This is a genomic window from Candidatus Flexicrinis affinis (assembly GCA_016716525.1).
GTDB classification, from domain to species: domain Bacteria; phylum Chloroflexota; class Anaerolineae; order Aggregatilineales; family Phototrophicaceae; genus Flexicrinis; species Flexicrinis affinis.
In genome coordinates, this window is record JADJWE010000010.1 from 346,030 (window position 1) to 403,700 (window position 57,671).

The 57,671-nt window shown below is 63.6% G+C and carries 55 protein-coding genes, 1 pseudogene and 3 riboswitches (1 of these 59 running past the window's edge); of the genes and pseudogenes, 23 read left to right on the plus strand and 33 right to left on the minus strand.

What is annotated here, in order from left to right; genetic code table 11:
* The 4 genes from IPM16_23720 to IPM16_23735 all read right to left on the minus strand — a co-directional run.
* Positions 1-179, minus strand: partial view of a trypsin-like peptidase domain-containing protein gene (locus IPM16_23720; protein ID MBK9126117.1) — the 5' end (the start) only. 946 nt of this gene lie to the left of the window's left edge; 179 of the gene's 1,125 nt are visible here — the first part of the coding sequence; the start codon lies at positions 177-179; its stop codon lies off the left edge, out of view.
* Between the two features lie 157 nt (positions 180-336).
* Positions 337-1,461, minus strand: coding sequence for a 1-acyl-sn-glycerol-3-phosphate acyltransferase (locus IPM16_23725; protein MBK9126118.1), 1,125 nt, complete (start codon positions 1,459-1,461; stop codon positions 337-339).
* Positions 1,462-1,475: 14 nt separating this feature from the next.
* A complete protein-coding gene (locus tag IPM16_23730; protein ID MBK9126119.1) occupies positions 1,476-2,180 on the minus strand; it encodes a hypothetical protein in 705 nt (234 codons plus the stop codon).
* 109 nt (positions 2,181-2,289) lie between these two features.
* A complete protein-coding gene (locus tag IPM16_23735; protein MBK9126120.1) occupies positions 2,290-2,907 on the minus strand; it encodes a hypothetical protein in 618 nt (205 codons plus the stop codon).
* Positions 2,908-3,161: 254 nt separating this feature from the next.
* On the opposite strand from IPM16_23735, the gene IPM16_23740 reads away from it, so the two are divergent.
* From IPM16_23740 to IPM16_23760, 5 genes are all read left to right on the plus strand, one after another.
* A complete protein-coding gene (locus IPM16_23740) occupies positions 3,162-3,884 on the plus strand; it encodes a hypothetical protein (protein ID MBK9126121.1) in 723 nt (240 codons plus the stop codon).
* A gap of 16 nt (positions 3,885-3,900) precedes the next feature.
* On the plus strand, positions 3,901-4,476 hold the full coding sequence (locus tag IPM16_23745) for a hypothetical protein (protein MBK9126122.1): 576 nt from the start codon (positions 3,901-3,903) through the stop codon (positions 4,474-4,476).
* 77 nt (positions 4,477-4,553) lie between these two features.
* Positions 4,554-4,658, plus strand: a riboswitch (SAM riboswitch).
* Between the two features lie 88 nt (positions 4,659-4,746).
* Complete coding sequence (locus IPM16_23750) at positions 4,747-5,397, plus strand: hypothetical protein (GenBank protein MBK9126123.1); 651 nt, start codon at positions 4,747-4,749, stop codon at positions 5,395-5,397.
* A gap of 11 nt (positions 5,398-5,408) precedes the next feature.
* Positions 5,409-5,666 (plus strand): hypothetical protein, encoded by a 258-nt coding sequence (locus IPM16_23755; GenBank protein ID MBK9126124.1) that lies wholly within the window; start codon positions 5,409-5,411, stop codon positions 5,664-5,666.
* 882 nt (positions 5,667-6,548) lie between these two features.
* A complete protein-coding gene (locus IPM16_23760; protein ID MBK9126125.1) occupies positions 6,549-9,503 on the plus strand; it encodes a dihydropteroate synthase in 2,955 nt (984 codons plus the stop codon).
* Between the two features lie 55 nt (positions 9,504-9,558).
* Here IPM16_23760 and IPM16_23765 read toward each other — a convergent pair whose 3' ends face one another.
* Positions 9,559-9,912: a hypothetical protein gene (locus IPM16_23765; GenBank protein MBK9126126.1), complete on the minus strand. Its 354-nt coding sequence runs from the start codon at positions 9,910-9,912 to the stop codon at positions 9,559-9,561.
* A 70-nt stretch (positions 9,913-9,982) separates the two neighbouring features.
* Here IPM16_23765 and IPM16_23770 point away from each other — a divergent pair, with 70 nt between their 5' ends.
* From IPM16_23770 to IPM16_23785, 4 genes are all read left to right on the plus strand, one after another.
* A complete protein-coding gene (locus tag IPM16_23770) occupies positions 9,983-10,285 on the plus strand; it encodes a transposase (protein ID MBK9126127.1) in 303 nt (100 codons plus the stop codon).
* Positions 10,286-10,445: 160 nt separating this feature from the next.
* Positions 10,446-10,793, plus strand: coding sequence for a transposase (locus tag IPM16_23775; GenBank protein MBK9126128.1), 348 nt, complete (start codon positions 10,446-10,448; stop codon positions 10,791-10,793).
* 152 nt (positions 10,794-10,945) lie between these two features.
* Entirely contained in the window at positions 10,946-11,869 is a 924-nt protein-coding gene (locus IPM16_23780) for a hypothetical protein (GenBank protein MBK9126129.1), read from the plus strand.
* 241 nt (positions 11,870-12,110) lie between these two features.
* Positions 12,111-12,851, plus strand: a complete 741-nt coding sequence (locus IPM16_23785; protein MBK9126130.1) for a hypothetical protein — start codon at positions 12,111-12,113, stop codon at positions 12,849-12,851.
* 112 nt (positions 12,852-12,963) lie between these two features.
* Here IPM16_23785 and IPM16_23790 read toward each other — a convergent pair whose 3' ends face one another.
* The 8 genes from IPM16_23790 to IPM16_23825 all read right to left on the minus strand — a co-directional run bounded on the left by IPM16_23790 (position 12,964) and on the right by IPM16_23825 (position 19,809).
* Positions 12,964-13,194 carry a hypothetical protein gene (locus IPM16_23790; protein ID MBK9126131.1) on the minus strand — a complete coding sequence of 77 codons (231 nt, stop codon included), beginning with the start codon at positions 13,192-13,194 and terminating at the stop codon, positions 12,964-12,966.
* A gap of 4 nt (positions 13,195-13,198) precedes the next feature.
* Positions 13,199-13,774 carry a transposase gene (locus tag IPM16_23795; protein ID MBK9126132.1) on the minus strand — a complete coding sequence of 192 codons (576 nt, stop codon included), beginning with the start codon at positions 13,772-13,774 and terminating at the stop codon, positions 13,199-13,201.
* Positions 13,775-13,862: 88 nt separating this feature from the next.
* On the minus strand, positions 13,863-14,588 hold the full coding sequence (locus IPM16_23800) for a hypothetical protein (protein ID MBK9126133.1): 726 nt from the start codon (positions 14,586-14,588) through the stop codon (positions 13,863-13,865).
* Positions 14,589-14,756: 168 nt separating this feature from the next.
* On the minus strand, positions 14,757-14,966 hold the full coding sequence (locus IPM16_23805) for a YdeI/OmpD-associated family protein (protein MBK9126134.1): 210 nt from the start codon (positions 14,964-14,966) through the stop codon (positions 14,757-14,759).
* A gap of 61 nt (positions 14,967-15,027) precedes the next feature.
* Positions 15,028-16,083, minus strand: a complete 1,056-nt coding sequence (locus tag IPM16_23810) for a LysM peptidoglycan-binding domain-containing protein (GenBank protein MBK9126135.1) — start codon at positions 16,081-16,083, stop codon at positions 15,028-15,030.
* 1 nt (position 16,084) lies between these two features.
* Complete coding sequence (locus tag IPM16_23815) at positions 16,085-16,663, minus strand: sigma-70 family RNA polymerase sigma factor (GenBank protein ID MBK9126136.1); 579 nt, start codon at positions 16,661-16,663, stop codon at positions 16,085-16,087.
* Between the two features lie 89 nt (positions 16,664-16,752).
* Positions 16,753-18,198: a LysM peptidoglycan-binding domain-containing protein gene (locus tag IPM16_23820; GenBank protein MBK9126137.1), complete on the minus strand. Its 1,446-nt coding sequence runs from the start codon at positions 18,196-18,198 to the stop codon at positions 16,753-16,755.
* Between the two features lie 141 nt (positions 18,199-18,339).
* Positions 18,340-19,809 carry a LysM peptidoglycan-binding domain-containing protein gene (locus IPM16_23825; protein ID MBK9126138.1) on the minus strand — a complete coding sequence of 490 codons (1,470 nt, stop codon included), beginning with the start codon at positions 19,807-19,809 and terminating at the stop codon, positions 18,340-18,342.
* Between the two features lie 242 nt (positions 19,810-20,051).
* On the opposite strand from IPM16_23825, the gene IPM16_23830 reads away from it, so the two are divergent.
* Genes IPM16_23830 through recN form a run of 3 tightly spaced genes read left to right on the plus strand, consistent with a single transcriptional unit; the run spans position 20,052 to position 23,281 of the window.
* Positions 20,052-20,933 carry an NAD(+)/NADH kinase gene (locus IPM16_23830; protein MBK9126139.1) on the plus strand — a complete coding sequence of 294 codons (882 nt, stop codon included), beginning with the start codon at positions 20,052-20,054 and terminating at the stop codon, positions 20,931-20,933.
* 55 nt (positions 20,934-20,988) lie between these two features.
* Entirely contained in the window at positions 20,989-21,510 is a 522-nt protein-coding gene (locus IPM16_23835) for a B-box zinc finger protein (GenBank protein ID MBK9126140.1), read from the plus strand.
* Between the two features lie 13 nt (positions 21,511-21,523).
* Positions 21,524-23,281 (plus strand): DNA repair protein RecN, encoded by a 1,758-nt coding sequence (gene recN, locus IPM16_23840; GenBank protein MBK9126141.1) that lies wholly within the window; start codon positions 21,524-21,526, stop codon positions 23,279-23,281.
* 160 nt (positions 23,282-23,441) lie between these two features.
* Here the strand turns inward: recN and IPM16_23845 are convergent, their stop codons facing one another.
* The 15 genes from IPM16_23845 to IPM16_23915 all read right to left on the minus strand — a co-directional run bounded on the left by IPM16_23845 (position 23,442) and on the right by IPM16_23915 (position 39,128).
* Complete coding sequence (locus IPM16_23845; protein ID MBK9126142.1) at positions 23,442-24,362, minus strand: phosphotriesterase; 921 nt, start codon at positions 24,360-24,362, stop codon at positions 23,442-23,444.
* A 3-nt stretch (positions 24,363-24,365) separates the two neighbouring features.
* A complete protein-coding gene (locus IPM16_23850; protein ID MBK9126143.1) occupies positions 24,366-25,319 on the minus strand; it encodes a carbohydrate kinase family protein in 954 nt (317 codons plus the stop codon).
* Position 25,320: 1 nt separating this feature from the next.
* Entirely contained in the window at positions 25,321-26,610 is a 1,290-nt protein-coding gene (locus IPM16_23855; GenBank protein MBK9126144.1) for an FAD-dependent oxidoreductase, read from the minus strand.
* 588 nt (positions 26,611-27,198) lie between these two features.
* Positions 27,199-28,134: a shikimate dehydrogenase gene (locus tag IPM16_23860; protein MBK9126145.1), complete on the minus strand. Its 936-nt coding sequence runs from the start codon at positions 28,132-28,134 to the stop codon at positions 27,199-27,201.
* A complete protein-coding gene (locus tag IPM16_23865; GenBank protein MBK9126146.1) occupies positions 28,134-28,961 on the minus strand; it encodes an SIS domain-containing protein in 828 nt (275 codons plus the stop codon). The genes IPM16_23860 and IPM16_23865 overlap by 1 nt, the downstream gene beginning before the upstream one ends.
* Positions 28,962-29,448: 487 nt before the next feature.
* On the minus strand, positions 29,449-30,465 hold the full coding sequence (locus IPM16_23870) for an ABC transporter ATP-binding protein (protein ID MBK9126147.1): 1,017 nt from the start codon (positions 30,463-30,465) through the stop codon (positions 29,449-29,451).
* The gene (locus IPM16_23875) at positions 30,462-31,568 is read right to left on the minus strand and encodes an iron ABC transporter permease (protein ID MBK9126148.1); all 1,107 of its coding nucleotides are present in this window, start codon (positions 31,566-31,568) and stop codon (positions 30,462-30,464) included. The genes IPM16_23870 and IPM16_23875 overlap by 4 nt, the downstream gene beginning before the upstream one ends.
* A gap of 102 nt (positions 31,569-31,670) precedes the next feature.
* Positions 31,671-32,873, minus strand: a complete 1,203-nt coding sequence (locus tag IPM16_23880; GenBank protein MBK9126149.1) for an ABC transporter substrate-binding protein — start codon at positions 32,871-32,873, stop codon at positions 31,671-31,673.
* A 109-nt stretch (positions 32,874-32,982) separates the two neighbouring features.
* Positions 32,983-33,110, minus strand: a riboswitch (cobalamin riboswitch).
* A gap of 23 nt (positions 33,111-33,133) precedes the next feature.
* Positions 33,134-34,144 (minus strand): FAD:protein FMN transferase, encoded by a 1,011-nt coding sequence (locus IPM16_23885; GenBank protein MBK9126150.1) that lies wholly within the window; start codon positions 34,142-34,144, stop codon positions 33,134-33,136.
* A gap of 20 nt (positions 34,145-34,164) precedes the next feature.
* Complete coding sequence (locus IPM16_23890; protein ID MBK9126151.1) at positions 34,165-34,443, minus strand: hypothetical protein; 279 nt, start codon at positions 34,441-34,443, stop codon at positions 34,165-34,167.
* The gene (locus IPM16_23895; GenBank protein MBK9126152.1) at positions 34,395-35,633 is read right to left on the minus strand and encodes an FMN-binding protein; all 1,239 of its coding nucleotides are present in this window, start codon (positions 35,631-35,633) and stop codon (positions 34,395-34,397) included. Before IPM16_23895 ends, IPM16_23890 begins: the two co-directional genes overlap by 49 nt.
* Positions 35,634-35,718: 85 nt before the next feature.
* The gene (locus IPM16_23900) at positions 35,719-36,003 is read right to left on the minus strand and encodes a hypothetical protein (protein ID MBK9126153.1); all 285 of its coding nucleotides are present in this window, start codon (positions 36,001-36,003) and stop codon (positions 35,719-35,721) included.
* Positions 36,004-36,024: 21 nt separating this feature from the next.
* Positions 36,025-37,419: a reductive dehalogenase gene (locus IPM16_23905; protein ID MBK9126154.1), complete on the minus strand. Its 1,395-nt coding sequence runs from the start codon at positions 37,417-37,419 to the stop codon at positions 36,025-36,027.
* A gap of 66 nt (positions 37,420-37,485) precedes the next feature.
* The gene (locus tag IPM16_23910; GenBank protein ID MBK9126155.1) at positions 37,486-37,731 is read right to left on the minus strand and encodes a zinc ribbon domain-containing protein; all 246 of its coding nucleotides are present in this window, start codon (positions 37,729-37,731) and stop codon (positions 37,486-37,488) included.
* A 90-nt stretch (positions 37,732-37,821) separates the two neighbouring features.
* Positions 37,822-37,893: riboswitch (cobalamin riboswitch) on the minus strand.
* A 194-nt stretch (positions 37,894-38,087) separates the two neighbouring features.
* A complete protein-coding gene (locus IPM16_23915) occupies positions 38,088-39,128 on the minus strand; it encodes an RNA polymerase subunit sigma-70 (protein MBK9126156.1) in 1,041 nt (346 codons plus the stop codon).
* 84 nt (positions 39,129-39,212) lie between these two features.
* Between IPM16_23915 and IPM16_23920 the strand changes: the two genes are divergently transcribed.
* Positions 39,213-39,635 (plus strand): hypothetical protein, encoded by a 423-nt coding sequence (locus IPM16_23920; GenBank protein ID MBK9126157.1) that lies wholly within the window; start codon positions 39,213-39,215, stop codon positions 39,633-39,635.
* Positions 39,636-39,770: 135 nt separating this feature from the next.
* On the opposite strand, the gene typA is transcribed toward IPM16_23920, so the two are convergent.
* Both typA and IPM16_23930 read right to left on the minus strand, forming a co-directional pair.
* A complete protein-coding gene (gene typA, locus IPM16_23925) occupies positions 39,771-41,630 on the minus strand; it encodes a translational GTPase TypA (protein ID MBK9126158.1) in 1,860 nt (619 codons plus the stop codon).
* Between the two features lie 221 nt (positions 41,631-41,851).
* Positions 41,852-42,826, minus strand: a complete 975-nt coding sequence (locus IPM16_23930; protein MBK9126159.1) for an acetylxylan esterase — start codon at positions 42,824-42,826, stop codon at positions 41,852-41,854.
* 525 nt (positions 42,827-43,351) lie between these two features.
* On the opposite strand from IPM16_23930, the gene IPM16_23935 reads away from it, so the two are divergent.
* The 10 genes from IPM16_23935 (at position 43,352) to IPM16_23980 (ending at position 54,891) form a co-directional block, all read left to right on the plus strand.
* On the plus strand, positions 43,352-45,793 hold the full coding sequence (locus tag IPM16_23935; GenBank protein ID MBK9126160.1) for a S8 family serine peptidase: 2,442 nt from the start codon (positions 43,352-43,354) through the stop codon (positions 45,791-45,793).
* Entirely contained in the window at positions 45,766-47,670 is a 1,905-nt protein-coding gene (locus IPM16_23940; GenBank protein MBK9126161.1) for a hypothetical protein, read from the plus strand. The genes IPM16_23935 and IPM16_23940 overlap by 28 nt, the downstream gene beginning before the upstream one ends.
* 266 nt (positions 47,671-47,936) lie before the next feature.
* Entirely contained in the window at positions 47,937-49,394 is a 1,458-nt protein-coding gene (locus tag IPM16_23945) for a PAS domain-containing protein (GenBank protein ID MBK9126162.1), read from the plus strand.
* Positions 49,395-49,402: 8 nt separating this feature from the next.
* Entirely contained in the window at positions 49,403-50,002 is a 600-nt protein-coding gene (locus tag IPM16_23950) for an ATP-binding protein (protein MBK9126163.1), read from the plus strand.
* A gap of 65 nt (positions 50,003-50,067) precedes the next feature.
* Positions 50,068-50,403 carry a hypothetical protein gene (locus IPM16_23955; protein MBK9126164.1) on the plus strand — a complete coding sequence of 112 codons (336 nt, stop codon included), beginning with the start codon at positions 50,068-50,070 and terminating at the stop codon, positions 50,401-50,403.
* Positions 50,379-50,846, plus strand: a complete 468-nt coding sequence (locus IPM16_23960) for a PD40 domain-containing protein (GenBank protein MBK9126165.1) — start codon at positions 50,379-50,381, stop codon at positions 50,844-50,846. The genes IPM16_23955 and IPM16_23960 overlap by 25 nt, the downstream gene beginning before the upstream one ends.
* Before the next feature lie 797 nt (positions 50,847-51,643).
* Complete coding sequence (locus IPM16_23965; protein ID MBK9126166.1) at positions 51,644-51,958, plus strand: hypothetical protein; 315 nt, start codon at positions 51,644-51,646, stop codon at positions 51,956-51,958.
* A complete protein-coding gene (locus IPM16_23970) occupies positions 51,948-52,409 on the plus strand; it encodes a hypothetical protein (protein ID MBK9126167.1) in 462 nt (153 codons plus the stop codon). The genes IPM16_23965 and IPM16_23970 overlap by 11 nt, the downstream gene beginning before the upstream one ends.
* Before the next feature lie 534 nt (positions 52,410-52,943).
* Positions 52,944-54,011 carry a hypothetical protein gene (locus IPM16_23975; GenBank protein MBK9126168.1) on the plus strand — a complete coding sequence of 356 codons (1,068 nt, stop codon included), beginning with the start codon at positions 52,944-52,946 and terminating at the stop codon, positions 54,009-54,011.
* A gap of 712 nt (positions 54,012-54,723) precedes the next feature.
* On the plus strand, positions 54,724-54,891 hold the full coding sequence (locus IPM16_23980; protein MBK9126169.1) for a hypothetical protein: 168 nt from the start codon (positions 54,724-54,726) through the stop codon (positions 54,889-54,891).
* A gap of 921 nt (positions 54,892-55,812) precedes the next feature.
* Here IPM16_23980 and IPM16_23985 read toward each other — a convergent pair.
* From IPM16_23985 to IPM16_23995, 3 genes and pseudogenes are all read right to left on the minus strand, one after another.
* A complete protein-coding gene (locus IPM16_23985) occupies positions 55,813-56,046 on the minus strand; it encodes a hypothetical protein (GenBank protein ID MBK9126170.1) in 234 nt (77 codons plus the stop codon).
* A 276-nt stretch (positions 56,047-56,322) separates the two neighbouring features.
* Complete coding sequence (locus IPM16_23990; GenBank protein ID MBK9126171.1) at positions 56,323-56,796, minus strand: hypothetical protein; 474 nt, start codon at positions 56,794-56,796, stop codon at positions 56,323-56,325.
* Positions 56,780-57,007, minus strand: a pseudogene (locus tag IPM16_23995) (hypothetical protein). Before IPM16_23995 ends, IPM16_23990 begins: the two are co-directional and overlap by 17 nt.
* Positions 57,008-57,671 lie beyond the last annotated feature (664 nt).

Sequence of the window (57,671 nt, forward strand, 5' to 3'; positions counted from 1 at the left end):
GCGTAAATGCGTTCGACGTCGGAGAGCGGGACGCCCTGAGTGTTGACGTTCAACGGTGCGACTTGGGCGACGTCGGTGGCGGTGAGCGAGACAACCGAGGTGCCGAGCGCAAACCCGGCAACCAGCAGAATGAGGGCCATGAAGACCCCCGCGACCCGATTCAAGCGTGGTACGGACATGGATTAGATACTCCTACGGTTCAATGGTTCAGGACCCACCATCACCTTAGCAGCAATCTGTTAGATGGCGCTGAAAAGCTGTAAACACCGTGTAAACTCTGGCAAATAAGTGGGTGAAAAAAGCGGCTGCCCCGGCCACAATCGACCGGGACAGCCGCTACATCTCATGCATTTCGGCCGGCGCGTCCTCTTCAACCTCCTGGTTGGTGTCGACGCGGATGTAGCGCCGGATGGGTTTGAGCCTCAGCCGGGCTTCGGGGTAGTGTTCGGCCATCCACGCGGCTGCGGCGTGAAGCTGCTTGAGGCCGCGCATCATCGCTTCGCCGTCGCTGTGGCCGAAGCGATAGTGGAAGAAGTACTTGTTGCCGTCGAGGTAGGTGAGGATTGACTGCGTTGCTGCAACGACATCGGCGGGGGCAGACGCGCGCCGAGTGTTCAACAGCGGGCGCACAGGCAGGTTCAGGTTGCGCTTGAACACGTCCATCATCACGGGCCGATGGAAAAGCTTGCTCAGGCCGTGCTTGTCCACGATCTCCAACTCGTCGGGGATCGGCAGCGCGACGCCGTCGAGGCTGCTCAGCTCCATCTTGAAGTTGAACGTCTCGCTGACGTACGGCTGTTTGCGCACGCGCCGTTCGTCCTCGGGGATCAGTTCGGAGATGCGCTGCATGACGTAGTCGGCGCCTTCCTGCAGCACGTCCTTCCGGGCGCGGCCGGGGACGTCGGTACGGATCGGCGGAATAGGCTGGCCGATGTTCATCGTCATGCGCGGGCGCTCGAAGCGCAGCATCTTGGTCAGCGCGCCTTCGATGCCGCCGAACCCGATCGGGACGATCGGGGCGTTGGCCTTGCTCGACAGCCACGCGACGCCCTGCCGCGCCTGCCGGATGGTCGTCTCCCAAATGCCGCCCTCGGGGAACAGGCCGACGACGCCGCCCTGATCGAGCACGTCGAGCGCCATGTTCATGCCGTCGCGGTCCATGCTGCCCCGCTTGATCGGGATGAAGCCCCACAGGTCGGCCATCCACTTGTAACGCGGATCAAGCGGGATGTCGCCGGCGGCCATAACCTCCAGCGGATACGGGGTATAGGTCATCATCATGCCGACTTCGATGATGGCGATGTGGTTGCCGACCAGAATCAGCGGGCCTTTCGCCGGCAAATTCTCGCGGCCGATGACCTCCGGGCGGGCGGCAAGTGCGCCGACGGCCCGCCCGAACAGCCGAATCAGGCTGCGGACGAACACGCGGCGGGGGTAACGAAGACGACGATTCTGGGCCATAGGACGCAAAACCTCTAGGCGTTGGCTTTCAGCGCAATCGCGGAACCGTAAGCGACGCGGCGCTCCATGTCGGCGCCGGCTTTGACCGGCAGATCGACATAGAACCCGCCACACGGCATGACGTCCTCACCGTCGGACATCAGTTGATACACGTTGACGCGGACGCGCACTTTGCTCTTGCGCGAGGGCTTCACGGTGAACGTGTGATGAACCGGCACGACGGCCAGCGTCAGGACGGCATCTTGGGTGGTGTCGACCTGCGCGTTCACCGTCGAAATGCGGATGATCAGGTCGACCGGACTGGAAAGCGAAGAATCGCTGTCCAGCGCCGTTCCGACCACCACTTTGACCGGGGCTTCCGGCTCGACCGCCTCGGGCACGGACATCACGACCCGGCCGGTGATGCCAAACTCGTCGATGCTGTGGGTGCCGGTCGCGCGCACGCCGGTCGACTGCTCGTACTCGATCAGTTCGTCGGCGGCGCGGCGGCCCGTGTCGGTCAGCCGGTAGACGGCCTCGGCATCCATCTGTACATATTGAACGTAGCCCTGCGTCACCAGCCGGCGAATGGCCTTGCCGAATGCACGTTCGCTCAGCTCCAAGTCGTCCAAGAGGACACCGACCGGGGCGAGCATGTCGGGCTGACCGCGAAGATGGCGCAGGATATCCAGCGCCCCGGTCAGTGGTTCTAGCGTCTTGAGGTGATACGGCAGTTCCATGCGTTGTATTTGTTTGGGTTGCGCGATAACTACTCCGGTAAGTGTAACACCGAAACGGGGCAATTGGATGCGCGAGGTTTCAACCGACGACCCCGCGCATCCGGGCAGCCTACCGGATCGGCCGGTCGGCGCTGATGACGTCGTTGGAAACGAACGCGGCCTGCGGTTCTGGCTTGAATTTCTTGCCGTAATTGGTGGTATAGCGTCGGAATACCGCCGCCCATGCGACGATCAGCATGAGGACGATCTCGCCGATCCAATAGGCGTAGGCGACGCCGCCTTGCAGCGTGAGTCCCGTAGACGAGGACGACGAGCCCGTACGCGTGATCGAGAAGCCGGTCTCGGCCAACAGCGACATCATCGCGGGGAAGCCGCTGGTACCGTAGATTTCCTGCTCAAGCTGCGGCACGGCTTCGGCCGCCTCTTCCCGAGAGACGTTCCACTCGGTCTGCACCATCTGCGTCAGATCCTCGCGGTACTTCAGGAACGTTGCACCCCAGTACACGCCAACAGCGACGGCGCACCCGATCAGCGCGACGATCAACAGCGGGAAGGTGGGGATGCGCGCCGGAAGAGCCGGCCGTGTGACGGCGAGACCGACCAGCGCGCCCGTCGCCAGCGGCAAAACCAGAATCAGGTAGTAGCCGATCACGTCTGCGCCGAACGACAGGCCGCCCATGGCTGCCCCGACGATCACCGATAGGAGGAGGGAGAGAATGAGACGCATGAGTCACGGTCCTTTGGCATGAGTGTGAAAGTGATCCGCCGCCGGATGATCTGTGCGGCTGTTCTCAGGATATGAGAATTTCATGAGCTGTCAAATTGAGGCATGACAATGCACCCAACCGGGTCGTGACCACGCGCCTCTTGCCGCACTGGAACTCTCGAATTCAGTTGGCCCCACATGTACTAGTTGACAGTACCCCCCCCGGGAATATGATTCTTAGCAGGGAAGGTACATGATGTGCGGGGCAGGTGTTGATGATGCTGCGGACTCGTGTTATTTCATACAACTGCGTATTGCTGGTGGTGTTGCTGCTCGCATCTACTGCTTTTGGACAGGATTACAACAGCCCCTCAAGCGCGTCGGACGGATTCGTAAAGTCAGGTAAGGTTGTTGGTGTCGTTGGATACATCAAATACCCAGAAACCGGATCTGGCTTTCGCCACTACTTCACAGGTGTGCGCAAGGACTATGGATCGACGCAGTATAGGTACTTGACTGCTGGTATTGTAATGACGCTCGGGACGCAGGGCGGAAGCATCCCTGTATGGATTTTATCAGGAGATGACACAGGCAGTTTTCGCGAGCACCTTGTTCCAGCTATCCACACACCGCCTGTGCCGAACACCAAGATCAAGTTTGAGGTTGAATACCTTCCGAATTACGGCCTCTGGCAGATTACCTACGGGATACCGAACGTTCCGACCTTAACCAACACGGTAACGATCGAAGCTACCCAGTACGGTTTCCATGTGGCTGACCGAGTCTTTGGCGGCGCATGGGGACAAACTTCTGGCAAGAGCCATATCGGGCATGCACGTTTTCGCGACATGGAATGGTTCAAACTGAAGAGTGACTACACCATCGTGCTGAAGTCGTGGACGAAGCGCGACCCCGACACGCGCAACGCGCCTATAACCTGCATGGGTCTTACGGACGTCAACGATTTCGACTGCATGAAGGATATCCTTGCTCCATAACGAAGGGATGTAGACGATGCGTGGCAAACTCGCAAGTTACGTACTAGGATCAATGCTATTCCTCGGACTTGGAGTAACCACGCTGCTCACGCCGCCCCCGGCGGCCTCCAGCACGGTGACCCCCGAAACGACAACAGATCCGCGGGATCTGGATGACGCGGCACTCGCGCAGTTCATCGTGGATATCGCCGTTCAGCAGCGCGGGTTCGGCGGTACGATCGAGTCTCAGGCCGTCTATCGCATCACTTACGGGCAGTGGCAGACCATCCTCAACTCATTCGTCTACGGGGTCAATGTCTTGCCAAACACGACGCCTGTGGTCGTGCTCCAAGCCGAGGGCGAGTTCACCATCATGGGTATGGAAGGCATGCCGGGCGTCGTGCCGTGGCGATATGCAACGATCGGCGTTGTCTTGAGTCCAGCCGGTCCTATTGTGTCCGGAATGCAATTTGAGCCGGCAGGGATAACGACTCGCTTCATCATTGACCCTACGACGCCCGATCTCACCATATCGCGCTCGTTTACCCCAGTGCCGCCTGTTGCCACGCGCGTAGCCAGCGGTACGCTCGTCTACGACCCTTCCGCTGACTGAGCGGCCGGCCCCAACCGGGTCGTGACCACGCGCCTCTTGCCGCGTCGTGCGATTAGCCCTACAATGCAGTCAGACAGACCTCATCACGACGCAGGGGAGGCACACGGGCCCGCGATCCTGCCGCAACCGCCGGAGCGCCGGCACGGTGCGCCTTCCGTCCGCCGAACGCGGAAAGATGAGCCGACAGCCGAGTGAATGCACCGAATTGTCACGCTCCTTGCCGCACGCTCGGCGGGGCGTTTTTGATTTTTACCGAGGTGACGCGCCATCATGGACTCGCACGCCGACGAATCATCCGCCGCCTTGGACGCCGCAGCACAGGACGGACTTTCCGCCCTGCGGGCCGCCGCGTCCGCGCGCGAGTGGGCCGTGCTGCAAGCCGAGCTGGGCGGACTGCTGGCCGGGCTGCCGCTGTTCGCGGCGCTCTCGGCGGTGATCGACGGCCTGACCGCACTGCTGCCGGTGGTCGAGGCGCGCGAGGCGTACGACATGCAGCTTCGCGGGCTGCCGCGTCAACTGCTGGCCGGGGTGATGAGCTACGGCTTCGCGCCCGATCAACTGCCAGACCAGATCATCGCGGACTATCACACGCCGGGGGCCGCGCAGTTCATGCACGCCGTGCTGGAGCTGTGCCGGGCGGCTCAGCGCGAGCGTGACGACGCCGAACGGCCTGCCCTGCTGGTCAGCGCGGCAGGGAACGCCATCATCGCCGCCATGGGCGAGTCGTTCTACGCGCGCCATCCCGAGTTGTTCGCCCGCGTGCGGGACAATCGGCTCGACCCGGAGACGGGCGAGTACACCGACCCCGACGCGGCCAAGATCCCGATTCTGCTGTGGATGGACGCCGAGGTCGCGGCGCTGGACACGGCACAGTGGCTCGCGCTGGCCGACCGTGTCGAGCGCGCGTACGCGAACCTGTAGGAGGTACTGAGATGACGGACATTCAAGCCCAACTGGCAATTCAGATCACCCCGGACGAGTACGAGCTGCTGATCGCCCTTCGCACGCTGGCAGCTGACGATCGAACGCGAATCCTTGAAGCGGTCAATCTTGCCCGAGAAGCTGCGGCGGGGACATCCGGCAAAGACTTCGTGCGAGATCTCGATGCACTGCGCTCAACCATGAACGATGAGCAGTTGCAGCGGTTCAAGGAATCGCTCGCGGACTCAGACCCACGTGTCGTGGACTAGACACGGGAGGACTAGGACTTGCCCATGACCGAACGCACATTCACCAACCGCCGCTATCTGGACGCCGTGAACGACCACGTCGTGATCTTCGACGGCGCGATGGGCACGAGCATCCAGAAGTACGACCTCTCTGCCGAGGATTTCGGCGGGGCGCAGTACGACGGCTGCAACGATTTCCTCGTCATCACGCGGCCCGACATCATCGAGGCGATCCATGAATCGTTCCTCAACGTCGGCAGCGAGGCGGTCGAGACCGACACGTTCCGCAGCAACCGGCTCACGCTGGCCGAATACGGCTTGCAGGACCGCACGCTGGAGATCAACCGCGCCGCCGCACAGCTCGCCCGCCGCGTATGCGATCGTGTCGCCGCCCAGACGGGCATCCCGCGTTTTGTCGCCGGCAGCATCGGCCCGACCGGCAAGCTGCCCAGCGGCAGCGACCCCGACCTGAGCAACATCACCTTCGAGGAACTGGCCGCGATCTTCTACGAGCAGGCGCAGGGGCTGACCGAAGGTGGTGCCGACGTGCTGCTGGTCGAGACGTCGCAGGACATTCTGGAGGTCAAGGCGGCGATCGTCGGCATCAACCGCTACTTCGAAGACGCCGGTGTGCGGATTCCGCTGCAGGTGCAAGTCACGCTCGACACGACCGGACGCATGCTGTTCGGCACCGACATCGGCGGCGCGCTGGCGACCCTCGAAGCCCTGCCGATCGACATTATCGGCATGAACTGCTCGACCGGCCCGGAATACATGACCGCGCCGATCAAGTATCTGGTCGAGAACAGCCGCCTACCGATCAGCGTGCTGCCCAACGCCGGCCTGCCGATCAACGTGGACGGCGAGGCGGTGTATCCGATGGAGCCCGAGCCGTTCAGTCACATGGTGGGCGAGTTCGCGCGCTGGGGCGTGAGCATTGTTGGCGGGTGCTGCGGCACGACGCCGGAGCATTTGAAGCGGTTGTACAAGGAAGTGCATGGGCGGGAGTATGCGCCCCTCACCCCCGACCCCTCTCCCTCGCAAGCGGGGCGAGGGGAGAAAGAAACCCTCACCCCCAACACCTCTCCCTCAGGGAGAGGGGAGGATGATGTGGGCGAGGTGGATCGCCCCTCTCCCCCCGGAGAGGGGCAGCGGAGCGCAGCGACGCGGGGTGAGGTTGGCGTTGGAGAAGCCCTCACCCCCAGCCCCTCTCCCTCAGGGAGAGGGGAGAAAGACGGTGCGGGGAGCGGTGATCACTCAGTACTCAGCACTCAGGACTCGGCACTTGGTTCTCTCCGGCGGCCGACGCCGCGGACGGTGCCGGATGTGGCGCGGGTGTCGAGCGGCATGACGGCCACGCCGATGATCCAGAACCCCGGCCCGACACTGATCGGCGAGCGCGTCAACTCGCAGGGGTCGCGCAAGGTCAAGCGCCTGCTGCTGGCCGACGACTACGACAGCATCGTGCAGATCGCCGTCGATCAGGTCGCCAGCGGGGCGCACATGCTGGACGTGTGCGTGGCGCTTACCGAACGCGCCGACGAACTGGCGCAGATGCAGGCGGTCGTCAAGAAGCTGGCGCAGGCGGTCGAAGTCCCGCTAATTATCGACACGACCGAGCCGGAAGTGGCCGAAGCGGCGCTGGCGCTGTATCCGGGCCGCGGCGTGATCAACGGCAACAACCTCGAGAACGGCCGCGAGCGCATCGACCAAATTCTGCCGATCGCCAAGAAGCACGGCGCGGCGGTGATCTCGATGACGATTGACGAAGACGGGATGGCGCACACGCGCGAGAAGAAGTTCGAGATCGCCCGGCGCATCTACGACATCGCGCTGAACGACTACGGCCTGAGCGCGCACGACATGATCTTCGATACGCTGACGTTCCCGCTGACGACCGGCCAAGCCGAGCTGCGTAACGACGCCGTCGAGACGATCGAGGCGATCCGGCTCATCAAGCAGAGCCTGCCGGGGGCGATGACCGCGCTTGGCGTGAGCAACGTGAGCTTCGGCGTGGGCGAGGCGGCGCGCGGCGTGCTGAACAGCGTGTTCCTGTACCACGCGGTGCAGGCCGGCCTCGACATGGCGATCGTCAATCCAGCGCACATCACGCCGTACGCCGAGATTCCGGCCGATCAGCGCAAGGTCGCCGACGACCTGATCTTCAACACCGACGAGGACGCCCTGCCGCGCTTCATTCAGTATTTCGAGAAGAATCAGGTCGCCGTGGCGGGTGGCGAGCAGGCTGACCCGACCGAAGGCATGACGTCCGAGCAGGCGCTGCATTGGCAGATCGTCCACCGCAAGAAGGACGGCGTCGAACGGCTGATCGACGACTGCCTGACGCGGCAGGACGCTGTCGGCGTGCTGAACAACGTGCTGCTGCCGGCGATGAAAGAGGTCGGCGACAAGTTCGGCGCGGGCGAGCTGATCCTGCCGTTCGTGCTGCAAAGCGCCGAGGCGATGAAGAAGTCGGTCGCCTACCTCGAGCAGTTCATGGACAGGGTCGAGGGATCGAGCAAGGGCGTCGTCGTGCTGGCGACCGTCTACGGCGACGTGCATGACATCGGCAAGAATCTCGTCAAGACGATCCTGAGCAACAACGGCTACACCGTGCACGACCTCGGCAAGCAGGTGCCGGCCAACACGATTATCGACAAGGCCGTCGAGTACAACGCCGACGCGATCGGGCTGTCCGCCCTGCTGGTCAGCACCAGCAAGCAGATGCCGCTGATCGTCAACGAGCTGGCGCGGCGCGACCTGAAATACCCGGTGCTGATCGGCGGCGCGGCGATCAACCGCAAGTTTGGCCGGCGCATCCTGTTTCTGGACGACACCAGCGCGCCGTATGAACCGGGTGTGTTCTACTGCAACGACGCGTTTGAAGGGCTGTCGGTGATGGACAACCTGACCGGTCCCGCGCGCGAGACGTTCGTGCGGCAAATCGTGGACGAGGCGTATGCGGAACAGGGCAAGCCCTCGCCTCGCCGCCGGACTGCCGGGCCGGCCATCGTCAAGACGGTCAAGCCCGCGCCGGACGTCCCGACGCCGCCGTTCTGGGGATCGCGCAAGGTGGCGTATATGCCGCTCGAGATCGTGCTCAAGCACCTGCACAAGCCGGAGCTGTACCGCCTGAGTTGGGGCGCGAAGAACACCCACGGCGAGGAGTGGGCCAAGCTGGAGGCCGAGTTCGAGGCGCGCCTCGACCGGATGAGCCGCGAAGCACTGCGCGACAAGTCGCTGCTGCCACAGGCCGCCTACGGGTATTTCCCCGCACAGAGCGATGGCGACGACCTGATCGTGTACGACCCCGCGCCGTTCAACTATCGCAACGGCGGCGAGCTGGACAAGGTCGAGATTGCGCGCTTCGCGTTTCCGCGCCAGACGACTGGCGAATATCTGTGCATCAGCGACTACTACGCGCCGGTCGACAGCGGGCAGATCGATGTGGTCACGCTGCAAGTCGTCACCGTGGGCGAGCCGGCGACTGCGAAATTCGACGCGCTGCAAACGGCGGACAACTACAGCGAGGCGTACTTCTTCCACGGGCTGGCCGTGCAAGCCGCCGAGGCGACCGCCAACTACATGACCGCGCACGTCCGGCGCGAGCTGGGCCTGGCGGAGAATCGCGGCAAGCGCTACTCGTGGGGGTATCCGGCCTGCCCGGATTTGGCCGACCATCAGATCGTGCTGCGCCTGCTGCCGCAAGCCGCCGAGATCGGCCTCAGCCTGACGCCCGAGTCGTACCAGTGGGTGCCGGAGCAGTCGACGGCGGCGATCTTTGCGCACCATCCCGACGCGAAGTACTACAGCGTGGGATCGCTCGACCGCACCGCGCAGATTCTCGGCACGCCGTAGGGGCAGTGCTGCGTGACGAGTGATGAGTGCTGAGGAGAGGCCGGTATGACTCGGCCTAGTTTGACTTAGTCCGTTCAAGAACGAAGTAGATGGTGTTCTGGTCGGGAATCGTCTCAACCAAGCGCCAACCTTGTTCACCCAGATGCGAAAGATATATGGGGAGAGGCAGTGAGGATTCATCCTCTGAAAGTGTGGCACGAATGGAATCAATGCCTTGTCTCAAAGGTGCAGCCACGGCATCTTCGCCGTGGATTAGTGCCATACCGATAAGCCCGTAATAACTCATCGCGATGTACTCATATTGCTCACTCTGCAGAGGTTGCGCGGCTTGGATCGACGACTGGTTAACAAGCAACAATGCTAGGATGAGGGCTAGGCAAGTGATGATAACTGCGGAAAAACGCTGCATCGTGATGTCTCCAGAAGCGGTTTCAAAAATTGAGCGGTAACGGTACACTGGTGGGATGAGCCGACATGACGTGACTGACCAACAGTGGGAAATCCTGGAGCCGTTGATCCCTAAGCAGAAGCCGGGGCGCGGGCGACCGCGTGCGGATGATCGCCGTACGCTGAACGGCATTCTGTTCGTCCTGAAGACGGGCTGCCAATGGAAAGATATGCCCGAAGAGTTCGGCGACCATGTGACGTGCTGGCGGCGGCTGGATCGCTGGCAGCGGGACGGGACGTGGAGCGGATCTGGCGGGCGCTGCTGGGGCAACTGGATGCGCAAGGCAAGTTGGAATGGACCGAAGCGTTTCTGGATGGGAGTTTCACCCCGCTAAAAAGGGGGCTCCGGCGTCGGAACGACGAAGGTCGGCAAAGGCAGTCAGTGATGCTGGTGGTAGAAGGACATGGGTTGCCAATTGGGGTGGTGGTGGAAAGCGCCACGCCTCACGAAGTCACGTTGGCGCAAGCCGTGATTGATGACGTTATGGTGCCCCCGTGCGAAGCGCAAACCCCGGCGTCGCCCGCGCGCGCTGGGCGCTGACAAAGGGTTCGACAGCCGACGTCCGCGGGCCGCCTTGCGCCGGCGAGGATCCGGCCCGGATCCCGCAGCGCAAACGTGCCGAGGGCCACCGACCGCGGCGCGGTCGGCCGCAGGCGCCGTTGGGACGCACCCGGCGTTGGGTTGTCGAACGCACCTTCGCGTGGATGGACAACTGCCGTCGGCTGGTCGTGCGCTACGAGCGCAAGCTGGAAAACTTCAAAGCGTTCTGTCTGGTTGCCTTTATCCAATGGTCCCTCAACCGGCTACTGCGGCCTGTTGCCACCATCGCCCCGTATTATTGAAATAGGCTCCAGTACGTAACGCGAGTTATCTAGGAAACATACCATATAGAATTATGCTCGTTCGTTGAGGAGTTGAGTAATCGTGGTAAGAGTTTAAAATTAGTCTCGATATTCTAGTTGCACGTGAACTTTGCGGGCGAGGCGAAAAAGAAATGATTAGCCGCAAGACCTGTATCGCACTTGCTGAAGCCTATCAGGCGGTATTTTCCCATCAGAAAAGGACTCACACACGTTATACGACGAAGTACTCAACGGAAGTAGCGTATGAATCTCTGTATGACTTTGCATTTGCGGCGGGTTTCGAGCCATGGTTCTGCAACATGCTTCGCCACGCGAGCAAGCATGTAGATACTTATAGCTCTTCCAGGGTTGTCAAGGAATTTGTCATGCGCGTTCACACAGGAGAATTCGTTTCTGGAATCACTCCGAACTGGACCGAGGATCAGCGACAGAGGTTAGGACAGGAGTATCTATACAATCTGGCCGGAGAATTGATCCGAGGAATCGATGAACGCGAGATTCGCACCGTAGCAGACTTGACCCCGATACGAACCTCGGTTCTTCGGGCGCTTGAACTCGACGGATATCTATACCGTGCGCCAAATCTTCTGATGCCTGATAGCGATGTAGTTGACAGCGAAGAAGAGAGGAACGTACTTGAGGATCTGTACCGGCGGCTCGAGCTTAACGATATAGATGTTGCCTTGCGTCACCTAGGACTGTCAGAAGAGAATTACAGTCGTGGTGGTTGGGAAGACGCTATTGGAAATGCGCGCAAGTATCTTGAGAAGGTTCTCAGCGAAGTCGCGAATCGACACTCGATACACACATCGGGCGAGTTCTTGTCTTCAGACGTCTATGATTGGCCCAGCAAGGTGCGCGGCTACCTTGCGAAGGCCAAACTACTGGAAGAAAAGGAAGTTTCAGCTCTTAAGGAAGTGTACGGCCTACTCAGTGAAACCGGTGGGCATCCTTACATGGCACGAAGTGATCAGGCGCGGTTGCTGCGACATCTCGCGCTGACATTCTCGCAGTTCGCGATGCTCAGGCTCGAAGGATTCTTGGGCAAAGACTGACGATGTCGAGAGCACTTCTGTACCCGTTCCCCACTCCCTCCTCATCCCCGTCTTCCCCGTATGCCGCATGTTCATGTAGGCGTCGCCGTGGCGGAGCTCGTCGAGCATCTGTGTGAGGCGCTTCGCGCGGGATGCTGGCGCGCCTAATTCTGTCCCGGGTCCAGCGCGAAACACCATCCCGCGCAAACCTGAAAACGGGTGTATGCTGTTCGTTATCAGGTTCTGAACAGGGCCGCACACCGTGAAACCGTCTCGACTCACTCGACTGTTCCTCTTCGCGGTGCTGTTGGCCGCGCTGCTATCCACGACCCTCGCCCAAGGTCATTCCCCGCGAGCGCTGCCCAATATCCCGCTGCACGAGCCGGAAAATGGCGAGGCGGTCTTTGACCCGGCGGTATCGCTGGTCTGGGACTTCATCCCAGAGGCCGCGCTTTACGCTGTAACGGTGAAGAATGTCAACGGGTCGCAGTCGATCAAGTTGATCGCGACCGGGGTCGACTGCTTCATGCTGCGCTGCGCGACGGTTCTCGACTCGACCGTTAACGCGTGGGTGTGGAATGAGGGCGACACGTATTCGTGGTCAGTGAAGGCCAAGGATGGTGCAGGGCAGGCGATCGCCAAAAGCAACAAGCGCACCTTTGTCGTGGACATGCTGCAGCCACTAACGTTGGACTCCCCGGCGAATGGCGCGACCGTCGCCGCCTTTAACGTTGCAGGGATCTATCTCGTAACCATCCAATTCCATTCAGACGATGTCGTCATGTCGTACATAGGCACGATGTATCGCCAGGACGGATCCACAGTGGGGACGACGAATCTCCCCAACTCGAACTGTTCGATCTCATGCCCGATGTATATGATCGTCGATACAACGGCCACCGGAGTCCTGCGCAAATACACATGGAAGGTGATCGGCACGCGCGCCGGCGTTAAAGGCAAGGCGAAGAGCCCGACCTTTAGCATGAAGGTGTACATCCCGTAAACACCGTGGTCAGTCGCGAGTGCTGAGGGGAGGCCGGGTGACGCCGGCCTCTTTTTGTCCGTTGACGTGGTAACTCGTGTACTAGCTAGACTAGATTCAGTCACCTTGATTGCTAGACAAACGGATTAAAGAGCAAGGCGAGCAGCGAAGCGTACAGCTTGAGAAACAGGCCGAGATTGGTGCGCGCATGGAGTCGCTGAACGCCCATCTTCTCGAGCTGGCTGTGAACCGTCTCGATGACCGGACGGAAACGGCGCAGCAGCGCCCGATGTTCGGGGACATCCTGGACCATGTTCTTGCGTCGTTTGGGCAGCAGCAGAATAGCGCCGTAGTAGTCGCACAACGTTTCATCCAGGTCGCTGTTGTAGCCCCTTGTCGCCCACGACGGTCGAGCCGGCCGCGAGCTCGGCGGTGAGCCATTGGACCCCAGTCAGGTCGTGCCAAGCGGCTGGCATGACGTCGAAAGCCACTGGCAGGCCGTCACTGCTGCACACCAGATGCAAGCGCCAGCCGAAGAAGGTCTCGTCCTTGGCCGCACAGCGGCCGAAGTAGCGCTTGCCCTGCAGCTTGCGACAGCGTCCCGCCCGCACCCGCTTGCAGACCGGCACCGGCATGCTGTCGATGATGAACACCTCCCCCGCCTGCAGCACCTCCATCAAGACGCTCAGCAGGTGACCGATGTGCTGGCTCAGACGGTGCAGTTTGCGGTTGAACCGCGAGACGCTCAGCCCCGGCAGCGCGCCGATCCGCTGCAATACGCACAAGGCCCGTTCATGGTGGTTTTGGAAGTACCGCGCCGCCACCACCGCCACCGTCAGCACCTCCGCCGCGCTCACCGTCGCTCGCACATCGTCCCGGTAGTTCATCACTTTCAGCACGTCATCCAACACGACATATGCGGTTACAATGTAGGTCTCGTCCATGCGGTTGGCTCGCCTCGTGGCTTTGTTTGGCGACAACCATTCTAGCGACCGCCGCATGGACGACCTCAACTAGCAATCAAGGTTAGATTCAGTCGACCGCCTCCGCCACGATGGTTATGTCCTGCCGTATCGGGCTATGCAGGTTGCTGCCCCACAACTCGCAGTGCATTACACACGTGTGGTTTGGAAGTTCAGATCGCCACTTATAGTTAAAGCCATATAAGACTGGGTGTTTGAAAGCAACATAACCTGTTGGACTAAACATCCGATAGCTGGCAGAACTGAGATCACGGTTGTCCTCATGCCGAATTGCCCTAAACTCGAGCTGAAAGCCCTGTCCGAGGGATTCTGTCACTTGATGCGGGGTGATTTCACCCAAAGAATCTTCCCACCATACGGTAAGCATCGGAGCCTTGAGCATGACCTCGTCATACACCACTAGAACGAGGTGGAAAGTGTGATCAATGAAGTTTGCCTGTGATTTCCGGCGACTAACGGTGACAGTTGGATAGGTCTTTTCAGGATCGCGGAATTCGTCATGGAACTTCGACCGACTGGTACGACCGTCGAGAACGGAAATTCTAGCACTGAAGACATTTCCAGCTTTGCGGATCTCTTTGCGAAGCTCCAAGAACGCGTAAATGATTACAGGTATCTCAGCAAGAGCAACGCTTGTTTGAAGTCTACTTACGGTCTCAGGTGAGGTGTTCGGTATCCACGTGATTATTAAACACAGCGCAGAAACTGCAATCGCAATCCATAACCATTTGAAATGTCGTGTGGCTGAGTTGTCAATGCGCTCCTGCACGGACATAATTACCCTTCGCTTGCATGCTGTGCGCGATACTGTCTCACATATCCGAGTGAGTTTTCCATCTTACCCGCAGCATGAGACTATATTACGACGTACACAGAATTATATCCCGAGAGGGATGAAATTGCCTCTCACCGCCACTTGCTAGAACTTCCGGCCCTAGCGCCCTTACCCCCGCTTCGCCGTATACCGCATGTTCATGTAGGCGTCGCCGCGGCGCAGTTCGTCGAGCATCTGCGCGAGGCGCTTCTCGCGGGTCGCCGGCCGCTTGGCCCGCCCGATCCACGCCAGATAGTCGTTCTGCTGATAGGCCGGACGCGCGCGATACGCGTCCATCAGGCCGAACCGTTCCAGCTCCGCACGGATGTCGTCGGGCATCGGCTGAAGGTCGCGCTGCAGTCGTGAGAAGTCGGGTTCAGTCACCGGTTAGCCCTATCCGCTAATCGTCATCGTCGCTACCGCCGCCATCGTCGTCATCGTCGTCGCCCGGCGGCGCGGTCGGTGGCGGATTGCCTCCCCCCGGCGCACTGGTCGCACCCGGCGCGGGCGTGCTGCCAGACGATGAGGTCGACGGCAGGCGCGGCAGGAACAGCTCGGTGTTGACCGTCAAGACGTTCGGGTTGGTCAGGCAGTTGACGTCGACCAGACGCTGCACGGTCGTGCCGGTCCCCACGGCGAGGCCAGAGAGCGTGTCCCCGCGGCGCACCCGGTACGTGATCCAACCAGTCGGGCGCTCGGCGACGCACGCGCCGGTTGCCGTCGTCGCCGTCGGAGAGGCGTTCGGGTCCGGGGTCGGAGTGCGGGTGGGCGTCCGCGTGCTGGTCGGTGTGCGGGTGGCCGACGGCGTGCGCGTGATCGTCGCCGTGGGGCTGCCGGTCGGGCTCGGGGTTGCCGTGGCCGACGGTGTCGGAGACTCGGTCTCGGTCGCGCTGGCCGTGGCGGTGGCGGTCGCCGTGTGAGTCGATGTCGGCTCGTCCGACGGGGTCGGAGAAGCGGTATCGGTCGGCGCCGCTGTATGGGTCGCCGTGGCCGTTTCGGTGGATGTCGGCGTCGGCGAAGTCGTCGCCGTGGCCGTATTCGTCTCGCTCGGCTCTGGCGTGGGCGTCGGTGTCTCGGTAGGCGGAGGCAGCGTAGCGACCACGGCCATCGGCTCCTGCGGCGGGCGCAGCAGCAGCACGCCGATAAACCCGACGATCAGGACGACCGCCGCGGCAGCCAACACACGGCGAACCGGCGGCAGGATACGTAGGGGCGGGGCCGGCGGTGCGGCGAGCGCGGCGAGCACATTGGCCCGCACGCGGTTGCGTGCGTCGCGCACCTCGTCCGGGGCAACCCCGAGCAGGCCGCGGGCCGCGTTGGCCGTCATCAGCATCGGGCGAAGCTCGGCGGACAGGTCCGGGTACTGGCTGAGTACGGCGTCGACCGGCTGTCCAAAGGCGAGCTGATCGATGCACTCGTTGAACGCGTCGAGTAGGGTGCGGTCGGGTGTCGCCATGTTATGCCGCCTCCCCATTGCCATCGCCGGATAAGATTTGGCGCAGGGTCTCGGTGGCGCGCCACTGCAGCGATTTGATCGCGCTGACGCTCTTGCCCATGATCTCCGCCGTTTCACTCAAACTCAACTGCTGCCCGAAACGCAGGATCAATACCTCCTGCTGATCGGGTGCCAGCATCCGAACCGCGTTCTGCGCCCGCTGCTGGTTGACCGCCTGCAGAAACCGGAATTCCGGCTGTTCGTCGGTCGCCTCGCGGATCCAGTCATCCAGTTCGGTGTGGGTCACGCGTGCTTTCTCTCCGTAGACGTCGGCGACTTCGCTGCGGGCGACGCGGAACAGCCATCCGCGCAGGCTGCTGCGGGGCGCGTTCGCCCCACGCAGCGCGTTGATCAGCTTCACGAACACGTCGCTGGCGAGGTCTTCGGCGGTCATCGCGTCGTCGACGCGCAGCCGGATGTACTGGTAGATCGGCGTGAAGTACGCCTCATAGATCTGCATGATCGCCGCCTGATCGCCGCGCCGTGCTTGCGCAAGCAATCGATCTTCGGTCGCTAAGTCGGGGAGGATGAGGACGGTCACCGGGGCACCTTGTTGCGGTCGGCCGTAGGGCGGAGGTTCGCCGGGGCGCGGCGTGTTTCGCGTGCCGCGCCCCACACAGAGTCTACCGCTTAATCGTCGTCGTCGTCACCGCCGTCGTCGTCATCGTCTCCACCACCATCGTCATCGTCGTCGTCGCCGCCGCCGGTGCTGCCACCGCCACCGGCGGAACCGCCGCCGTCATCGTCGTCATCGTCATCGCCACCACCACCTCCGCTGCCGGAGTTCGACGGCGCCGCGACGGCGCTCGGGACAAATAGGCTCTGGCCGACGCGGATGAGATTCGCGCTCGACAAGCAGTTGGCGCTCACAAGCTCCTGCACGGACGTGCCAGCGGCACCGGCGATGCGGCTCAACGTGTCGCCGCTGCGTACGCGGTAGGTTGTCCAGCCCGCAGGGATACGGCACCCGTCGTCATCGTCGTCGTCGCGGTCGTCGTCATCATCGTCGCCGTCATCATCGCGGTCATCGTCGCCGCTATCGTCGTCGTTGTCGTCGCGATCATCATCGTCGTCGCCGTTATCGTCGTCGTTGTCGTCGCGATCGTCATCATCGCCGTCGTCGTCATCGTCGTCGTCAAAGTCGTCGAGGACGTCGTCTACGTCGTCAATGTCATCGAGGCCGCGCACCCGGGTTGGACGAATTTCGTTGGTGGTCACGTCCGGACGGAACGTTACGCGTGCGGCTTCGCCGACCTGTACGTCATCGTCGACGCGGACGGACGTATCGAGCGGGACTTCCACGCCGGCAACCGTGATGCTGTCGTCGTCGCGCGCCGTCACCGTCCCGGCAAGGACGACGCGGCTGAAGTCGTCCGACTGGCCGGCTGTCAGGGCCGGGGCGCGCACGTCGACGCTGGAGGCCTGCGCGATGCCTGTCGGGGGCTGACGGAACTCGACTTTGACGAGTGCGCTCGTTTCAAGCGCGTAAGGGTTGTCGTTGACGACTGCGCGCGCGATGTCGAACGGAACGGTGCCAACTTCCATGCGCGGGACGTCGAGCGTGTCGACTCTGCCGATCATGACGCCGATTTGGCTGTCGGCCAGATCGATGTCGGTGATCGCGAAGGCGCCGCTGGTCACGCTGAAGTCGATCTGGACTTGCGCGCCGGTCTTGAACACGTCGTCGTCGTCAATGTCTAGGCCGGCGGCGCTGAAGCTCAGGCCGTTGATAACGAAGGTCGTCTCCGAGGCGAGTTCTACCACGCCTGTCAACTGGCCGGCGCCGGGCGTACCGCCGGAAGGGCTTGCCAAGCGCGTGGCCGACAGAATACCGCGCGAGATCGTGAACTCGATCTCGACCGGGATGCCGGTCCGCAGCGTGAACGAGCCATCGGTCAAGGCGTTCGAAACGTCGAAGACCACGCCGGACGCGACCACGACGTTGGCGTTAAACGCGTCGACAACGCCGGTATAAGTGCCGGTCGCGGCACTGTCTTGCGCGCCCACGGCACCCGTCAGCACAACGAGTGCTGCGAGCACGATGGCGACGAGCCGGACGAAAGAGGTATGTTTCATTCTGAATTACTCCTGATAACGCTGGACTGTGTGAGATTGATTATGCGCAGAGTTCACTGATAATTCCGTGAGTGTCCCAACCGTTCGTCGCCATGATGCGGGACAAACGGTTGGGATTGGCGTCTGGGGTGCGCTTACCGACTAATCGTCGTCGTCATCGCCACTGTCATCGTCGTCGTCATCATCGTCGTCATCGTCGTCGTCATCCGACGAACCGCTGCTGTCGTCGTCGTCATCGTCATCACGACCGCGGTCGTCGTCATCATCGTCGTCGTCGCGACCGCGGTCGTCATCATCGTCGTCGTCGTCGTCGCTCGACCCGCTGCCGGAGTTCGAGGGCGGCGCGATCTCAACCGGGACGTACAGGCGCTCGCCCACACGGATCAGGCTGGCGTTGGCGAGGCAGTTGGCAGCGACCAGCGCATCCACCGTCGTGCCAGCGGCGCCAGCGATACGGCTGAGCGTGTCGCCACGGCGGACGCGGTAGGTCTCCCAGCCTGACGGGCGCGGGCAGTTGGCACGGCCATCGTCGTCATCGTCGTCGTCACGGTCGTCGTCGTCATCATCGCGGTCGTCGTCATCGTCACGGTCATCGTCATCGTCCTCGATGTCGATCTCAAGCGCGAGCAGCGTCCCGTCGTTCAGGGTTGCATACTCGACCTCGACCCACACACCGACTGCGAGCGTTTCGTCGTCATCGTCGATCTCGGCGCGCGAGATATCGAAGGTCAGACCGGCGACCACCATCGTTGTGCCGCTGAGCGATTGAACGACACCGGTAACCTCACCGTCGTCATCAAACGCGTCGTCATCATCGTCGTCGCCGAAGTCGTCGTCATCGTCATCGTTTACGTCGTCATCGTCGTCGATTTCGATTTCGACCGCACGCAGCGAGCCATCGGCTTCGATAACGTACTCGACCTCGACAAACACACCAACCGCCAGCACGTCGTCGTCGTCATCATCGATGTCGGCGCCAACAATGTTGAAGGTCAGCCCGGCAACGGTCATTGACGCGGCATCAAGTGCCTGCACGACACCGGCAATCCGGCCGTCCGAATCGTCGCGGTCGTCGTCATCATCGTCATCGTCGTCGTCCGCGTCATCGAACGGATCGTTGAGATCGTCCGGGTCGCCTTCGCGAATGCGGAAGCCGAACAGCACGCCGTCATAAACGAAATCGATCTCGACCAGCACGCCGCTGACCAACACGATACCGTCGATGCGTGCTTGGCTGATGTCAAACGTCAGGCCGCCAACGAGGGCGGTGGTTGCATCGAACGACTCGAGATTGCCGGTAATCTCGCCAACAGTCGCGATGCCGTCGTCATCGTCCTCGACATCCTGTACCTTGTAGGCCGTAAGCGTACCGCCGTTGGCCGTGAACTTGACCTCCACGAGTTCGCCGACCTGCGGCGACACGTTGGCGTCGATCACCGCGGTCGAGGCCTGGAAACCGAGACCGCTTACCCACAGCATCGAACCATCGAAACTCTCGATAGCCCCCACGTACTTGCCAACTGCCGGCGCGCTCTGCGCACTGGCGGCGCCGAATACGCCAACCAGCGTGCTGAGAACCAGCACCGCCACGAGGATCAACCGCTTTGCCATACGTTTCACTCCTTGATCGAAAACCTGTTTGTGTCGGGGGATGAACTGCTTGCCCGTACACCCATACCGACCGCTAATTCGGCAAAAGGTTGCGGCGAGTTTTATGAGTGTTCGATGAGTGCCCCTCGATCTTGCTCAATTAGAACGTTCGTGCTATTGTTCTGCAGGTCGGCTATTGGCAGTTGTTTCGCCTGACGGTAGACTCGGCCGCCGACGGATGGATACCAGAACGCGAGGCGCCGGTGAGCGAAGTAACACGGGTGGGTGTGTTGGCGCATCCGCTGCGACCGCAAACCTTCCCGGTGGCAGAGCTGATCGCGGCGTCGCTGCGCGCGCGCGGCGTTGGCACGGTCGTGTTCACGGAATGGCAAGACATCGAAGTTGCCTCGCTTATCGATACATTCGGCCTCGTCATCGCGATCGGCGGGGACGGCGCCATGCTGCGCGCGGCGCGCGTGTGCGCCCCGTTCGGCGTGCCGGTGCTGGGGATCAACATGGGCCAGCTCGGCTTCCTGACCGAGGTGCGCGAACCCGATCAATGGCCGGAGTACATCGACCGCGTGCTAGCGCGCGACTATTGGATCGAGCAGCGCATGATGCTGGCCGCGGTCGTGCTTCGTAACGGCGCGGTCATCGCCGTGGCCGAGGCGCTCAACGACGTGGTCGTGTCCGGCGACGTCGTCGGCCGCATGATCCAGCTCGAGACGCATATCGACGGCCACTGGACGACGACCTACAATGCCGACGGGTTGGTGATCGCCACCGCGACCGGCTCGACGGCTTATGCGCTGGCGTGCGGCGGGCCGATCCTGCCGCCGGAGCTCAAGAACATACTGGTCGTGCCGGCCGCCCCGCACATGAGCATGGATCGGCCGATTGTGCTCAGCGAGGGCGCGAAGGTCGAGGTCCGGCCATCGTCCAGCAACCGCAGCGGAATCGCCGTCACGGCCGACGGCGTGTACGTCGCCGATTTACAGCCCGGCGATCGCGTTACGGTGCAGGCCAGTCAACACGTCAGCCAGTTCGTGCGCACGCGCGCGCGCAATTACTTCTATCGTTCGCTGCTGGATCGGTTCGAGCCGCGCGTGCGGCACAGGCAAGCCGACGATGAGGCCGATTCATGACGGTTTTCATGTATATGTCAGGAACCTGTGGCACACTCGGTTGTCGGAGGATTGGATGACCGATCAGACTTTCGAAGACACCCAGCACGACCACGATGAAGTAACATATTGCGAAGTGCATCCCGATCGCGAGACGGGGCTGCGCTGCAACCGGTGCGGGCGCTATATGTGCGCGCAGTGCGCCGTTCAGACGCCCGTCGGCTACCGCTGCCGCGAGTGCGTGCGCGAAGTAGAGGACAAGTTCTTCTCCGGCACGCAGTCCGACTACGTGATCGCGTTTGCGGTGGCCGCCGCTGCGGCTGCGGTCGGGGGATTCCTGCTCATCCAACTGCGGATTACAGGCATCCTGCTGCTGATGATTTTCGCGGCGCTTCCGGCCGGCGGCGCGCTGGCGCAGCTCATCTTCCGCGTGGTGGGCAAGCGGCGCGGGCGCTACACGGCACAGATCGCCGCCGCCGGCGTATTGATCGGCGCGGCGGGCGCGGCCTTCCTGACCGGCGGGTTTCGCAGCATCGGGCTGTGGATCTTCGCCAGCATCGTGGCCGCATTGGTTTACGGGCGGTTCCGCCTGAACTAAGGGATAAGACGTCATGCTCGAGGAGCTGCGCATCCAGAATTTCGCCATCATCGACCGGCTCGAACTCTCGTTCGCGCCGGGCTTGAACGTCATTACCGGCGAAACGGGCGCAGGCAAGTCGATCATCGTGGACGCGGTGGAACTGCTGCTTGGCGCCAAAGCCGACGCGACCATGATCCGCAGCGGCGCCGAGCGCGCGACGGTCGAAGGCATCTTTGCCCTGCGCGGCATTGCGCGCGGCATGCTGCTGCCGGTGCTCGAGCGCGAAGACCTGCTCGCCGACGGCGACGACATCGTGACGCTCTACCGCGAGGTCCGCGCCAACGGCCGTTCGCTGGCGCGCGTCAACGGCGTGAGCGTCAATCAAGAGGTGCTGCGCGAGGTCGGCGACACGTTGGTCGACATTCACGGCCAAAGCGAACACCTCTCGCTGCTCAACCCGCGCAATCATCTCGACCTGCTCGACCGTTACGCCGACCTGATGGGTATGCGCGACGCGCTCCAGACGCTGGTCGACGTGCTGCACAAAATCCGCGCCGAAATCCGCACCCTCGAGGACGACAAGGACGCGCTCGAACGGCGGGCCGAAATGCTGCGCCACGAGATCGAAGACATTGAATCGGCCAACCTTGACCCGGCCGAAGAAGGCGATCTGCGCGCCGAACGCACCAAGCTCAGCAACAGCGAGCAGTTGGCAACGCTCGCCGCATCGATCATCACGCTGCTCAGCGGCGACGCCGCCGAGGATCTGCCCGGCGTCGACCGCATGCAGCAGGTCGCGGCGGCGCTCGGCAAGCTGGCGGCTATCGATGCGGATTTGCAGGACTGGGCGGAGGTCGCGGAAGGCATCGCGGCGCAGGTGCAGGACCTCGCCGTCGAGATGGCCGACTATGCCGACGCCGTCGAATACAATCCGCAGCGCCTCAACGACATCGAGGAACGCCTCGAGGTCATCAACAAGCTCAAGCGGCGCTACAACGCCGACTCGGTCGCGGCGCTGTTGGCCCGCGCCACCGCCGCCCGTGAAGCCCTCGCCGGCATCGAAAACAGCGACGAGCGCCTCGAAGACCTGCGAAAGCAGGAACGCGACAAGCTGACGCACATCGGCGACCTCTCCAACAAGATTAGCGGCGTGCGCAAGACGGTCGGCAAGCAGCTTTCCAAGCGCGTCATGCGCGAGCTGGCCGACCTGCGCATGGAGCGCGCCCAATTCGAAATCGGGATCGAGCAGCACGAGGACTCCGACGGGTGCATCGTCGGGGAACGTCGGCTCGCGTTCGACGCCACCGGCATCGACAAGGTCGAAATGCTGCTCAGCGCGAACCCGGGCGAGGCGCTGCGTCCGCTGGCCAAAGTCGCCAGCGGCGGCGAAGCGGCGCGCATCATGCTGGCCCTCAAGCGCGTGCTCACCGCCGCCGACCACACCCCGACGCTGATCTTCGACGAGGTCGATCAAGGCATCGGCGGGCGCATCGGCACGGTCGTCGGCGAAAAACTCTGGACGCTCACGCACGGGCATCAGGTGATGGTCGTCACGCATCTGCCGCAGCTTGCCGGCTTTGCCGACCGGCACTATCACGTCAAGAAGATCGCCCAAGCCGACCGCACCAGCACGCACGTCACCGCGCTCGACAACGACGCCGACCGCATCGGCGAACTGGCCGCCATGCTCGGCACTATCGGCGAAAGCGGCATGGCCTCCGCCCGCGATATCCTCGCCGAAGCCCACGCCCGCAAGGTCGCCGCGCAAGGCGCCGCCGCCGAAGGGTAACGACTGGCGTCGGGGCGCTGCCCCGAACCCCGCCAGAAGGCTTTCGCCCTCTGGACTCCCATACCCGCGAACACGGCACGCCAGCGTGCCGTGTTCGCCGTAATGGGGTCAAGGGGTGCAAACCCCTTGTGGAGGTGCGGAGACGAAGCCTCTGTTCCCACTATCCCTTCGGTTCGAAGGCGAGCGCGCGGGCCGGATTGGCGATGAGCAGCGCGTCGATCTGGGCGTCTTCGAGGCCGCGCGCGCGGAGCAGCGGCACGAACGACATCAGCACGTGGGCGAAGCCTTGACCGCCGTGGGCGGCCCAGTTGGATTTGCGGGCGCGGTCGCCGGCAAGGAGGATCTGACCGCCGAATCCGGCGTCGACCATGCGGGCGACGAGGTCGGCGCGCAGGCTGTCGGGGTGATACTTCGCTTTGCCGATCTGGTCGTAGCCGAGGAACACGCCGCGTTGGGCGAGCGCGGTGTGCAGCGCGAAGTCCGGATTGCGGTCGGTGTGGCCGATGATGATGCGGTCGGGCGGCACACCGGCGCGGGTGAGCAGATCGACCTGTTCGAGCGCCATCGTGCCGGCCTCGGTGTGTGTCGAGATCGGCGCGCCGGTGCGGTGATGCGCGAGGGCCGCGGCAGCGAACAGTTTTTCGGCCAGCGGCGAGATCGCGTTGAGCGTGGACGATGCTTTGATGACGCCAGCGGGGGCATCGGTGCCGTCCATGCCGTGCTGCACCTCGGCCGCGAAGCGCGCGGCAAGGATTTCGACATCGGCGGATTCGAGGAACGGCGCGGAGAACCTCTCTTTGTTATAGCCGGTCGCCGCGATGATGTGGACGTGGCTCGCGCGGGCGATGCGCTGCATGGCGGCGGCGTTGCGGCCGTAGTCCGGCGTGGTCATCTCGACCAGCGCGCGCCCGTTGGCGGCGTAATACCCGCGCAGTTCGGCGATCACGCCGGCCTCGTCGTCAAGAATCAGGTCGGGCTCGGCGTACTGTGGCGGTGGCTGACCGTAGACGTGCTCGTGCGGCAGGCAGATCCCGAGGTCTGCCGGCGCGATGTCCCCCAAGACGGTGCGGATGATCGACACGGGTTATCCTCCGCGCAAGCGCGCCTCGACCTCAGCGGGCGACGGAGCGCCGAGGACGCTTTTGCCGCGCTCGACCACGATTGACGCGGCGGCGCAGCCGAACGCGAGCGCCGCTTCGAGCGGACGATCATGCCCCAGTGCATAGAGCAGCCCCGCGTTGAACGTGTCCCCTGCGCCGACCGTGTTGGTCGCCGCGACCGGGAATCCGGCGACGTGCAGCGGTGACTGGCCCGGACGATACGCGCTGGCGCCCTCTTTGCCGCGCTTGAGCACCAGCAGCCGTGCTCCGGCGTCGACGGCGCGCTGGGCGGCGGCGTCAAGATCGTCCGTGCCGGCGAAGATACCGAGCTCGTAATCGTTGGCGAGCAGCACGTCAATGACCGGCAGCAGCGGAGTCAGCTCGTCCAACGTGACCGGTACGCCGAGCGCCGGGCCGATGTCGAGCGCAGTGCGTCCGCCGCGCCCGTGGACGCTGTGCAGCGCGGCGTTATAGCCGGCCCAACGCATGCCCGGCAGCAGCGACGGACCGGTGATCAGCAGCGTGGTCGTCTCGCCCAGCAGCACCGGCGACAGATCGCCGGGCTTCATGTCGTGCAGCGGGCCGGGGTGATAAAACGAGATACGGCGGCCCTTGCCGTCCATCACAGCGGTGGTTGTGGCGCTGCCGTGGGCTTGGCTGTGGATCAGCCCGCGCAGGTCGACCCCGCGTTCGCTCAACCAGCCGTGGACGGTCGTGCCGAACAGGTCGGCACCAACCGCGCTGACCAGCGCGGAATGCGCCCCTAACGCCGCCAGCACGTAGGCGCTGTTGGCCCCGTTGCCGCCGACCGCGGCGGTCAGTGGCCGATCGCACCACGCCAGCCCGATATTCGAGAATTCGTCGTGCTCGAAGCGCGGCAGTTCGCCGAAGCCGGTGATAAACAAGTCGACTGTCGTCGTGCCAATCGTGAGGTACATGTCAGATCACGGCTCCGAGTTCGCGCAGGCTGGATTGTAGCTGGCGGACGTCGACTTCGCGCGGGGTGCAGCCCGCCTCGACGGCTTGCGCCGCTGCCAGCGCCGCGGCCTGACCCATCGCCATGCACTGCCCCATGCTGCGCACCGAGGCGTGCGCGTCGTGGTCGGCGGACAGGCAGCGGCCGACCACCAGCAGTCCGTCGACACCCTTCGGCAGCAGGCACCGATAGGGGATGCCGTACGTCTCGCCGTCGGGCAGATACTGCCAGTGCGTGTCGCTGCCGGCGTGATGGTCCTCGATCGGCGCACCGCAGCGGGCGATGGCGTCGTCGAATTGGCGCGCGGTCAGCACGTCGGCTTTGGTCAGCCGGTAGTCACCGTAGATGCGGCGGCTTTCGCGCACGCCGATCTGCGTGCTGAACCCGCCCAACGCAGCGTTCTCGTAGCCGGGGACTTTGTCGATCAGGAAGCGGGCGTACTCCATCGCCTGCGCGCGGCCTTCGACCTCGGCGCGGGTGAGCTGGTCGGGGTCGGTCGCGTCGATCTCGCCGACGCGCGTCATGTTGGTCGCCATCACGCCGTCCAGCGGGGTGATGTGCACGCTGCCTTCCTTGCGCGGCAGGGCGTAACCGGACTCGATGGCGTCGGCCATCAGCGCGTGAAGTTGTTCCTTCTTGACGGCCGTGGCGCGCGCGACATCGACGTTGATCAGCTTGAAGGTCGTCGTCAGCGATTGTACGGGGCCATCGGCCGCGCTTTCGAACGGGACGCCGGACGCAGCGGCCACGTCGGCGTCGCCGCTGGCGTCGATCACGACGTCGGCGGTCAGCTGCACCAGTCCGCCTTTGTTGGCCGCGACGACACCGCGTACGCGCCCGCCGACGGTGATGGCGTCAAGCACGACGCTGTGATACAGCAGGCGCACACCGGCCTCGCGGGCCAGCGTCTCCCACACGACCTTGAGCGTCTCGGGATCGTAGGTGATGCCTTGGCCGGCGCCGTAGGTGTTCGGGCGCAGCAGCGCCATGCCGCGCGCCATCAACGCATCGACGATGGCATCCGGCACGCCGCCAACGACCTTCTTCGCCTCGCTGCCCGGCGTGTAGAAGCCGTAGAACGTATCGAGCACCTGCGTGCTGATGCCGCCGAGGAAGCCGTAGCGCTCGACCAGCGTGACGCTGCGCCCCGCGCGGGCTGCGGCGATCGCTGCCGTCGCCCCGGCCGATCCGCCGCCGATCACGAGGATGTCGCTGTGGCCGGCGTCACGCATGGGTTTGGTGAACGTGAGCATAGGTTTCTCCTGTTTACCCTGATCCCCGAACCCCTCTCGACCGAACCTCACCCCGCGTCGCTGCGCTCCGCTGCCCCTCTCCCGGCGGAGAGGGGCGTTAGACTCGGCGGGTGGCTCTCCCCCTCTCCATCGGGAGAGGGGGCCGGGGGTGAGGTTTGCCGGGTCGCCGGACATGCCAAATCGTCAAGTTTATTCCCTGCATTCCAAGATGAGGCACGCCAAAGTCCCCTCACCCTAACCCCTCTCGACCGAACCTCACCCCGCGTCGCTGCGCTCCGCTGCCCCTCTCCCGGCGGAGAGGGGCGCTAGACTCGGCGTTGTGGTTCTCCCCCTCGCCAATTTGGAGAGGGGGCCGGGGGTGAGGTTTGCCGGGTCGCCGGACATGCCAAATCGTCAAGTTTATTCCCTGCATTCCAAGACGAGGCACGCCAAAGTCCCCTCACCCTAACCCCTCTCGACCGAACCTCACCCCGCGTCGCTGCGCTCCGCTGCCCCTCTCCCGGCGGAGAGGGGCGTTAGACTCGGCGGGTGGCTCTCCTCTCCATCGGCAGTGGGGGCCGTGGGGTGAGGTTTCTCCTCATCACTTCCCTACCGCACCGCGGCGGCGGACTCGGCCAGCTTGACCCGCGTATCCGGTGTGATCGGCACATCGAAGACGCGGCTGACGACCTCGGCCCAACCGAGCACGAAGTAGTCCCACCCGTCGGTGACGGTCAACGCACGGTCGGCTTGCTGTGCGCGCGCCTGCTGCAAAAAATCGAGATCGCCGCGATAGTTCAAATCCCACGCGATGCCGCGCTCGGGGAACTCGGCCGCATCGGTGATCGGCGAGCCGGGGAGGTCTTTGCCCATACCGGTCGCGTTGATCACCAGCGATCCGTGCGCCAGATCGGATACCAGCAGGTCGGCGCGGCGCGGATCGCCATTCTCGATGAACGTGAACTCGACGCCGATTGGCGACAGATCGGAGACGATGGTGTACAGCGACTCGAGCCGCTCGCTGCGCGGGTCGACGATCGTGACGCGATTCGGGCGATCGTCCGGCGGGACGACGGTGACGATGTTGAGGGCCAGCGCGACGGCCGCGCCGCCTGCGCCAAAGCACAGCAGTTCCGGCTCGCCGCGGCGCCAGTGACCCACAGGCACAAACTGCGCCATCGCCTGGCCGGACGCGGCGATGTCGGTGGCGTGACCGATCAGGCGACCGTCGCGCTTGTAGAGACAGCTCGCTTCGCCGCTCAACGTGGCCTCGGTCGTGAGTTCGTCGATCAGGCCGCGACCGGCGCGCAGCATGCCGAGCTTGTGCGATGTGATCAGCGCACCGCGGACATGCGGCTCGGATTTGACGCGCTCGACCACCGCGCGGTAGTCGGCGGGCAGGGTAAACAACGGCAGATCGACGCCCTCAAGCTGCGCGTCGCCCAGTCCGAGTAATTGCGCCCAGCGCGGAAACATCCGCATGCTGGCCGACTGGCCGGTCGTCACGCCGACGAACAACATCGTCGGGGCGGCGGACTGCTTCACTAGGCCTTGCCTCCGTACGCGCGCACCATCCGGCGGCGGTATTCGTCGTAGGCGGCGTCGAAGCGCTTGGTGCTTTCCTCGCTGCCGATGAACACGCTGCTGGTGATGACCGGCATGGTGATCCCCTGCGCGGTCAGCCGCTCGGCGGTGGCGATCTTGATGGCGTTGGTGATGGCGGCCATCGCGATGGTGGACGCCGGGCCGACCGGATCGTCCATGCCCGGTACGCGCACGACGGCATCGCCGGGGGGCACGCAGTTGTCGATGACGACGTCGGCCAGCTCGCTCAGGCGTTTGCCGCTGCTGTGGCGCGGCTTGGCGGTGCTGCTGTGCTCGATCGACGTGACGGCGATCAGCGGCAGGCCGAGCTTCTTGACCTCGACCGCCATGTCCACGACCGCCTCGTTGACGCCGCTGTTGGAGAAAATCATGAAGCTGTCCGGCTCGGTGAACACGAAATTGCGCAGGATCGCCGGCGCCAGCCCCTCGGTGCGCTCGATGAACAGCGCCTGCCGCTGGCCGTTGGCGCCGACGACCTGATTGTGGAAAGTCAGCGAGAGCTCGACGATGCCATGAAAGCCGGGGAAACTGCCGTAGCGCGGGAACATCTCTTCCACGAACACGCGCGAGTGGCCGGTGGCGAACAGGTGGACGAGCGCGTCGCCGGCGATGCTGCGCGCGCAAATGTCTGCCGCGCGGTTGATCGCGTCCATCTGCGTATCGCGGATGCGCGCAAGGATGCCGCTGGCGGCGTCGAAATAGGCGAGGGTGGGCTGCATGGCGGACTCCGCAAATAAATGTACGGATAAATGTATGTTTGTCCGCATAAATATACCCGACGGCGTGAGGTCGATGCAAGAAGATGGGGGCGGTCGTTGAGACACGCATCCCTCAGCCCGCGCAAAACGCTCACCCCCGGCCCCTCTCCCGACCATCGGTGCTCCCTGCGGTTGTCAGGGAGATGGGAGAATGACGCTGGTAGGCAATTCCTTGACTGGGGATACGGCACCGCCGTGTCCGAGGGAAAAACCGGCCAAAGAGACCAAACCGGTTTCGTAGGGGCGCAGCATGCTGCGCCCGCTGTCGCCCGCCACGCCATATCACGCCGCATCCCGTAAACGCACCCAGATCCTGTCGCATTGCATCCTTACAGAAACCCTCTGTCTCCGTTCTTCGGTCGGACACGGCAAGGCCGTGTCCCTACGCACAATGACCGGCGTCTATGTAAGCCCCTCTCCTCGGGAGAGGGGTTTGGGGTGAGGTTTCAGCGGGTAAGGGGTTTGGCGCGAGGGGGCACGCAGCGGCGCCGCACGATCACGCGGGCGACGCGCCGAGCGCCGCCATGAGCGCGTTGATCGAGTCCGCGCTGTGCGTTTCACCGCCCACAGCCAGCGTCCACGGATGCCCGCCGTTTTGGGTTATCGTGACGCGCGGCACTCCCGCCGCGGCCTCGGAAACCACGGTGTACCCCTCGCGTTCAAGCGCGCGCCGCGTCCACACGTAGGCGACGCCGTCGCCTTGCAGCACGATCGGACGCTTGCCCATCCCGTTCGTCTTGAAGGCGCCGGTCTCGAGGTCGAATTCGACATTGGCGCTGGCGAATGCAGCCTCGAACGCGCCTTGCAGCACGAGGTCTTCCGGCAGGCCGGTGGTCACCTGCCCGCGATCGTCGATCAGCCAGAGCTGATCGGCGGTGCGCAGCGCGAGGTCGAGGTCGTGCGTGGACATGAGGATCGTGCGCCCGGTCCGCCGCGCCAGTCCGCGCAGCAGGGCTATCACCTCGACGCGGCGCGGCAGGTCAAGGTACGCCGTCGGCTCATCGAGGATCATCAAGTCGGGTTCCTGCGCCAGCGCGCGCGCGATCATAATCTTCTGGCGTTCGCCGTCGCTCATGGCGTTGACCGGCCGGCCCGCTAGATGCAGCGCGCCGACCAACTGGAGCGACTCGCGGATCACGGCGTGGTCGTGCGCGCTGAGCTGGCCGTTCCATGACGTGTACGGATGCCGGCCCATCGCCACCAACGCGTAGCCCGTGAACATGCCGACCTCCGTGCGCTGCGTCAACACGACGCTGAGCTGTCGGGCGCGCTCCGCCGCTGTCATGCGGTGGATGTCGCTGCCGCGCAGATCGACCCGCCCACCGACCGGATTCTGCATGCCGGCGATGGTCCGCAGCAGCGTCGACTTGCCGGCCCCGTTCGGCCCGATCAGGCAGACGAGCTTGCCGGCAGGCAGCGCGGCCGAGAACGGCTGTACGACGACCGTCGGCGGCTTTCGGCCTTGAAAGTAGCCGGCGCTGACCGCGTGGAGGTGCACAAAGGTGTCACTCATGATGAGAAGGACTCCTTGATATTCTGACGGCGCAGGACCACCCAGATTACGACCGGCGCGCCGATCAGCGATGTGACCGCGTTCAGCGGTAGGACGATCGTGCTGCCCGGTACGCTGGCGACAAAGGCCGCCACCAGCGCCACGAGCGCGCCGACCAGTATGGTCAGCGGCACGAGTTGGTGATGGTCCGCCGTGTTGAACAGGCTGCGGCACAGGTGCGGCACGGCGATCCCGATGAACCCGATCGGCCCGCAGAACGCGGTGATCGTGCCGGCCAGCAGCGCCGTCGTGATGAGGATCGCGAAGCGCGTGCGCATCAGGTGTAGGCCCATGCTGAACGCATACGACTCACCCAGCAGCAGGGCGTTCAACGGCTTGCCGAGCAGGAACGCAGCGAACAGCCCGCCGACGACGATCGGCCCCATGACGATCAACTGTCCCCACGTCACGCCGGTGAAGCTGCCGAACGTCCACGTGATGTACGCTTGAATCCGCTCCGGAATGCTGAAGTACAGCAGCAGGCTGACGGCCGCGCTGGTCAGGTATCCGAACAGCAGGCCCAGCACCAGCAGCGACATCCCGCTGGCGATGCGGCGCGCGGCGAACAGCACGATCACCAGCACCGCGGTGGCCCCGGCCGAGGCCGCCACCGCCAGTGCCAGATCGCCCATCAGGCCCAGCCCGGCCAAGAAGCTGGTCGTGACGCTGCCGATGGTCAGGACCACCAGCGCCACGCCGAGGCTCGCGCCGGAGCTGACACCCAACACGAACGGGTCGGCCAGCGGGTTGCGGAAGAACGTCTGCATCAGCAGGCCGGCGATCCCCAAGCCCGCGCCCGCCAAGATGGCCGTGATCGCCTGTGGCAGGCGGAAGTCGAGGACAATCCGCGTCCACGACGCGCGGGCGGGTTCCTGACCCAGCAGAATGCGCACCACGTCCTCAAGTGGGATCGTCACCGACCCGACCGCCAGCGTGATCAGGAGCATCGCCACCAGCACGGCGAGCAGGGCGACGATCAGCACTGGCTTGAGGGCAGGCATCGACGCGCCCGCTGCGCTCAACGGCGCGGACCGGCTTTCCGGTGATTCGGGTTGCTGCGCCATGGGCTGCCCCTGTCTGCGAACGTCTCTCGATTGATCCATGTGCGATGTCCTTGTCGAACGGCGATCCGGGCGGGGCGGCCCGCCCGGACCGTACGATTGCCGCTACTCTGCCGCACCGAGCCGCTGGTAGTACACCAGCTCGTGATCGGGCAGCAGATCGGGGTGGAAGATGGCGATCAGGTCGGCGAGGATGACGTCCGGGTTGGCCGCGCCGCTCTCGAAGTAGTCGCTGCCGCCGTTGACGTTCATCCGCTTGTTGTTGTTCCACACGTTGCCGTTGGCGACGGCGGCAAACGCCTCATACCGCGAGTCATCCGCGAGCATTTGCTCGGTGGTCGCCCAGAACTGATTGGCGTTGACCCAGAATTCGGCCTCCGCGCCGCGCTCGAACACCACTTCGAAATCGAGCGGCACGCTGGTGCCGGGCTGATCGGCGAACAGAAAGTCGGCGCCGGCGTCGGCGATTAACTGCGCGATGGTGCTGGCGCCGCCCGGCATGTACCACGTCCCGCTGAACGGGCTGGCGGCGATGGCGGTCGGGCGCTCCACGATGTCGGCCGTCATGGCCTTTAGCGCCGCATAGCGTTCAGCCACGCCGGAGAACGCGTCGGACGCTTCGGCCTCGGTGTTGAAGAACAGCGCGACGTACTTGCCCCACTCGGCCTGCCCGAGCGGCGAGGTGTCGGCGTAGTCGGCGTTCAAGACCGCCGTGATGCCGGCGTTCTGAAGCTGTTCGAGAGTCGTGCCGCCGGCGAAGAATTCCTGCGCCATCACAAGGCCCGGCTCAAGGCCCAGCAGCAGCTCCATGTTGATGTCGCCGCCGCTTCCGCCGCCGCCGATCTCCACGACGTCGCCGGAAGCGGTCATCTCCAGCACGGTCTCGTTGCTGGTGAACAGCGTGGTGTCGACGCCGATCAGCCGGTCGAGCATGCCTTGAGCCTCGAGATGTGGCAGGATGGTGGTCGTCATGGCGACGAAGCTCTGCACCGGGATCTCGACGGTCACGGCGTCCTCGAAGTCCTCCGGGGCGGGCGTGCCGCACTGCACGAGTACGTAGGTCTGCGGCGTCTCCGCGCCCGGCCACGGCAGCATGGTGACAACTTTGTAGTTGTTGAAGTATTCGACTGAGAAGTTCTCGGCGTATTCGACCTCGACCTTGGCCGGGAAATAGTCGACCGCCGGGTCGTATTCCTCGACGCAGGCGTCAACGAGGTTTGCTTCAGCGGCTGCCCCTTGCGCGGACGCGCCGACGGCCAGCACGGCAATCAAGCCGATCACGAGCAAAACGCGACGTACGGTATTCATCTGGACTCCTTGTCCGATAGGTAGGATGCTGCCCAACAAAAACCCCGCTAGGGAGCGGGGTAAGCGATTAAAAACCACTTATGCTTGTACCCTTTCTCCACGAAGGACACGATCAAGCAAGCCTTCTGGTGAGTCATCGGGCTTCGGCGGATGATGCCGTTACCGTTGCGGGACAGCGCCGGACTTGCACCGGACTTCCCTCACGACAGAAGACGAACTCAACTATGGATGCGCGCTAGCTCAAGGCGAACACTCCTGCATCAGCCCAGCGGAAAACCGGGCGAATAGGCTACAGTCCCAAGTTTCGAAATAACCAAGGCATCTACATCGGGAAGCGTGCCGGCCAACACCAGCCCTTCCCGAGCCCCCATGACCATAAGCGCTGTGGACAGCGCGTCGGCCTCGCACGCGGTCGGCGCAATGACGCTCGCGCCTGCGAGTTCATCCGGCGACACGCCGCTGTGCGGATCGACGATGTGATGCGCGCGGAGGTCGCTGCTAAAAGTATACTGGTAATCCCCCGACGTTGCGATTGCGCGGCCGTCCAGACGGGCGTACATCTGCGGGCTGGCGGGCCGGGGCCGTTGAATCTCGATACGCCACGGGTCGCGCCCCGCCGAACTTACGGTCTGCAAGTCGCCGCCGACCTCGACCATCACATGATCGAACCCGAGGCGCTTGAGCACTGCCGTCCCGGCGTCGATGATGTAGCCCTTGGCGATGCCGTCCAGCGTGACCGCCATGCCCGGCGCGGTGAGGCGTATCTCACCGGCCGCGACGCGGATCCGCCGATAGTCGACCCGTTCCCGTGCGGCAGCAACCGCGACGAGGTCGGGCAATGTGCCGGCCAACGCCGCCTCGCGGTAGACCCGCAGCACCGGCTCGATGGTGACGTCGAACGCCCCGCCCGTCAGATCGCCGAAGCGGACGGCGGTTGAGAGGACGTCGACAAAGGCGGGATGCGGCCTGCGCAGCACACCGTCTGCGTTCAACCGGCTGAGCTGGCTGGCCGGGCGGAAGCGGCTGAAGACGTCTTCCAGCGCCGACATCGTATCCAACGCGGCGACGATCGCTTCGCGCGCATAGACGGGGTCGTCGCTGACGACGTCGAGGTGCGCGATGCTGCCCATCAGCATCCGGGTTTCCGAGACGCGCTGACCGGTGCCAAGCCCCTTGAGCAGGCCGACACCCGCGCCGCCGGCGATCAGCAGGCCCGCCGACGCCGTGATGCGGATGAACTGTCGTCTCGAAATGCCGCTGGACTGACTCATGACGATTGAATTCCGTTTACCTAATGCTCGGCCGGTGTCGGTGACGGCTCGGCATGCTGCCCGCCCCGCCCCTGACCGGCGCCCTGCCCGTGAAACGACTCGGCATCTTCAGCCATCGCCGTCAGCACGAGCGGAGACGGCGTGCGGGTCAAGGTCGCTGTCGGCTCGGGCTGCGCGGCCATGCTGCTCTCCGCCAGCGAGATACCAAGCGTGGCGACGACCAGCAGCACGCACACCCCGACGTAGACGATCAGGAGGCCGTGCTTGACGTCGAAACCGCTTGGCTTCTTCGGTTCCATGCGTTCCTCATCCAGCGGCGAACTTCGCCAATGTAGTCGACCACCGGGTCGAGCGGGCACAGGTAGTTACAGAACGGCCGATAGATGACGAGCGATCCGAACAGGATCAGGATCAACAGCACCCACTGCGGCCACGAGCCTTGCAGATCGAACAGCGTGCCGAATGGCTCGTAGCTGACCGCCCCGGGCTGCCGCATCGCGAGGCCGAGGGCAATCGCAGTGAATGACAGCGCGCGCTGCACCCAACGCAGCTTGTTATAGATCTGGCGCGGCTGATAGGCTTTCGCCCCGCTAATAGTGCCGAGTACTTCCTGCGCGGCCCCGAATGGACAAAACCACGAACAGTACGGGTTCTTGCCTTGAATCAGCGTGACCGTGATGATCCCGCCGACGAGGATGAACCAGTACAAGTTGGTCTGCCAGTCCGGCCACCAGCCCGAGATCAACGTCACTACGTTCGAGAGCGTCCACGGCTTGTTGAAGATGAAGCCAATGACGATCAGCCCGGTCAGCAGCACGGCCCAACGGCCGATGCGTTTCAGGCTGGGGCGATGCTTCAAGCGGTGCAGAAAGAAGCTGACGACGAACAGCGCGATCAGCGTGATTTCCGGCGCGCCGAAGTGGATCGGCCGGACGTCGGGCGGGATTTCCGCGCCGGGTATCGCGTTGGCGGCGATCCCGCGGACGGCAAGCCGGATCGCTTGCGCGACCGCTTCGGACGACAGGGTCGCCCCGCTCACGCCGTCGATGTCCTCGCCAAGCAGGAGCGTATCGCTGTAGCTGGCGCCGGTGAACTGGTCGTAGTAGCCAGCACGGTCAAGCTGGGCGAGGAAGTTGGGCGTTTCGCCGTGGTTGATCATCGTCACGGCGGTGATGGCGCCGTCCGGGTCGGTTCCGACCAGCATGACCATCGGCCCGCCGTAGCCGCTGGCGGTGCCGGCCATGGCGTAACCGACGATTTCGTCGCCGGCATAGCCGGTGAACAGCCCGCCCTCCCCAAGCTCGATGCGGTCGGCGCCCGGCAGCACGTCGCCGACGTACACGTCAAGCGGCACGGCGGCGGTCGCGCTCAACTGGCCGATCAGCCACGCGATCACGAGGATCGCAAACGCGGACAGCGTCGCGATTCCCTGCCGACGCTTCTGACGATTGCGCTGATCTTGGATAGAACGGGCGGCTGACTTAGCCATCTGCGATGGATCCCCGGCGAAGTGGACTGGCGGCCCGGTCAAGGGCGTGGTTGACGTCCCTGACCGGGCCTTGACTGTATGTGCGTTAGGCTGGCTTAGGCTGTTGGCCGCCGCGGCTGCGGAAGATTCGCACGCCGGCGATGGCCGCAAGGATCAAGCCGGGCAGGCCGAAGGCGAGCAGCAGGACGCCCGCTGCGCGCGGTTCGAGCTCTGCCATCGAGCCGCTGTAGTTCACGAGCGCGAACCAGAAGAACACGAGTGCCAGCGCGAGCAGGATCCAATCCAGCAGTGCGATCTTGATGCCGGGCCGGTGCGCCAGATAGATGGCCGCGCCGCCGATCAACAAACCGAGAACGAAGTACAGCAACATGGTTTCAATTCCTTCCTCGCGTTACCCGCGGTAGTTGTCGCGGTGGCCCTGAGTCGAGTCGACACCGAATTCCGGTAGATCAAGCGTCCACCATTCTTCCGGATCCTTCTGCGGTTCGTCGATCGGGCCGGGGCTGTAGACCGTACGGCTCAAGCTGGCGAGCGCACTGTTGAAGATGGTGGTCGTTCCAACGACGCCCTTGACCATCTGGTGGATGAGGGCACGATCCTTGACCGAGAACGGGCAGACCGAGAAGCAGATACCGCAGTTGGTCCCGACTTCGGCCCAGTAGTTGCGGCAGGTCAGCGAGTTTTCGTACCACGTCTTGACGCCGCCGCGGTTCCAGCCGCCCTGAGTCTCGTAGGAGGGTTCGGGCGCGGTGCTGAGCGAGCCGGACGGGCAGTAGGTCGCGCACGTCATGCACGACTTGCAGAAGTTCATGATGCCTGCGTTGATGGGCTTGGTGGGGGCAAGCGGCAGGTTCGTGATCATCTTGAAGACACGGGCCATTGGACCGTATTCCGGGGTCACGAGGCGGTTCAAGCGCGACATTTCGCCTAGCCCGGCCAGCGCGCCGAACGCCGGCGCAATACCGAGCGCATTGGTTTCGGCTTCGCCCAGCCCGTAGTAGCCGATGCCGCGCAGGAAGCCCTGCAGGCGGCTTTGCACGGCGCGATTGATCGCGTAAGTCATGGCGGTCGTCGCCGCGCCGACCGGGGTTGGGCTGCGCGTCATGCCTTCCTGCGACATCTGGATCGTCCACGTGATGACCCAGCGCGCCGATTTCGGGATGATGCGCTGTGTCTCGGTCTCTTCCGGCAGTTCGTGCTCTTCGCTGATGACGACTTCCTTGCCGTCCGGGTCGAACGAGTAGATCAACTTTTCGGTGTTCTCGTCCAGTTCGACGAAGCCGACCGTCGCGGCACCAAAGGCCCGCAGCGCGGCGCGGATCATCTCCGAGTTCTCTTCCGGGGTGCCTTCCCATGGGGTGAGGCCGGTCTCGCTCGGCGGCAGCACGTTGGTCGGGCCGAGGAAGGACTGCGTCGCACCGATGCCGCTGGCGCGGTACAGCGCGATGTCGCGGATCGAGTAACCGCGCTGGCCGGCCTTCGACCGTTCGTAAATGCTGCGCGAGCTCAGGTCCTGAACCGCTGCGAACTCCTGCTCGTCCAGATACTTGCTCCAACCGCGGCGGACGGTGTTCCGTTCGTCAAAGCGGTAAATGGCCGACCAGTCGACTTCGACCGTCGGCAGTTCGATTTCGCGAACCCACGCCGGGCGTTCGAGCAGCCCGGGTTTGTCGCCCCAACTTTCGCCAAGTTCGGCGATCGGGCCGAGCATGGTCGCGCCGGCGGTGGCCGCTCCCAGCAAGCCCATATCCCTCAAAAACTCACGTCTGTTCAAACTTGATGGCATGACTGGCGCTCCTTAGAACTATCCTTGCCGTGAATGTGGATCGGCCGCAATTACTCACTATGTCGGTCAGCGCGGTCTGCAGGTGCTACAGCCTGTCGCAGCAAGACCGCATCCAGCACACGACGGGCCGGCCGCGACGGCCCGCTTTTGCCCATCTGAGCTGTTCGAAAAGATCGCCACAAGGCTGATCAGCCGCTGGGTGTCTTGCGACTGGCATTCCGGGCAGCTTTCCGCGGCGTTGGCTTCCGCCATCGGTTTGCGCACTTGGAACGTCGCCTTGCAGCTTTTGCAGAGGTAGTCGTAAACTGCCATCCGGGCACACCTCCTGCCTATAAAAACGAACGCCGGCCACGTCTTCACGTGTACCGGCTCCCTAAGGCTCGTAGGGCATTTCGGCCGATTGGGTTCCCTGGCTTCGCAGGATGTTCCTGCATCACAGCTGCGGCTCAGCACCGGATTCGCACCGGTTTCCCCCAAATCTGTTGCCCAGATTATCCCGTGTTCACGGCGAAACGTCTGTCGGGAAGGTTGTGATTGTTTGTCCGGAATTTCTCGACGGTCTGAGGGCCGGTCGTGTCGGAAAATTCCCTACACGGGTCCGTCAGACCGCGTGTGGCGCCGGCGGACCACCCTTAGACGTGCGCTGTGTGCTCCGCGCCCGCTGTGGATCAATCGTCCGTTCCCACGCGTTCGCTCAACCCGAACGCCGTCATCAGCCCCGCCGCGCGGAAGGTCGTGATGTCGGCGATGCGGCCATCCACTACGGTCAGCACCTGTATCCCGTAAGCGGCGTACTCGCCGGGGGCGGTCTGACGGTACAGCCCGAACGCCGGCTGACCGTTGGCCCGGGCCGGGATGATCCGCCAGCGACTGTGCGCCTCGCCGGCGAACACGGTGCGCGCCACCAGCGTGCGGATCGCCTCGCGGCCTGCGTACCACGACGGGATCGGCGGCATGCTAAAGCGCGCGTCGTCGCGCAGTAAGGCGATCAATCCGTCGACGTCGGCGGTCTCCCACGCCTGCACGTAGGCGGCAAGCTGCTCGGCGGTCGGCTCGTCCAACGGGGCGGAGAGGTCCGCGCGGGCGGCCAGCGTCGTACGGGCGCGGTGCAGCGCGCTCTTCACCGCCGATACGGTCGTATCGAGCAGATCGGCGATCTCGCGTGCCTGCCAGTCAAGCGCGTCCTGCAGAATCACGGCGGCGCGCTGGCGCGGCGGCAGCAGTTGCAGCGCGGCGATAAACGCAAGGCGAATACGCTCGCGGGAAAGCGCGATCTCTTCGGGGTCAGGGTCTCCGCCGGCCAGCAGATCGTCGGGGTACGGCTCAAGCCAGATCGGCTCGTGCACGTCGGCGGGGATCGGGCCGGCGGGGTCCGACGCGTCCTCGCGCGTGGCCGGCACATAGCGGCGCGGGCGCTTCCTCAGCGCGTCGAGGCAGGTGTTGGTCGCGACTTTGTACAGCCACGCGCGCGCGGCCTCCGGCCGTTCGAGCGTTTCGCGGCGGCGCCATGCCTTGAGGAATGTCTCCTGCACCATGTCCTCGGCGTCGTGCAGCGCGCCCATCATGCGGTAGCAGTGGACGTGAATCTCGCGCCGGTACCGTTCGGTCAGTGCGCCGAATTCAGCGCGGTCGTGCCCGCTCACGGACATACGCAGCCTTTCGTTGTTTCGTGTGCTCCGATTATACGAATCGAATTCATTCGACCGCATCCTTTTGGCGCGCCGGTTCGTCATACAATACGAGTGCAGTGAAATCGCGGCTGTGCTCGTTCGAACCGAATCAGGGAGGCACGCATGACCGACGCATACGAGGTGAAAGGCAGCGGCACGAAGGACGATCCGTGGGTGCTCAAGACGCCGCCGCTGACGTCCGAGTACACGCTGCACAAGGATGAGTCAAAAGATCCGCCGGTGCTGGTGTGCACGGTGGGAAAGACCGTGCTGCATTACGACCTGCGCTGCATCGAAGACCTGCACGCGATGCTCAAGGCACACGGCGACTGGATGGAGCTGGGCAGCGCCGACGAGCAGAAGGACGCCAAGCCCGGCACGGTCGAGGCGTGGGGCCGTTCGCCGGACAACCCGGTCGGCGGATGGTACGGGCTGAAGAAAGGGTATCGCGGGCGCTTCGGCATGTACATCCCGCCGCTGTTGGAGGCGCTCGGTCTGGCCGAGGTCGAGCACAACGCCCGCGGCAACCGCATGCGCGCGAAGTAGGGTTCTCTCACTGACACAGGCTCGGTAAATGACAGCCCCCACCACACAGCAAAAGCCCCTCTCATGCGAGAGGGGCGATGCTGTCAACTGAGGTCTGACGTCTGACCACTGACTCCTGAAACCTGACCTCTGCCCTTACGCTTCCACCAACTTGCGCTTGGCCTTTTCGGTCTTCATGCGCAGTTCGGTGTTCAGGATGCGCTTGCGCAGGCGCAGGCTCTCCGGCGTGACCTCGAGCAGCTCGTCGTCGTCCATGAACTCGATGAAGTCATCGAGGCTCATGCGGCGCGGCGGAACGAGGCCGGCGGTCGTCTCGCTGGGCTTGGCGCGGAAGTTGGTCAGGTGCTTGGCGCGCGTGATGTTCATGCTCAGGTCTTCGGGCCGGATGTGCTCGCCGATGACCATGCCTTCGTAGACATCCGTGCCGGGGTCGACGAAGAACGTGCCGCGCTGCTGCAAGCCGACCAGCGCATAGGCGGTTGTCGTGCCGCCTTGATCGGCCACCAAGCTGCCGAACTGGCGGTGCGGCGGGAGCGCCTGCACCAGCGGCAGATAGTCGTAGAACAGGGTATGAAGCTGGCCCATGCCGCTGGTCGCGCGCATGAACTGGCTCTGCAAGCCGAGCAGGAAACGGGTCGGCGCACGGTACGTGATGTACGTCGTGCCGTTCTCGCTGTACATGTCGAGCATTTCACCGCGGCGCGCGCCCATCATCTCGAACACCACGCCGGTCGAGTCGTCGGCGACCTCGATGTGCACGTCTTCGACCGGTTCCAGCACTTCGCCGGAATCCTCGTCACTGTGGAAGATGACCTCGGGCTTGCTGACCTCGAATTCGTAACCCTCGCGGCGCATCGTTTCGATCAGGATGCCGAGGTGCAGTTCGCCGCGCCCGCTGACGATAAAGCGGTCGGGCTGATCGCCGTCCGCGACTCGGAGCGCGACGTTCTGGCGCACTTCGTTGAACAGGCGCTCGCGCAGGCGGCGCGACGTGCCGAGGCCGGTCTTGCCTTCCTTGCCGGCGAACGGCGAGGTGTTGACGCCGAACGTCATCCGTACGGTCGGCTCTTCCACGCTGATCGGCGGCAGGCCCTCATTGACTTCTGGCGCGCCCAGCGTATCGCTGATGTACACCTGATCGAACCCGGCCAACGCCACGATGTCGCCAGCGGACACCTCGCTGACTTCCGTCCGGGCGAGGTTATGGAACGTGAACAGGTACTCGATGCGGCCGGTCGTGCGGTGGCCGTTGGGCTGGATGCGCACGGCGGTCTGGCCCTTGCGCAGCGTGCCGGAACGTAGGCGTCCGACGGCGATCTGGCCTTTGAAGTTGTCGTAGTCGAGCGTCGTCACCAGCAGGCGCGCGGGCGTATCGGCGTCGATCTCCGGCGCCGGCACATGCTTGACGATCGTCTCGAACAGCGGCGTCAGGTCGTCGGTCAGCGTGTCGGCCGTGTATCCGGCCCGGCCTTCGAGGCCGATGGCGTAGACGACCGGAAAGTCGGCCTGCTCGTCGGTGGCGCCCAGTTCGATGAACAGGTCAAACGTGTCGTTAAGCGCCTCGTCAAGCCGGGCGTGCGGACGGTCAACCTTGTTGATCACGACGATCACGCGCAGGCCGAGCGCCAGCGCCTTGCGCAGCACGAAGCGGGTCTGCGGCATCGGGCCTTCGACCGCGTCGATCAGCAGCAGGGCGCCGTCGACCATGTTCAGCACGCGCTCGACCTCGCCGCCGAAGTCGGCGTGGCCCGGCGTGTCGACAATGTTGATCTTGGTGTCGTGCCACGTCACGGCCGTGTTCTTGGCCAGAATCGTGATGCCGCGCTCGCGCTCGAGCGCGTTGCTGTCGAGGATACGCTCGCCCGCGCCGGCGGCGGCGTTGGCGTCGCGGAAAACCTTGGACTGCTTGAGCATGCCGTCGACCAGCGTCGTCTTGCCATGATCGACATGCGCGATGATGGCGATGTTGCGGATATCGTTCCGGGTGGTTTTCACCGGATTGCCCTCATGTCTAAATCAGTGGGGTGATGCAGCCCGCCATTGTAGCAGAGCCGATGCCAGCCCGCGTAGGGTGGAGACGATATGGGATGGCGAATGGTCGCGAGGCGATGGGGGCGACGCCTGACGTAACGGGCAACAACGGGCGCAGCATGCTGCGCCCCTACATGCCCGCAGTGATCTTTCTGGTTCTCTGTGATCGCTGTGTCTGATTCATCCTACAGCCCCCACTTACCGCGGGCGAAGCGGAGTTTCTCGCCGGCGTGCAGGTCGGCGCCGCCTTCGTGCTGGTTGTATGGATAGACCCGGATCTGCTTCGGTGTCTGCACGTGGTTGTAGGCCGCAAACACCGTCGACGGCGGACAGATTTGATCCATCAACGCGGTGCTGAACAGGCATTCGGCGGTGATGCGCGGCGCGAAGTTCATACCGTCGAAATACGCCAGCGTCTGGAACACACGGTCGTCGTAGATGCGGTGGATCTTGAGGTAGTTCACGATCTCCCCATAGGGCATTGCGTCCGTCAGACCGACTGCGCGCCCGAAGTTGCACAAAAACGGTACGTCCGGCATGCACAACTGGACGGCATCGGCCATGAGCGCGGCCGCGGCGATCGCGAGCCCGCCGCCTTGACTGCCGCCTGTGACAGCGACCCTGCTCGCATCGACATCGGCGCGGCTGAGCGCGGCCTCGACCGCGCGAGCGGCATCGGTCATCGTACGGCGGTAGTAGTACGTTTTGGGCGATTGGATGCCCTGCGTCATAAAGCCGGGGTAGAACGGATTGGCGCCGTCCGGCAGATCGGGCGTATCGCCGTGGCTCCACGCGCTGCCCTGTCCGCGCGTGTCCATCACCAGATGCGCGCATCCGGCGCTGGCCCACATCAACCAGTTGTGCGGCAGTCCGCGCCCGCCGCCGTAACCGATATACTCGACTACGCACGGCAGCGGGCCATCGACGCCGGCGGGGCGCACGTACCACCCCTTGATCCGCTGGCCGCCGTAGCCGGAGAACGTCACGTCGTACACGTCGACCCGGCTGAGCGCGGCATCGACGCGGACGAATTCGGCATTGAGGGGATGCCGCCGGGTTTCTGCCAGCGTGTCCGCCCAAAAAGCGTCGAAGTCGGCCGGCGCGGTGAGGGCAGGGCGGTAGCTGTCGAGCTGTTCACGGGGAAAATCGAAGAATGGCATAGCTTGGAAACTCCGCGGGTGGAATAGCACTCGACGCGATATCGAACGCTGCTCCGATAACTGTAACGCAGCACCGCGTCTTTCGCCCCGCCGCCGCGCAATGAATGGTTCTTGGTGGAATGGTACGTCGATACTCCATGTGTTAGGTTTCACAAACACCCTAATTGAATTCTTGTTAGATGAGAGGTCTGGACAATCGCGTAACAACCGGCTATATTCTTCGGCACATCCTCACCACGCACTCGAATAGTGTTCATTCATGCTCGTAGTTGTCGCTGTATGACAGCCAGTCACCCGTACCGAGAGACACATCGCGTGACGCGCTCGCACCTGCCCAACGTCCTCACACAAACCTCACCGCTTTATACGCCGGGTTATCCGGCCCGCTTGATTCCCTCTGGTGGTTCTACGGAGCGGCAGATGATGCCGGGTTCCGTGGTGTCACGCATGTCGCACGCAGCTGGGGTGCGCGGCGGCATTCGTCATCGTTCGCTTTCTTAGGCTGTTGGAAATAAGGAGCCCTCAATGAAAGCAAGTAGTTCCCGTATTCAGCTGGCGGGTGTCGCCCTCCTCTTGGCCGTGATGGTCATGAGCGTGGCACTGCCGGCCGCCGCACAGGCCCCACGGCCGATGCGGCACGTACAGGGCGACGCTGCCGTCCGCGGTGAAGCCGTGGCCGACGTCGACCTCTCTCGCTCGGTGGTTCAGGCGGACGGCCGCGTACAGGTCATCGTTACGCTGGCTGGCACGCCGGCGGTGGCCGATTACATCGCCGCAGGTGGCCGCGGCAACCACGCAGCCGCGCTCGGCACGGCCAGCATCCGTGAGGCGCAGCTCCGCGCCGATCAGAACGTGTTTGCGGCCGGCGCCAGCAGCCTCGGCGCGACGGTTGTCAACAGCAGCGCGTTCCTCGTCAACACGGTAACGGTCGCCGTGGCGCCCGATCAGGTCGCTGCGCTCCAGCGCCTGCCCGGTGTGGTCAGCGTGCATGCGAACCGCATCATCGAACGTGCCGACACCACGAGCGTCCCGTTGATCGGTGCGCCGGACGTGTGGGAAAACGACGGCTTTGACGGTGCCGGCGTTGTCGTCGGTGTCGCAGACACCGGTATCGACTACATCCACACGCACTTCGGCGGCAGTGGCGACTACAACGACAACCCGGACACCACCAACAGCGCCGACTCTGCCTTCTTCCCGGCTGCAGCCCCGGCCGCATACGGCGCTCCGAAGGTCGTGGGCGGTTACGACTATGTCGGTGATGGGTATGATGCGTCGACCCCTGGCATGACTACGCCTGTACCGGATGACGATCCGATCGATTGCGCCGAGGCCCTCGGTGGCGGTCACGGTTCGCACGTGGCCGGATCGGCCGCCGGTTACGGCGTCGTTCAGGCGACCGGCGCAACCTACACCGGCCCGATGGACACGTCCTACTACGGCAGCTTCCCGAACCCGACCGCCACGCTGCGGATCGGCCCGGGCGTGGCCCCCGGCGCTTCGCTGGTCGCGCTGCGTATCTTCGGCTGCAACGGCTCGGTCGGCACGGACGTGCTGCTCGACGCCATCGAAGACGCCGTGACCGGCAGCTATCCGACCAGTGTCGCGGCGGCGCAGGTCCCGGTTGACGTGCTCAACATGTCGCTGGGCAGCAGCTACGGTGGCGCCCTGCATGACGATCCGTTGGCCGTGGCGCAGGATGCCGCGACTGCCGCGGGCATGATCATCGTCGACTCGGCCGGCAACAGCGGCAACGTCCCGCTCATCACCGGCGCCCCGGGTGCGGCCAACAGCGTTATCAGCGTCTCCAGCTCGCTCGATACCTCGGCGGTTGGCGACGTGGTGCTGTACCACAACACGGGCCTCGGCTCGCCGGGACAGTACCCCGGCGCGGCAGCGGCCTTTAACAACGGCCTGGCCGTCCCGCTTACCGGCGATCTGGTCGTCGCGCAGCCGCTTGACGGCTGTACGGCGCTCACCAACGCCGCCGAAGTCGCCGGCAACGTGGTGCTGATCCAGCGCGGTGTTTGCGGCTTCGTTATCAAGGGCAACAATGGCTTCGCCGCTGGCGCTTCGGGCGTGATCGTGTACAACAATCAGGGTGACGGATTGGTCACCATGGCGGCGGATGGAATCAACCCGTTGTTCAACCTGCCGGCTTACTTCATCGGCCAGACCAACGGCACGACGCTGAAGGATTCCTACGACGACGCAATTGCTAACACGACCGCGCTGCCGTCGGTCACCTTCGACTTCGGCACGCCGACCGTGTTCGCGACGGAGACGGTCGACACGCTGTCGTCGTTCAGCTCGCGCGGCGGTATCGTCCGCAGCACGGGCGACTTGACGCTGAAGCCGAACGTAACTGCCCCGGGCAATACCATCACCTCGGCCCGTTCCGGCACCGGTGATGGTCTGTACGTCATCAGCGGTACGTCGATGGCGTCGCCGCATGTCGCCGGCTTTGCCGCGCTGCTGCGCGAGAAGTTCCCGGTGGCCCCGGTCAGCGCCATCAAGGCGATGATCATGAACACGGCCAACAACGACATTTTTGCTGGCCCGGCCAGCCTGCCGCCGCAGCACGTCGGCACAGGCCGTGTGGACGCAGTTGATGCGTTCGACGCCGAAGTGATCGCTTACGCGACCGACAACCCGGCGAACGTCGCGCTGTCGTTCGGCTATCCGCACGTTCTGACTGGCACGACCTACAGCAATACCAAGTCGGTCACGATCCAGAACCTGAGCGCCAACGCGTACACGTTCGATCTGTCGTACGTGGTGCGCTCGGATCATCCGCTGGTTGACGTCACGGTTACCCCGAGCACAATCGCGGTCGCCGGCAACACGACGGTCACGTTCGATGTCGAATTCGAAGCCGCGCTGGATGGTGCGGGCACCAACATCAACACGTACGCGCCGGCCGCCGGCAGCACTCGCCGATGCCGGAAGAAGCGGGCATCCTGTTGATCGAAGATCAAGGCGCGACGCATCCGGACATGCGCGTTCCGGTTTACGGCATGCCGCAGATCACCGCCGACATGGCCGCTACGCTCGACCTCGGCGGTGCGTTCAGCGGTGTCAACATCGCCTTCGACGGGACCGGCCTCGATACGTCGGGTGTCGGCGCACTGGGCGCCAACATCGTCTCGCTGGCGACGCTCTCCGAGTTGGTCGCGGAAGACCCTGTCGGTGACGCTGCAGGTGTCTACGTCCCGCGCCCGGGCGACAACTTCCCGCAGACCAACGGCGCGGTCGACATCACGCATGTCGGCATCACCAGCGACTTCCTTGGCGGCGCGGGCGGCAACACGGTCGTCTACTTCTCGATCGCCGTGGCGGAAGAGTGGGTTGCCCCGTCGGACATCTTCTTCAACATCTACATCGATGAGGACTTCGATGGTTCCGAAGACTTCATCGTCTACAACAGCACCAGCAACGCGACGTTCTCGTCGGCGTTCATCGACGTACACGGCTACTACGGCTTCGGCGCGGGTGCTGGCGTCAGCTTCGGCCAGTTCATCAACGGCTTCTCCGGCTCGAACATCAACACCATGCACCGCAAGAACAACGTCATGGTGATCCCGATCTTCCTGTTCGGGGTAACGGGCTTCCTTGGCCCGGGTGGGACGTTCGATTACTGGATCGAGTCGTCGACGCGCGATAGCGACCTCGAGGTCGTGAGCGATACCGTTGGCAGCGTCGGCACGCCGTTCACGTACGACGTCTTCGCTGAGAACTACTTCTTCAACGACCTGCTCGGTCAGGCTGGTGGCCCGTACATCGGTCTGCCGGCGTGGTACGACCTCGACGGCTATGCCGCCCCGGTTGACGTGCTGCCGACCGCCAACTTGGCCGCGCTGCCAGACATCCTCGTGCTGCACCACCACAACGAGGACGCGGCGACCCGCGCCGAGGTGATGGACATCAGCGCGTTCACGATCACGCTGCCGAGCGAGACCGAGTTCGACCTGCTCAGCCCGGCCAGCGGCGCGTACGTCCGCAACACCGCCGCGATCACGGCCGCGACGTGGGAAGACCTCGGCGGCACGGTCATCGGCTACCGCTGGGTGCTGTCGCAGTTGTCGACCAACACCCGCCTCGGCACGGTGCTCGACCTGCAGAACCTGACCCCGATCGCTGACACCGACCTGCTCGAATGCGACGGCTCGGTCTGCACGCTGACGATCCCGGGTGCAATCTCCGCGACACTCGGAGACGGGCAGTACGCGTGGACGGTCACCGCGACCGACTCGGTCAACGGCACGATCGAAGCGACCAATGGTCCGTACTTCTTCACCATCGAGACCAATGACATCGAACTGGTCGTCAACGGCGGGTTCGAGGATTGCGTGGCCAAGGTTGCGGCGCCGTGGACCGGCACCGGCTGCAAGCTTGACAACGCCAAGTCCTACACGGGTGACGGCTTCTACAACGGCAAGCCCGGCAAGAAGCTGAAGCAGGACATCACCCATCCGGCAGTCGCAACTCTCGGCGCCGAAGATCTTGACTTCAGCGGCTACTTCGATGCCAAGGCCTCGGCCGGTAACATCGCAGTGCTGAAGGTCAAGTACGTCGACCCGAATGGCGGCGCTGGCGGTGATGGCAAGGACAAGCTGAAGCTCAAGTTCACGATCGACTCGGTTGGCTACGAAGCCCTGAACGGCACGTTGAGCCTGACCGGCCCCGTCACCTCGGTGAAGGTGCAGGTCGGCAGCAACACCGGCAAGGCTAAGGCCGATGATGTCAGCCTCGTGGTGGCCGGCGTAAACGGCCCGGCGCCGCGCGACGACGGTGGTCTGCTGCCGCCGCCTGCTGCTCCGGGTGGCTTCCGCGGTAACAACTAGTCACTGTCTCCTTCACTGTGGCCGGGCGGCGGCTTGGCCTGAGACAGCATAAGTCCAACACAGCGCCCGTTCCGTTGACCGGAACGGGCGTTGTCTTGTAATATGCCTAGTGATACATCTGTACTTACATGCCGATATTGCAGCTACATTGATTGTGTCCCGTTGGACCCGAGGCTACCCTGAATGAGCGCGTCAACCCAGCCCGAACTCCCTGGCTTGACGGCCTACCCGCGCTTGCGCGCAGCCTGCCGGATACTGCCATACTTATGTTCGACAACAACCTGCGCTTTCTTCTGGCTGAAGGGCGCGACCTGCCGGCGTTCGGTTTCAACGCCGCGCGCATCGTCGGCTACAGGTTGGACGAGGCGCTCAACAGCGATCTGGCACGACGCTACGAATCGCACTTTCTGGCGGCGCTGCGCGGCCAGCAGACAACCCTCGAAGAGTCGTTCAACGATGGGCGTTCCGTCTACAGCATTCAGATCGGTCCGGCGCGGGACGCCGACCAGTCGGTGGTCGCCGGTGTCATGGTGTGCCGCAACATTACCGCGCAGCGTATGGCCGAACGCAACCTACGCGAAAGCGAAGCGCGCACTCGTGCGCTGATCACCGCGATGCCGGACACGATCCTCGTTTTGAATCACGATGGTCTGGTGGTCGATTACATTCCCAACCGCGTAATCGACATCGGCGTGACGCTGGTGCCGGGCATGAACATCCGCGATCTGCCCGCGCCAGAATCGATGCTGCGCAGGGCCTTCGACATGATCGACCGGACGCTGCGCGAGGGGGCGATACCGCCTGTCGACATTGCGTGGACGCTTCCGAACGGTTCTACGGCGCACTACGAGCTGCGGTGCGTCGCCGTTACAGACCGTCAGGTGATGATGCTCGTGCGCAACATCACGACCCTGCGCACGGCCGAAGCCGCACTGCGTGCTCGCTTGGACGAATTGAGCGCACTGCGCGTTCTGGAGGCGCGGCTCTCCGACAGCATCGACTACGAACGCGTGCTGGATGTCGGCGTCGAAATTTCTCGGCAGCTCAGCGGCGCATCGGCCGGATTCATCGCCGTACAGCAGGCCGGCGATTTTCGCCTGATGCGTGCATTCGGCAGCGAGGCGGCATACCGGTTCAGCACGGTCGAGAATCTGGTCCAAGGCATCTGCGGGCGCGTTCTGCGCACACAAAGGCCGCGTTTGTCCCTGACGTGTCCGCCGACCCGGACTATATTTGCGGCGCTGCCGGAAACAGTCGCACAGATCACCATTCCGCTCATGACGCATCGTGGACTGGTCGGGCTGTTGTCGCTCGAGTCGGACGTGCCGAATCAGTTCACCGAGACGCTGTTCAGCGTGCTGTGCATTCTCGCCGGGCGCTTGGCCGTTGCACTCGACAATGCGCAGCTTCACGCGCAAACCGTGCAGCAGCTCGAAGCCCTGCGCGAACTCCACGAACGCGTGAGCGATCTCGAACAGGTCAAGACGATCATGCTGCAGCTTGGCGCGCATGACTTGGGCGACCCGCTGATGCTGATCAACAACTTCGTGGCGTACCTGCGCGACGACCGGCAGCAGGGCATGCCGGTTGGCAAAGCGCAGTTCGAGTATCTCGAGCAGATTGAAACGGCCGCCGAGCGGATCTATCGCATTTCACGCGACATCCTCGACGCCGAGCGTGTCGACCTGCTGATCGACTCTGAACGTTTCGAGGGCTGTCACTGACGGCACTGGTGAACGACGTGGTCGATGCCCAGCGGCCCGCCGCCGAGTCGAAAGACCACTCGCTGTCGATCGACCTGCCGCATGACCCGGCCACGGTCGAAGGCGTCGGCGCCGTGCTGGCGCAGTCGGTGACGGATCTCATCAACAACGCCATCAAGTACACGCCGCAAGGCGGCTCGATATCCGTGCGCGTGCGCCCTGACGGGGACGACTACGAGTTCAGCGTGACGGATACCGGCTTCGGGATCCCTGACGAAGCGAAGGATCAGCTATTCAGGCCGCTGTCGCGGGTCGGATCGCGCGAGACGCGCCGTATTGCCGGGACGGGCTTCGGCCTGTACCTCGTCAAGCGCATCGTCGAGCGCCACGGCGGGAGCGTGTTCTTCACGAGCGTGCTGGGCAGGCGGCGTTCGGGTTCCGCCTGCCCAAGGCGCTCGCTCCGTGATCCGCCGCCTCGCCGCGATGGGGGCGATCTGGGCGTGGCGCTGGTCGCCATCTTTGTCGTTCGCGCGGCGGCAAGCGGCGTGCGCACGCCGCAGGTCACGTTTGCCGACGCGCCGCCCGGCCTGTATGCCACGACATCTACCATCACGTTAAGGCTACGCTGATCAGGGCACTCGACCGCCTGCCGGTCGCGTGGGCGTGGTCGCCGGACGGGTCGCGCCTCGGCTACGTGCTGCTCGACGGCACCGACGGTGGGTACGATTTGCTGACGTGGCTGCCCGGCACGCGCAGGTCGGTTCTTCACGTCGAGGATATGCCGTTCGGTTCGCCGCCGGCATGGTCGCCCGGTCGCAGTCGATCGTGTATGTCGATCAGCGCCAAGACCTGTATCCTCGCGCTGGCGGGCGGCGCGCGCTGCCTGAACGTCCAGCCTGCCGGTCAGCCGACGTGGGCGCCGGACGGGTCGGCGGTGGCGTACCTGTCGCGCGTGCGCGCTGGCGGCTTGCAGCGCGTCGAGGTCGACAGCGGGCAGACCCACCGTTGTTCACCGGCATTGACGGGGTGAACAATCCGCGCTGGTCGCCGGATGGCGCGTGGATCGCGTTCAGCTACGAACCACCGCAGGACGATACGCGCCACCTGTATATGGTCGCAGCCGACGGCGGAGAGCCGATCCTGTTGACCGATCAAGATGGATGGCAGGATCAGGCGGTGTGGTCGCCGGACAGCCAGCGGATCGCCTACAATCATTATCCGGCCGCGCCAAACAGTCGGCCCGACGTGGCGGTGGTGGATATCGAAACGCGGATCACGTTGGTGACGCGCCACCCGCAAACCGACACCGATCCGCGCTGGTCGCCGGACGGGAGATCGTTGGCGTTCGTGAGCGACCGCTACGACGTGCGTCCGCGGCTGCATGTCGTGCCGGCCGACCGCCTCGACGCCGTCGAACCGATCAGCGTGCCGGGGATCGCGATGCGCCTATACGCGTACGCGTGGCGGCCCTGAGCGCGCTGCGCGCCGAGGATAAGTCCCCAGATCGTAAGTGCAAGGGGCCAATGCCGGGGATGAATCCCCCGGCTAATACGTTCAAAGCCCGCTAAAAAGGGGCTTGCTGGTGATGCCTTGCGCAGGCGGAGAACGGGAGAAGCCCGTGCCGCATCGCAACGCAGCCCTCACTCCTCCGGCCATGATTCGGACCTCACCCGGCCCCTCTCCCGAGGAGAGGAGAAAAGACTACGCGTGGGACACAGATGCCCCTCTGCACATGGGAGACGGGTTGGGGTAAGGTTTTCCAGGGTGAGCGGCGCGGTCTCAATCTCCGTCATACCGCGCCTTGTGGTGGGAGAGGAAGGTAATCTATGAAATTTGGCGTTGTTTCTCCGCAGGACTGGGGCTGAAGTCCGCCGACGTCGTCCACAGACGTGCTGCTGCCGGCGGTTGGCGTATCCCCATCTGAACTGGAACACCGCATTCGTCACTATGCATACGACTGGGCGCAGCGGCACTTCGATGACGAGACCGGGGCATTTCTCGGCTTTTACAGCGCGGCCACGAAGCGCTTTGAACCGCCGCAAACCGTGAACCTCATCGCTCCGTAGCAGTTTCTTGCCGCCTACGATCATTATCAGGACGAAAGCTGCTGACCCAAGCCGCCCGCGCGACGGACTGGTTCTACCGGCACTTTGTCGTCACCCATCCGATGAGCGTGGTCATCGGCGGCGTAACCGGCCCCTACCGCCGGCGGAACTGTGGACCAAGTTCACGGCGGAATTTGTCATCCTGTGGCAGGGCTTCATGCCGGAATGGCGGTTCGTCTATTTGGACCGCGCGCGGCAAGCGCCGGATTCCTCGTGCAATCCACGGTACGGCTTTCGGCCCGTACAACATCGCGCAGGACTCGTGGCGGGAGCTGGGCTGGCAGTCGTTTGGCCGGGTGGTGGAGCGTTCTTGCTGCTGGCGGATGTCGGCGGCGAACCAGATGGCACGATTACGCGCTGAAATGGGGCGAATACGGCCTGTCGCTGCAGGCGGACGACGGCAGCTTCTACCTGATCAACGACGACTATTTCAACACCGATATTGCAGCGGATGAGCTGAGCATGCGTCATGCTGTATGAGCACGCGGCAGGCGTGTTCTTGAACGCCGCCGAGCGTTTCGCTGAATGGCTGCGTGCACGGCAAAATGCCGACGGCTCGTGGCCGCTGACGATCGACCGCGATGGCAACGTGGTGGTGCCTACCGTCGGGCCGGGCGACATCCCGAATATCGCCATCGCCTTGCTACGCCTTCATCACGTCACGCGGAAGCCCGTCTATCTCGACGTGGCGTGCCGGGCGCTGCGCTATTCGCTGACCGTGCAGGTTATCCCCGGCAGCGATCATCCCTACAGCGACGATCCGACGCTCAGTGGGGCTTCTGGTCATGGGATCCGTACTACGACTTCACCCTCTCCGGCGACCAAGCTACCCACCATGTGCGCGGCTTTTTGTTCGCGCTCGACTACCTGTTGCAAGGCGATTGAAGTCTGTGACGTCCGCGCAGGCAGCACGCGCGGGGGTGTGCAGTAAGATCGGGCTGCGCGGGTCCGCCTCCGCCTGGCGTACCGGGAACGGCGCCCGACCGGCCAGACCAGCAAGGGTGGATCCCGGATGTCGCAGCGGTATTTGAGCAGCCCCACGCGACCAGATTCACGCACCGCAGACGTCGTGATCATCGGCGGCGGGCCAGCCAGCACGGCGGCGCTGTGGGCGATAGCGCGCCGCGCCCAGACCGGGTCGTCCTTATCGAGCGAAGCGACCGCCTCGGCCCAGGAAGTTCGCTCGCCTCGCTGGAGTGCTTCCGAACGTGTTGGCCGACGCTGTGCCTCGCACGGCAGATGGCGCGCAGTGTGGAGGTCTTCCACAACGCCGACGCCTACCTCGGCGACGGCGCAGCACATGCGCTGGCGATGAAGGAACGCGGCTATCTGTTCTGCGCGTTTACCGAAGCACAGGCGTCTGCCCTCGCCGCGGACGTCGTTCACCTGCGCGGTATGGGTCTGACACACATCGAATACCTCGACGCGGTTGGGTGCACCACCGCCTGGTTGGCTCAGCGAGCGGGTGATCGCCGCGAAGTACGACCCGGTCGCCGGGTGGCTGGACTCGAACGCGCTGATTTACCGGTACGCCCGGGTGCGCCCTCCGCCACGATCCTGCTTGGCGTGCAAAGACACGCAGATCCGCGTCGAGAACGGACGCGTCCGCGGCGTGTCCGACGCCCCCGGCGACATCGCGTCACCCCATGTCGTGATCGCCTCGGAGCCAGCGCCCGTGCCGGCGGAAGCGCGCGGGATTCGAACTACCGGTCATGCGCCCCCGCCAGAGTTTCCACCGGGTTGGCGTCACGATCCGTTTCCCGAGGACGCACCCATGATTATCGGCGCGGCACCGTATCCGCACGTGCACGTCGAGGCGAAAACCAGCACGATCTTCGGCTGGGAGTACCAATGGCGAACCAAATCGGCCCGGCGAAGAATACGGCGCGAACGCCGCGCGACGCGATCATCGATCGGTCACGCCCGTCGAGCAGTTGAAGGATCCGCGCTTTCCGTCGCTGACGCTGCTGCAACTCGCGCCAGTTCGGCCACGCGGACGGTGAGGATTTTGCCGACCCGCGCTACCTGCGCGGCATCTTCGCACAACATCGGTTACTACGTCTACCGCGACGCCTCGGTGGCGTACCGTACGCTGCCCGACGGCCGCACGCAGCCGTATGACGGCGAACGCGCCATCATCGATTCGGCGCCGAGCATCGACGGACTGACCGTCTCGATCGCGCATGCCGGTCACGGCATCATGACCTCGCCGGCGGCGGGGAAATCGCGGCCTGCAAAGTCCTCCGGGCTTCCGCTGGCCGACCCGAGCTTCAGCCACTTTGGCTGGGACGTGCCGTGGGTCGAGCACGGCGGCAACGCTTTAACCGGCGCGCGCATGTGGGCAGCAGGGCAGTTCGCCGCTCCGGACCTGCCCCAACCGGTCCGTGAGCATCCGCGCCACCGCAGGCGTGACTCTGCGCAACGCGGAACAGTCGCGCGTCAGGCCACCGGTGCGGCTACTCACTTGGCAGTGCGTCGCGGTCCGCCGTGCCGCGTCGCCCTCAACCTGCGTGCCTGGTTGGTGTTAGAATAACGGAGCGGATCGAATTCCCGTTTGCAGAACTTCTGCTCAGACGCTTGGCGACACACATAGGAGGATCTAATGTCCCGATTGGTGGCGCTGATGCGTTCGTTCTAATAGTCGGAGGTTTTGGACCGCCGCTCAAATTGGCCAAAGCGGCAGCGTGACCGTGCTTCATGACGATTTCGGTCAAGATACCGGCGCGTGGTCGTTGGCCCGCGCAGGTCCGGCACCCGCGTGATTGAAGGCGGTCAGCTACGCATCACAGACTTCGAACATTTTGAACCAACCAGCTATCTTCTTGCGGACTCTATTCGATCTTGAAATCGCTAAGATACGACACTGCTCAGCGGCAACGACCGCGCGTGGCATGTCTTTATTGCGCTACGCCGTTCATCCTGATCCTCATTTGCACGCGTGCGGCGATCGCATCACGAACCAGATATGGTCGACTGCCGGCGGCCACACGAAACCGTCCTTGCGCAGTGGGCGATGAGCGCCAGAGGCGCGTGCGGCAGGCATTTCGGTTGTCCCCGACTGCGGTATGGGTCAGGCTTAAACAACACGCTCAGGATCTGGCGGTGATTAACCGCTCGCTCCCGGGGATACGCCCCACTTGCGGCGTGCGGCGCTCTGGGATAGAGGTCTTCCGCAAGAACCGACCCCGCCGTGGGGGGTACAGTTGTTCGTTTCATATCAACGGCTGGCCAACGAATATGATGAATTGACTTTAGTTCTGCGCAATGGCGCGGTGACCAAAGTCGACGCGTTGACCGAGCCAGAAACGCTCACGTTCGATGGACTCGGTGAATTCGACGCGTTCGTCACATCCGGAGGACCTCCACCCGTACCGTATTCACTCGAAGGGACGTTGGAAGTTCTACAAGAATGAAACCCTTCGTTATCCCAGGCACCCGCCAGTTCAAGGCGTTCAAGGATCGGCCTGTTCAAAGAAGAGCCGCTGACAATCACGCCCAGGTTTTCCGTGGCTCCGCGCCAGCTGGTTCACATCTCGGCCCGCAACCGAGCGGGGCCGTTTCATGGATATATGTCTGATGCGGGCGCGGAACGGCGAGCATTGATGGTCAGCGCGTGTCGGTGATCGTGGGGCTGATGGACCGCTATGATGAAAATGCCGACTTCACAGCGATGGAACGCCTGACAGGCTGGCACGCGGCGATCATAACGGTTCATTGCCCGTGGAGAAGTAGAAGCTGGTGTCCAGCCTCTTGGGAACTGGCGATCTCAGCAACACGATTCGTAGACGAAGGTGCGTCGGCGCGGGATCGCGATCACCGAGCGTTGGCAGGAATCGGGTTCGGCGGGCACGTAGAGACTGCCGCTGGCAGTCGTCAGCCATATCGCGCGCACCAGCGAGGCCGGTGATCCTCGTGGATGGTGTTCTGACGGTCGAGGTCACGGATCCACGCACGTATTCGGTCCTCCTAAACCACAGCGGCATCTGGTGGCCTTCGCAGGCCGCGAGGTTCTTAGCAGCGAGGATCGGTTGCGGTGACGATGGTTGGGCGCAGGCTCGGTGCAGCGGGCTGTTAAGCGATTCGAGGGTGCACAACGGTGCGCCGTATCGACCTTGATGAGCTTCACTCTGACTGGTAGCAGAGACAGGGTGGTTACCGGTGACGCCTGCAGCGTGCCAGTTAACGGAAAGGCTGAAGTCGGTTGAACTGAACAGCCCCTCGATCGTATGGCGCTGGTTTCGATGTTGTGACGTCAAACCGATCCGCATTACTCGACTACAAAATGAGTATGTACCCAGCACCGCCTCATGCGTAAGCCACTCGCTGGCACCCGTTTATAACGCGTCAATGACGGGCAGATGAACCGTCGCCGTAGTGTTTGGCGGAACCGTGACGTCATACTCCAAATCCGGTGCTGTCGAGCTTCCAGCCAGACACCAACGTGCCATACAGGGTCTCAATGTTGCCCGCGCGAACGTCAGTCCACCGCCGGGCGGGGCCGCTGAGATCGTGTGCTTGTGGCCCGGAGCAGAGGGATCGGGGTTGATCCCGGCGATCACCTTGTACATCCGGTCCCCGGTGCGCCATACGCGTAGTGGTTAGAAGAGTTTCCATCCTCCGAGGAATTCAGAGCCGTTTCTCTTCCGTCCACCCGTCCCACCGTTCCCAGATCGTCGTCACGCCGGGGAGTCGCGGCGTACAGCAGCGACTTGCAGCTCTTCTGCCAGCCTTGAAAGCGCATATACCGCGTCCAGTTCGCCGTTCGCGCTGGGGCGTGATTCTGGTAGGAGGAAGCCCACAAAGCCTGTGGACAGGTGCGTAACCCGCCGTTTGAGGTCCTCGACTTAGCTCCTTTGCCGATCGGACGCATATCCTCTGGGGAGTAAATCGAAGTGGAGCGCCAGAACATTACGCCGTCTGAGTCGGCGTAGATAAATCAGTGTTGAACACTTCCGACGCGATCTCGCCGTAATCGACGACACGTAGGTTGCCTCGCGAGGAAACTTTATCCGCGGCATCCAGTTGTCGCCGGATCGGAGATGGCTTGACAGGAACAACCATTGCGACCTGCCGCCAGGAAGCGATTGCAGATACGGTCTTTGTGTCCTCGAAGACCTGACGATGCCGCGCAGCATCATCCGGTTGTTCAGTACCGTGGCGATCTGCGACAACAGGTCAGCATCATAGGCGAGAAACGCCGTGCCGAGCAGGTCGCGCGGGGTTGATGCGTTGATGGATCGAATTCCCTTAAACCCAGCCACCTCGTAATCCGGCTTTGGCAAGATCGGTCCAGGACTTGTCTCAATCAAGAAGTCCATGGAACCGCGTCATCACGTCGCTGGTTCTCTTCGAGGATGTGCGGACGTCGCCGTAACTCTGATAGATCGTCCACGGACAGATGATCGCGGCATCCCGGCCGCAGGCGTGTTTCTCCGTCCGACGGCACGTCGGTTTGCGTAAAGGAACTTCGGCTGGGATTGAACCGTCCGGGTTTTGAGCGTCGCGGGCGTCTTTGGCCCACTTTCGGCTTGCTGAACTTTTATACGTTCATGTTGAAAGGCCGCCATCTTTAATGAAACACCTGAATATCGCCGGTCCTTGACCCGTTCATCACGCTGCGGGCAGTCGGTCGGGACATCGACGAAGATTACCTTTTTGGCCCCACAAGATGTTGCGCTGGAGCTGGTTGATCAGCGTTCAGGTGCCCTCAAAACGTCCCGGTCTGCTCCATGTCCGAATGCACGACAATGCCGGTGGCCGTATCGGCGCTGACCGGCCCCGGATAGCCCTCGATTTTCGACGTGGCGGAAACCGTGGAATGTGAACTTCCCGGTTCCCAGATCTCTTCATAATTCCGCCAGAGGTGTAGTAGTCGGTCAGAATGCGCCGATCTCCAGGACCGTCGTATACAGAAGAGCCATCGGGATTACTTCCTTACCGAAAACCCAGGATCCCAATATGGGGTGTTGCCTCATGGCACCAGACCCTTGAATCATGCCCACCCGACCATGTTCTGGCCCAGATCAGATCCCCAACGCGTCCGTCCGCCCGACTCCCGGTCGGTCAAGGTGACCGGTGTCAGTTCATGGATTCGTTTCACGGTCGGCCCATTGAGCACCACAACGCGGACATCCCGGATTCGCGAATGCCATCACAGGCTGCGACAGCGACGGGTGGACCTCAGGCGTATCCC

Excerpts from the sequence above, each read along its gene's own strand:
- IPM16_23725 (MBK9126118.1), bottom strand. The coding sequence starts at position 1,461 with ATGGCCCAGAATCGTCGTCTTCGTTACCCCCGCCGCGTGTTCGTCCGC.
- IPM16_23730 (MBK9126119.1), bottom strand. The coding sequence starts at position 2,180 with ATGGAACTGCCGTATCACCTCAAGACGCTAGAACCACTGACCGGGGCG.
- IPM16_23735 (MBK9126120.1), bottom strand. The coding sequence starts at position 2,907 with ATGCGTCTCATTCTCTCCCTCCTCCTATCGGTGATCGTCGGGGCAGCC.
- IPM16_23740 (MBK9126121.1), top strand. The coding sequence starts at position 3,162 with ATGATGCTGCGGACTCGTGTTATTTCATACAACTGCGTATTGCTGGTG.
- IPM16_23745 (MBK9126122.1), top strand. The coding sequence starts at position 3,901 with ATGCGTGGCAAACTCGCAAGTTACGTACTAGGATCAATGCTATTCCTC.
- IPM16_23750 (MBK9126123.1), top strand. The coding sequence starts at position 4,747 with ATGGACTCGCACGCCGACGAATCATCCGCCGCCTTGGACGCCGCAGCA.
- IPM16_23755 (MBK9126124.1), top strand. The coding sequence starts at position 5,409 with ATGACGGACATTCAAGCCCAACTGGCAATTCAGATCACCCCGGACGAG.
- IPM16_23760 (MBK9126125.1), top strand. The coding sequence starts at position 6,549 with ATGGTGGGCGAGTTCGCGCGCTGGGGCGTGAGCATTGTTGGCGGGTGC.
- IPM16_23765 (MBK9126126.1), bottom strand. The coding sequence starts at position 9,912 with ATGCAGCGTTTTTCCGCAGTTATCATCACTTGCCTAGCCCTCATCCTA.
- IPM16_23780 (MBK9126129.1), top strand. The coding sequence starts at position 10,946 with ATGATTAGCCGCAAGACCTGTATCGCACTTGCTGAAGCCTATCAGGCG.
- IPM16_23795 (MBK9126132.1), bottom strand. The coding sequence starts at position 13,774 with ATGGACGAGACCTACATTGTAACCGCATATGTCGTGTTGGATGACGTG.
- IPM16_23800 (MBK9126133.1), bottom strand. The coding sequence starts at position 14,588 with ATGTCCGTGCAGGAGCGCATTGACAACTCAGCCACACGACATTTCAAA.
- IPM16_23805 (MBK9126134.1), bottom strand. The coding sequence starts at position 14,966 with ATGCCCGACGACATCCGTGCGGAGCTGGAACGGTTCGGCCTGATGGAC.
- IPM16_23810 (MBK9126135.1), bottom strand. The coding sequence starts at position 16,083 with ATGGCGACACCCGACCGCACCCTACTCGACGCGTTCAACGAGTGCATC.
- IPM16_23820 (MBK9126137.1), bottom strand. The coding sequence starts at position 18,198 with ATGAAACATACCTCTTTCGTCCGGCTCGTCGCCATCGTGCTCGCAGCA.
- IPM16_23825 (MBK9126138.1), bottom strand. The coding sequence starts at position 19,809 with ATGGCAAAGCGGTTGATCCTCGTGGCGGTGCTGGTTCTCAGCACGCTG.
- IPM16_23835 (MBK9126140.1), top strand. The coding sequence starts at position 20,989 with ATGACCGATCAGACTTTCGAAGACACCCAGCACGACCACGATGAAGTA.
- recN (MBK9126141.1), top strand. The coding sequence starts at position 21,524 with ATGCTCGAGGAGCTGCGCATCCAGAATTTCGCCATCATCGACCGGCTC.
- IPM16_23850 (MBK9126143.1), bottom strand. The coding sequence starts at position 25,319 with ATGTACCTCACGATTGGCACGACGACAGTCGACTTGTTTATCACCGGC.
- IPM16_23855 (MBK9126144.1), bottom strand. The coding sequence starts at position 26,610 with ATGCTCACGTTCACCAAACCCATGCGTGACGCCGGCCACAGCGACATC.
- IPM16_23865 (MBK9126146.1), bottom strand. The coding sequence starts at position 28,961 with ATGCGGACAAACATACATTTATCCGTACATTTATTTGCGGAGTCCGCC.
- IPM16_23870 (MBK9126147.1), bottom strand. The coding sequence starts at position 30,465 with ATGAGTGACACCTTTGTGCACCTCCACGCGGTCAGCGCCGGCTACTTT.
- IPM16_23875 (MBK9126148.1), bottom strand. The coding sequence starts at position 31,568 with ATGGCGCAGCAACCCGAATCACCGGAAAGCCGGTCCGCGCCGTTGAGC.
- IPM16_23880 (MBK9126149.1), bottom strand. The coding sequence starts at position 32,873 with ATGAATACCGTACGTCGCGTTTTGCTCGTGATCGGCTTGATTGCCGTG.
- IPM16_23885 (MBK9126150.1), bottom strand. The coding sequence starts at position 34,144 with ATGAGTCAGTCCAGCGGCATTTCGAGACGACAGTTCATCCGCATCACG.
- IPM16_23890 (MBK9126151.1), bottom strand. The coding sequence starts at position 34,443 with ATGGAACCGAAGAAGCCAAGCGGTTTCGACGTCAAGCACGGCCTCCTG.
- IPM16_23895 (MBK9126152.1), bottom strand. The coding sequence starts at position 35,633 with ATGGCTAAGTCAGCCGCCCGTTCTATCCAAGATCAGCGCAATCGTCAG.
- IPM16_23900 (MBK9126153.1), bottom strand. The coding sequence starts at position 36,003 with ATGTTGCTGTACTTCGTTCTCGGTTTGTTGATCGGCGGCGCGGCCATC.
- IPM16_23905 (MBK9126154.1), bottom strand. The coding sequence starts at position 37,419 with ATGCCATCAAGTTTGAACAGACGTGAGTTTTTGAGGGATATGGGCTTG.
- IPM16_23910 (MBK9126155.1), bottom strand. The coding sequence starts at position 37,731 with ATGGCAGTTTACGACTACCTCTGCAAAAGCTGCAAGGCGACGTTCCAA.
- IPM16_23915 (MBK9126156.1), bottom strand. The coding sequence starts at position 39,128 with ATGCGGTCGAATGAATTCGATTCGTATAATCGGAGCACACGAAACAAC.
- IPM16_23920 (MBK9126157.1), top strand. The coding sequence starts at position 39,213 with ATGACCGACGCATACGAGGTGAAAGGCAGCGGCACGAAGGACGATCCG.
- IPM16_23930 (MBK9126159.1), bottom strand. The coding sequence starts at position 42,826 with ATGCCATTCTTCGATTTTCCCCGTGAACAGCTCGACAGCTACCGCCCT.
- IPM16_23935 (MBK9126160.1), top strand. The coding sequence starts at position 43,352 with ATGAAAGCAAGTAGTTCCCGTATTCAGCTGGCGGGTGTCGCCCTCCTC.
- IPM16_23940 (MBK9126161.1), top strand. The coding sequence starts at position 45,766 with ATGCCGGAAGAAGCGGGCATCCTGTTGATCGAAGATCAAGGCGCGACG.
- IPM16_23945 (MBK9126162.1), top strand. The coding sequence starts at position 47,937 with ATGTTCGACAACAACCTGCGCTTTCTTCTGGCTGAAGGGCGCGACCTG.
- IPM16_23965 (MBK9126166.1), top strand. The coding sequence starts at position 51,644 with ATGGCGGTTCGTCTATTTGGACCGCGCGCGGCAAGCGCCGGATTCCTC.
- IPM16_23970 (MBK9126167.1), top strand. The coding sequence starts at position 51,948 with ATGCTGTATGAGCACGCGGCAGGCGTGTTCTTGAACGCCGCCGAGCGT.
- IPM16_23985 (MBK9126170.1), bottom strand. The coding sequence starts at position 56,046 with ATGTACAAGGTGATCGCCGGGATCAACCCCGATCCCTCTGCTCCGGGC.
- IPM16_23990 (MBK9126171.1), bottom strand. The coding sequence starts at position 56,796 with ATGGACTTCTTGATTGAGACAAGTCCTGGACCGATCTTGCCAAAGCCG.